Raw genomic sequence first — 55,607 nt, 5'->3', positions numbered from 1 at the left:
TGCGCGACAGGCAAGCCTATCCTGCGACGATCACTTCGTCAGGCACCGGCATGGCCGTGCGCGAGAAGACGCGGCGAATACTGAAGCTGGAGACCAGACGGGTCACACCGGGCAAACCTGACAGGACTTCGCGGTGCACGCGCTCATAATCATTGGCATCGCGCACCAGGACGCGAACCAGATAATCGGCATCGCCGCTCATCAGATAGCATTCCATGACTTCGGGGACGTGTTCGACCGCCTTTTCAAACCCGACCAGCGTATCGCGCTTTTGATTGTCCAGCGTGACCTGGACATAAACGGTGATGCCCCGCCCCAGCGCCTGCTCGGAGAGGATGGCCACATAGCGGTCGATAATCCCGGCCCCCTCCAGCGCCTTAACGCGGCGATGGCAAGCTGAAGCCGACAGGCCGACGCGCTCGGCGAGCTCGGCATTGGTCAGGCGACCATGTTCCTGAAGCTCATTGAGGATGGAGATATCAACACTATCAAGGCGCAAGACACACTCTCCCGGACATCATGGATAAAATCGCAGATCATTCTGGATTATCGCGAAGGCTTGGTATATACGTCGCCCCCAACGTCGATTGCTGCACAATAATTCACATCAATCGCTCCGCGTTGTCAAATTTAATCACGCAGACGGCTTCCGACGCAAAAAGCATCGAAGAAGCACCGCGCTGCCCAAGCTGTGAGGGAAGATCATGCGTATCGGGGTTCCCAAGGAAATCAAAGTTCGCGAATACCGGGTTGGCCTGACGCCGAACAGCGTCGCCGAATTCGTGCGCCATGGCCACGAGGTTTTCGTCGAAACCGCCGCCGGTGAAGGCATCGATTTCACCAATGAGGACTATGTAGCCGCCGGCGCGACCATTCTGCCGGACGCGGCCGCAGTGTTCGAAGCCGCGGAAATGATCGTCAAGGTGAAAGAGCCCCAGCCGTCGGAAACGGCGATGCTGAAGCCGCACCACACGCTCTATACCTATCTCCACCTCGCCGCCGACCCGGTCCAGGCCGAGGGCCTGCGCAAGGCCGGTTGCGTATCGATCGCCTATGAAACCGTCACCGATCGCGATGGACGCCTGCCCCTCCTGACTCCGATGAGCCAGGTTGCCGGCCGGATGTCGGTCTCGGTCGCAGCGCATTGCCTTATGAAATCCCAGGGCGGTCGCGGCACCATGCTGGGCGGCGTGCCCGGCGTGCTGCCGGCCAAGGTCGTGATTATCGGTGGCGGCGTGGCCGGCACGCATGCGGCCGAGATGGCAATCGGCGCACGCGCCGACGTCACGGTCTTTGATCGCTCGAATCGCCGCCTCGCCGAACTCGACGAGCAATTCTCCGGCGCGGTGAAGACGGCCTATTCGACCCAGGCCGCCCTCGAGCAGGCCGTGCGCGAAGCCGATGTTGTCATTGGCGCTGTGCTGATCCCGGGCGCTGCGGCCCCGAAACTGGTGACGCGCGAGATGCTCAAGGAGATGAAGGATGGCGCCGTGCTTGTCGACATCGCCATCGACCAGGGCGGCTGTTTCGAAACCTCCAAGGCCACCACGCATGACGACCCGACCTACATCATTGATGGTGTGGTCCATTATTGTGTCGCCAACATGCCGGGCGCCTATGCCCGCACATCAACCTTCGCCCTGAACAATGCGACCCTGCCGCTCGGCCTCGAGATCGCGAACAAGGGTACAAAGAAGGCGATCAATGAAAACCCGCATCTTCGCGAAGGCCTGACCACGGCGGGTGGCGAAGTCTGCCACCAGCTGGTCGCCGACGATCTCGGCCTGCCCTGCGTCAAGCCGGACTGGCTGAACGCCTGATCGCGCGCACTCTCGAAGCTTCCATCGGGGCGGGCACCACAAGGTGTCCGCCCCTTTGCTTTTGGGCCGTCCGCCGGTACAGCGTGCAAGTGTCACAAGAATCACCGAGCCTGTGGCGATCACCGCGGTTGGGGAGACCGCCGGACGAGGGGATGGATAAGTGACCCAGCGCTATGACCTGGTCATCTTTGATTTCGACGGAACACTGGCCGACAGCCTGACCTGGTTCCGTGGTGCGCTCGGCGAAGTGGTCGACAAGCACGGCCTCGCCCCTATTTGCCCGCAGAAGGCGGAAGCCTTGCGCGGGCTGACCCCCAAGGCGATCATGGATGAGCTTGCCATCCCCGCCTGGAAAATCCCCTTCATCGCCGCCGATGTTCGCGCCCGGGCCGCCGAAAATGTGGATCAGATCCACTTGTTTGACGGGATACGCGACATGATCGAGGCGCTGGCCGATCATGGTGTGTCCCTGGCGGTTGTATCCTCGAATGGAGAAACCGCAGTGAAGGCCGTGCTGGGCGAGCGCCTGGCGGATCAATTCGACCAGTTTGCCTGCGGTGCCGCCCTCTTCGGCAAGGCGTCGATTTTCCGCAAGGTTATCAAACGCGCCGGAACAATGCCCGAGCGGACATTGTGTGTCGGTGATGAAGTTCGTGACATCGATGCTGCGCGCGAGGCGGGCTGCGCCGCCGGCGCCGTCGAATGGGGGTTTGCGACCGCGGACATCCTGCGCGCCCAGTCACCCGAGCACAGCTACCGCAAGCCCGCGGACATACTGGCCAGCCTGTCCGCGTCGTCCCGAAGCTCCCAAACGGCCTGATTGGTCGACCCCGTCCTTCGGGGCCGGGGCCGACCGGACTGGGTCAGGCGCAGACGCGCGCTTTCGCCGCGTCATACTCCGCCTTGAGCTGGTCGATATACTCGGCAGCCGGACGGACCTGCTTCACCGAACCGATGCCCTGACCAGAACCCCAGATATCCTTCCAGGCCTTGGCCTTGGAGCCACCGCCGGAGCCGAAATTCATCGCCGAGGGATCGCTTTCCGGCAGCGCATCCGGGTCGAGGCCGGCATCGATGATCGACTTCTTGAGATAATTGCCGTGCACGCCGGTAAAGAGGTTCGTGTAGACAATGTCCTCGGCTGAGCCTTCAACAATGCCCTGCTTGTACGCCTCTTCCGCGCGCGCTTCGGCGGTCGCGATGAAGGCGGAGCCGATATAGGCATAATCTGCGCCCATGGCCTGGGCTGCGAGGACGCCGCCCCCGGTCGAGATCGCGCCTGAGCACAGGATCGGGCCGTCGAACCAGGACCGTGTCTCGGAAATGAAGCCGAAGGGCGACAGCGCGCCGGCATGGCCGCCGGCGCCGGAGGAGACGCAGATCAGACCGGTCGCCCCCTTCTCGATCGCCTTGTGGGCAAAGCGCTGATTGATGACGTCATGCAGTGTGATGCCGCCCCAACCCTGAACGGCCTGGTTCACTTCCGCCTGGGCGCCAAGCGAGGTGATCACCACCGGCACCTTGTACTTTTCGCACAGTTCGAGGTCTTCCTGCAGGCGGTTATTGGAGCGGTGGACGATCTGGTTGACCGCAAAGGGGGCCGCCGGATTGTCCGGGTTGGCGCGGTTATAGCTCTCCAGCTCCGACGTGATCTGGTCCAGCCACTCATCGAGCTGGCTGACCGGACGCGCATTCAGCGACGGAAAGGAGCCGACAATGCCGGCCTTGCACTGGGCCAGGACGAGGTCCGGATTGGAGATAATGAAAAGTGGCGCGCCAATGACAGGCAGGCGCAACTTCCCCTTGAGAATGTCGGGTTCGGCCATGGGAATCCCCTCTAATATATCGACCAGGCTCGCGATCGCTTCTGGTGGCGATCCGCGATTGAACAGGGTTCACGTCAAACGTTAGAGAGAGCGGTATGGGATGTCGAGCGCGCGGTGAAGCGCGCTACTCATCGTGACTGGCGGCCGCCTGAACCCCCTCGCCCGCGCCCGAGAGGATCAGCGCGAAGAGCAATCCGATCAGGATATTGCTGGTCAGCATCCAGCCCAGAGACCAGCCGCCGACAAAAAGGGCGGCGTCGATGAGAATTCGTCGTGTCATGACGACCAAGGAGCCTGACGATCCGGGCCAAGATAAGGCCGTTTGGTGGCAGTCTCAGCGGGATGATGCGACGTTGCGTCCCACCCACTCCCGGTCAGGTCGGCGTGCCATCCGGCGGTGCATCGACATGGGCCCACATATAATAGGCCAGCCAGGAGCGATAGGGTTTGAACAGGGCGGCGGTGCGCACCGTCTTGCGCCGTTTCGAGGTCAGGCGTTCCAGAGTTTTGCGGGCGGCGACATCACCATCCGGCCAGACATCATCCTCACCGAAATAGAAGATGTTCATCATGTCGGCCGTCCATTGCCCAACGCCCCAGATCTCGGTCAACCGGTCGGTTCGCTGGTCGATCGGCAAGGCGCGCAATGCGTCAGTGTCGAGACCGACTGTGCGATGGGTCTCGGCAATGGTGATGATGGTGCGTGTCTTGGCGCCGGACAGGCCGCAGCCTCTCAGCGTGTCGGCATTGTCAGGGCAGAAATGGTCGAGCAAGTCGGCACCTTCCGCACTGGCTTCAACCCGGGCCCAGATACTCTGCGCCGCCTTGACCGATATCTGCTGGCCAGCGATGGCGCGGCAGAGATAGGCCGGAAAGGGTAGATCATCGCGCCGCGGCAGATCGAGCGGACCGAGCTTGCCGAGCGCGGCGTGCAGAGCCGGAAAGAGCGGTTCAGCCGCTGACAGGAGACGATCATGGACGGCGCGATGCGGCATGATCACAGGCTAGCCCCCTGTTGCACGGTGGTCGACGGAAATTTGATCGACCGAGAGGACGCGAAGGCTTGATCACGCCCCGGAATGGCTGAATGTTCCCGGGTTGGGGCGAGGGGGCGTATCGCGACATGAAGCTTTTCCGACTAATGGGCCAGATTCACCTCTGGTTGGGCATAGCCTTCGGCGTGCAGGTCATGCTGTGGCTGATCTCAGGCCTCATCATGGTGATTATCCCGATCGAAGAGATCCGCGGTGAGCATTTGCGGCATGACCCGGCCGAGTTGGTACTCGACTGGGCCGACGAGGCCCTGCCGCTGGCGACCATCATCGCCGCGCAGGACAGCGAGGTGACGTCGGCCCGGACCGGTTGGCTGGCCGGTGCCCCGGTCTGGCGCCTCGAAACAACGGACGGCCCCCTCATGGTCGACGCAGTCAGCGGCGAGACACTCTCCCCGATCAGCGAAGCCGTGGCGCTCGACATCGCGCAGACGCGCCAGCGCGGCCTGGGCGAGCTTGCCTCGATCGATTGGCTGACGGACCCGCCACGGGAAGCCGGCCTCGCCATCCCAGCCTGGCGGGTCGAATTCGCCGCTGGCGAGACCACCCCGCCGACCACTTTCTACATCAACAGCCAGACCGGCGAGTTGCGGGCGGTCCGCACCACGGCCTGGCGCGTCTATGACTTCTTCTGGGGCGTGCACATCATGGACTGGTCGAGCCGGGAGAATTTCAATTCCTGGTGGATCAAGGTGACCTCCATCATCGCCCTCCTCTTCGGCCTGGCCGGCGTCTATCTGACCGTCTATCGGCTCTGGATGATGGGGAGACGCCGTCGGGCTTAGCCGACGCGGTTCTGCTGCGGCCCGCTCCTTTTCGCCCAGATTCCGATTGACACGCTTCTCCCCGCGTGGGCGGTGAGAATGGCTTGCCACCCGAAGCTCAAGGGGCAAAGGGTGGTGCGGGCGGCCGGACTTGAACCGGCACGGCCTTGCGGCCGGCAGATTTTAAGTCTGCTGCGTCTACCGATTCCGCCACGCCCGCGGGAGGGACACAAGCGCGATCCTACACAGCTTCAGCGGACTGGCCAGTAGGCGCGTCAGACCTCGCGCAGCCAGTTGCCGTCACCATCAACGACACCCCCCGCTTCCAGGATGGCGCGCATCGGACCGAGCGCCTTGGCATGGCGCTTCCAGCGTCCGATCGAGCTGGAATAAAGCGGCTGTCGGACCTGGACGGAACTGGCGGTCGCGACGCTGCCCGCCTGGGTGTGGAAGTCGAGGCAGGCCGGGTCCCAATCGAGGTCGCAATGCGCGACCAGACGCCTCGCCTCAGCTTCCAGATCGGCGACCACATCCTCATAGGCGATCTCGGTATAGCGATCCGCCGGCAGGGTCGCCGCCCAATGGGAACGCAGTCGGTCGAAGCCGAGATAATAACGGGCGCAGTCCTCCAAGTCGTAGGCGTAGTTGTAATAGGAGAAGCTGGTGGCGAAGAGCTGACGGTAATTGCTCAAACAGGCATCGATCGGATGACGTCTCAGGCAGATGATGCGGGCGTTGGGAAGCGCACGCTGGATCTGACCGGCCCAGACGATATTGAGCGGCATCTTGTCGACAAAGCGGGCCGCATCGCCCGCCAGGTCGGCGACACTGTCGAGATAGGCCTGTCCCCATTGCTTAGCGTCGACGGTGCTGGCTGCGCGCAAGGTGGCGGCATCCATGACATAGGGACCCGGTGTGGCGGCAAGCCGCTTGCCGATCAGCGCGAAGCTGGACAATTCTCCGACCGATCGGACGTGCGGATGAGCGCCGAGAATACGGTCGACCAGCGTCGTTCCGGTGCGCGGCAGGCCGACGATGAAGACCGGGCGCTCACTGTCCGCGCCACCACGTGTGGGGGACCGGGTTGTCGCGGCATTGGCAGCGGCGTCGAAAAGCGCGTCATCCGCTTCAGGGTCATAGCGCCGCGATTCGCGGATACCGGCCTTGGCCCGGCCGAGCCAGTCCAGCGCCTCGCTATCGCGACCGAGATCCTCCAGTGTCTTGGCAATTGCATGACCGAGATGAAGTTGGCCCTCCTCGTCGTCCGCCCGGCGCCCGTTAAAAGCCGCTATCAAGCCATTCAGCCGATTATCGGCCTCGCTCTGCCGACGCAGGCCGACAATGGCCGACCGCGCCTTCACATGATCCGGCGCCAGGTCGAGTGTCCGGGCATAGGCGGCTTCGGCGCCTTCGAAATCACCGGCGAACTGGCGGGAAGCGGCAAGATTATAATGGTAATCTGCCCGGTCCGGGTCCTGGGCGGTGGCCGCTTCGAACAAGCCGATCGCAGCCTCGTGGTCGCCCAATCGCGTGAACACGACACCGATCGTGTCGAAGGTCAGCGCGTCGCGTGGCCCCAGCGTCCCCGCCTGCCGGGCCGCCGTGGCCGCAGCATCGCGCTGGTTGAGCGCAAGGAGCGACTTGGCCTTGTGTGCATGCAGGCGAGGGTCTCGCGGTGCGAGCACCAGGCCCCGGTCGAAAATCTCCACCGCCTTGGCATGATTGGCGTGGTCGGCGGTCAACAGGCCGAGCAGGAAGAAAGCTTCGGGATGCGGACCCGCCTTTTGCAGCACGTCGAGACACAGGGCGTGTGCCTCCCGGTACTGCCGAGCCTCCAGCGCTGCAGCGGCGGCATTGAGGTGCGATTCGACGCTCACCCTGTCACAGCGCCTGTGGGGGCCAGATCCTGAACGCCGACGGGCTTTTTGTGCTGCGCATGCGAAGCTCCTTCGCACCTGCAGCGTGTCGCCTGCGCAACAGGTACCAGAATAAAACGAAATTGTGACATGAATTTAACTCACCGCAATTGCTTTCACTACCAGCAAGAGACCATGATTAACGCACAATTTCATTCGGAGAATCCAGTCATGGCCGCAATACCCAAAGCATCGCTTCGCGCACGCCTCGCCTGTTCGATCAGTGTGCTTGCCCTGCCACTCGCCGGTCTTGCCGGTCCCGGCGCCGCTCTTGCCCAAGACAATGGCTCGTCTTCCCAGGACGTGATCGTCGTCACCGCAACGCGCCGCTCCGAGACTGTTCAAGACGTGCCGCTCAATATCGCCGCCATCGGTGGTGCCCAGATTGAAGAGCAGGGCTTCGAGGACCTCGCAGACGCCCTCGCCTATGTTCCGGGCATCAATATCGTCGATCGCGGTGGACGCCAGGGCAATCCGATCATCGTGCGCGGCCTCAATGCCGACCCGATCAATTCCGGCGACGGCAACAATGATGGCGGCGGCACGGTGGCCACCTATCTCGGCGAGATACCGCTTTTCATTGATCTCAAGCTCAATGACCTGGAACGAGTCGAGGTCCTGCTTGGGCCGCAAGGCACGCTTTACGGTGCCGGTACGCTGGGCGGTGCCATTCGCTATCTGCCGAACCGTCCGGAGTTTGACAGCAATATGCTGAGGATCCGTTCGTCCTTCTATCAATACTCCGAGGCGAACTCGCCGTCGGCGGACATCGGCTTCACCTTCAACCACTCGATGTCCGAAACCTTCGCCATTCGCGGTTCGCTCGACGTACTGCAGGATTCGGGCTTTACCGATTACACATTCCGCGTGCGCGAACCGGGTGTCTCCAACCCGGTACCGGACTTCAACGACCCCGCCGATGTCGCTGCCAATCTCGCGCCTGTCAGCGACGCTGATGGCGAAGAAGCCGTTTCCGGGCGCATCGCGGCCCGCTGGGCTCCGACCGATTGGTTCGACGCCACCGCGACCTACTACTTCCAGAACCAGGACATTGAAGGCCGCCAGATTTCCTCGCGCCGCGCGCCCATTCCCGCCGGTGATTACGAGTCCGGCTTGCGTGTGCTGGAGCCCATCGAGCGCAATAACGAGCTCTTCGCCCTGGAAGTCACCGCTGATCTCGGCTTCGCGGAGCTGACCTCGGCCACCGGATTCGGTCGCTATGACGCGGAAGGCCAGCGCGATCAGACCGACCTGCTCATCTCGCTGGAATACTCCTATGAGAGCTTTCCCAACTTTACAGCCTTCACCCACGAGTTGACCGAAGACGAGTTCTTCAACCAGGAAGTCCGCTTGGTCTCGACCTATGAGAGCCAGTTCAACTGGATTGTGGGATTCTATTACAACAAGGCCGAGTTCGTTGGGTCCTCCGAGGAGTACACGCCGAACTATGCCGAGTATGTGAATGACAATTTTGGCTTCGGCCTGACCGAGAATCCGACCGATCTGGAGTATTTCTCAACCAGCAATACCGAGCTGACGGAAAGTGCCTTCTTCGGCGAGCTTGGCTGGGACGTCACGGATCGACTTTCGGTCACGGTTGGCGGTCGCTACTACGAGTATGAGCTGGAATCGGTGTCGACCGTGGATTTCCCGCTCTTCGAAGCGCCGACCTACACGCCGCTGACGATTGACGAAATCCGCAACCTCGCCTTCGATCCGGCGCTGGCCCAGTCGGATGACGGCTTCCTCTACAAGTTCAACATCGCCTATGATCTGAGCGATGAGGTGCTGGCCTATTTCACGGTCTCAGAGGGCTACCGCATCGGGGCATCCAATGGCCTTGGACCATGTCCCGCCTTCGACCCGAATGCCACACAGGGTGCCTGCGCCCTCGCACCGGGCCAGCAATACGGTCCCAACCCGGGAGATATCGCCCAGTTCGACGAACGCCAGTTCGGTCCGGACCAGACGACCAATTACGAGCTCGGTGCCAAGACGACATGGGCCGGCGGCGCGGTGACGCTGAATGGTGCCATCTTCCTGGTCGAGTGGACCGACCCGCAAGTATCCTCCGCCACGGTCAACGCCAATATCCCGATCACGGTGAATGCCGCCGGTGCGGAGTCGAAGGGTTTCGAGCTTCAGGGCAGCTGGCAGGTGGCCCATAATTTCGAACTGCGTGGGACCTATTCCTTCACGCAATCGGAACTGACGGCCGATGTGCCCTTCCTGGTCCGGACCATCACACCGCCGGGCTTCGGTTCGGCCTTTGAAGATGGCCAGGCCGGCGATCGCCTTCCGGGCTCGCCCGAAACCCAGGCCTCGGTCTTCGGTCGTTACACGACGGACCTCGCGAGCGGTGCCCAGCTGAACTACAATCTCGGCATTTCCTACACGGGCGATATCCTCACCCGTACGGGTGGCCGGGGCAGCAGTGCCACGCTGGACAGCTATTTCGTTGCCAATGGCTCGATCAATTATGACGCTGGCGACTGGGGCGCGACGCTTTTCATCAACAATATCGCTGATGAATATATCGAGACCGGTATCCGAGGAACGGCGTTGTCGAACCAGGTGATCAATGGCCAGCCGGTGCGCAGCCACTACGCCAATGTCGCCCCGCCGCGGACGATCGGTGTGCGCTTCTACTACCAGTTCGGCGATTGATCCCGGACAGGTATCAAATCTGAAACAAGAAGAGCCGCACCTTTCCGGGTGCGGCTCCTTTCGTTGGACGACACAAGCTGGAGGGTCAGGGCTTCTCGCCACCCTCCGCATCGATCCCGGCAGCCCGGTTCACCAGGTCGAGAAATTCAGCGCGATAGCCGAATTCATCCTCACCGAGCGCATGACGGGCGGTCTCGGCAATTTCGGCCCAACCATAATCATCACCCAGATAGGCATCGCCGCGCAGACGCTGGGCAAAGCCGGCAACCGCGATGGAGAAACGCGCCTCCTGTGGGGCGTCGTCAAAGGCGCTGACCGCATCGGCATCGGTCACCGGCCGCTCGATCAGGCGGCTGTCATCCTCGCCCGGACGCTTGTAGCGCAGGCGCAGATGCCCGAACTCGCCACTCAGATCGGGTTCGGCCGACGTCGCGCCGCCATAGCGCAACGGCTCCATCAAGACGCCTTCAGAGCCCGGCGCAGCGATCTCGTAGATCGCCGTCACAGCGTGGCCGGACCCGACCTCGCCGGCATCGACCTCGTCATTATTGAAATCGGCCCGGTCGAGCAGGCGCGTTTCATAGCCGATCAGGCGATACTCGGCGACGCGCGCCGGGTTGAACTCGATCTGGATCTTGACGTCTTCGGCGATCGTGAAGAGCGAGGAGAAGCTTTCCTCGACCAGCATGCGCCGGGCTTCCTGGCGGCTGTCGATATAGGCCGCCGTGCCATTCCCGGCTTGGGCAATCGTCTGCATCATCTGATCGTTGTAATTGCCGCGACCAAATCCCATCACCGACAGATAAATGCCGGTGTCACGCTTGCGAGCGACAAAGTCTTCCAGGGTCTCGTCACGGGTAACGCCGACATTGAAATCGCCATCGGTGAGCAACATGACCCGGTTGACGGCCTCGGCGTCGAAATTGCGCTCGGCGAGGTCATAGGCCAGTGCCAGACCCGCTCCGCCGGCGGTTGATCCGCCAGCGCTCAGGCGATCCAGCGCCCGATGGATCTCGCTGGCATCGCGCGCCTCGGTCGGCTCCAGCACGGCACCGGCAGCCCCGGCATAAACGACCAGCGCAACGGTATCATCGGGATGGAGCTCATCGACCAGCATGTGCATGGCCTGAACGGCCAGGGGCAGCTTGTCGGGATCATTCATCGAACCGGAAACATCGATCAGAAAGACCAGATTGGCCCGCGGGCGCTCTTCCGGGATGATCTCATAGCCCTGAATTCCGATATGCAGGAGCTGGGTGCCGGCATTCCACGGTGTCGGGGTGACCGTCACATGGGTCGCGAACGGCTCTTCCGGTCCGGGCGGTAGGGCGTAGTCATAGTCGAAATAATTGACCATCTCCTCGATCCGCACGGCATCGCTTGGCGGCATGCGGCCATATTCCAGCGAATTGCGGACCAGCGAATAGCTCGCCGTGTCGACATCGATGGAGAAGGTGGAGACGGGCTCTTCGGCGGTAGAGATCACCGGATTGGGGTCCACATCCTCATAGCGTTCGCGGTCTTCGGGTTGTTGGTTCGGCACAAGCATCGGGCTGGGTGCTGCAAAGCTGCGGGAATCCATCCGCGCCCCGGTGACCGTCACCATCTCGGCCATCGCTGGCGGTGGGGGCGGCGGCGGCGCTGGAGGCGGCGGCGGTGCGGTTGGTGGCGCAACGGTCGCTGTGCAGGCCGCAAGCATGGCCAGCCCGGCCGCGCTGATCAAAAGAACGCGTTTCATGGAATCCCCTTCCGGTCCCAAAATCCCTCACTCAACAGCGTGAGGGCACTCCGCGACCCCGACAAGTCGAAAACGGGGCGATCTTGGGGCAGGCGAGTACGGCCAGTGCATATTGGGGACAGGTAGAATTAACACGTCTTGCGGGCGCCGCTCGGCGACGCCTGAGCCGCGCGTTAATTCTACCTGTCCCCCATTCAGCGCCCTCAATCCTCCGGATCAATCCGCGGGGGGATCCCCACCGCTTCCACCATCTCCGCAATCCGCGCGATTACCTGATCCAGCTGGTCCTCATCCGTCGCACGGGCAACGAGATGGGTACCTCGCTTGATTTCGCCGGCTTTCACCTCAAGGAAATAGGGATAGGAGCCGATCGAGACGTCCGGGAATTCGGTCGCCAGCGTGCCGAGGGCTTCGGCGACATCGCCTTCACGCAGATTATCGCCTTTCACCGAGCGGGATTTAGTCACCGCCCCGCCCTCAAGCCGGTGATCGATATCATTGAGCATGCCAGCCACGATCGAGGGCACGCCGGCCAGGGTGAAGACATTGCCGGTCTGGAAGCCCGGCGCGCCGGTGACCGGATTGGCAATCAGGCTGGCGCCGTCGGGAATGCGCGCCATGCGTTTGCGGCTTTCGGTGACCGGGGTCTCGGTCTTGGCATACCAGTCCTCGATGATCGCCAGCGCATCGTCGCGGACATCGATGCCAACACCAAAGGCCGCGGCAACGGCGTCGGCCGTAATGTCGTCATGGGTCGGGCCGATGCCGCCCGTGGTGAAGACATAATCGCAAGCGCCGCGCAGCGCGTTGAGGGCGTCGACGATGGTATCTGTCTCGTCCGGCACCACACGGCATTCAATGACATTGATCCCCAGCGGCGCGAGAAAGCGGGCAATCTGGTTGAGATTCTTGTCCTGGGTCCGGCCGGACAGGACTTCATCGCCAATCAGGAGTACTGCCGCCGTCACCCGCTTGTTTGCCGTCATGAGAATCATCCTTAAGTCGTGCGTGCCAACGGGTATATGTGGCGCCAGAAGGGAAGTCCAAACCATGCAGTTTCCAAGCGAACTTATCCCCGGCCGGCTGGTGAAACGCTACAAGCGCTTTTTCGCCGATGTCGAGCTGGACACGGGCGAGGTCGTGACCGCGCATTGCGCCAATACCGGGGCGATGACCGGTATCAAGGAACCGGGCCTGCCGGTCTGGCTGTCGCGCTCTGACAATCCCAAGCGCAAGCTGAAATACACTTGGGAACTGGTCGAGGCCGAAGGCACGCTGATCGGCGCCCTGCCCAATCTTGCCAATGCGCTCGCCGAAGAAGCCGTCAATGCCGGGCTGATCACGGAATTGACCGGCTATGACAGCCTGCGCCGCGAAGTGAAGTATGGCGAAAACTCCCGCATCGACCTCCTGCTGGAAAGCGATGGCCGCCCGCCCTGCTGGGTCGAGGTCAAGAATGTGCACTGGCAGCGCGGCCCCGGCATTGCCGAATTCCCCGACGGGGTGACCTTGCGCGGTGCCAAGCATCTGGTCGAGCTGGCCAATCAGGTCGCGGCCGGCGAGCGCGCGGTCCAGCTCTTCATCGTCCAGCGCAGTGATTGCGACGTGTTGCGCCCGGCCGAAGATATTGACCCGGTCTATGCCCGCACCCTGCGTGAGAGCGCGGCCGCTGGCGTTGAAGTCCTCGCCTATGCCTGCGACGTATCCCCGAAATCGGTGACCATTACCCGACCCATGCGCGTGGAGCTGTGAGCATGAGCAATGACTGGAATGGCTGGGACCTGCCGGACGCCTATATCCATCGCATTACGGTGAGCGAGCGCGATATCGACAGTTTCGGGCACGCCAATAATGCCCGCTATCTGGAATGGGCCGATGACGCGGCGTGGACGCACTGGTTCTCCAAGGGCGATGAGTATTCGATGGAGGCTTGCGCGGCAGAGGACCGCGGCATCGCGATTATCCGCACGGAAGCAGACTATCTCGGCCATGTCCGTTCCGGCGATGAGATCGACTGTGCTGTCTGGATCACGCAATCGGATCAGCGCCTGCGCGCCGAGCGCCGCTATCAATTCCGCCGGGTCAGCGATGGGGCCACTGTCTTTCGTGCCCTCACCAAGGTCGTTTGCTTCCAGCTCTCAACCGGCCGCCCGGCTCGGATGACACCAATCTTTTCAAATCACTACTCCGTCCTCCCCTCTGTAGCGGCAGCACTTGTGACTGAAAATTAACAAAGCCGCGCCGTTGTGCGTCACTCCTCCCCCCCTATAGTCCGGCCCAACACCAACACCTCTTTGGGGGAGGCTTATACATGAAGTATCTTATTCCGGCGCTGGCCGGTCTGGCGCTCGTCGCCTGTACGGCGGCCAATGACACGGACACGGTCGCTGTTGAAACCGCCGAAGCCGGCTTCATGCCGGATGTCAGCGCGGTCAATATCGAAGCCCATATTCGCTTCCTCGCCTCGGATTACCTGAACGGCCGCGACCCGGGAACCCCGGGTTACGAGATCGCCGCCAACTACGTGGCCTCGCAGATGCGCCTGCTCGGCCTCGAGCCGGCCGGCGATGACGACGGCTATTTCGCCCAGGTCCCGCTGCACGAAGTGCGCCCCGACGCAGACTACAACCAGCTGACGCTGGATGGTGAAGTCTTCGAGCACGGCACCGGCGCCTATCTCTTCTCCAATCCCAGCGTGCTGGAGGCGGAGGTGACCGGCGAGCTGGTCTTTGTCGGCCATGGCGTCTCTGCCGCCAATCGCGGCCATGACGACTATGCCGACCTTGATGTCGACGGGAAGATCGTCGTTGTCATGGGCGGGGTCCCCGAAGGTGTTTTCGAAGGCCTTTCCGAAGAACGCGCTCACCACAATTCCGGCACCACCAAGCGCAATGTCGCCGCCGCGCACGGCGCGATCGGCATGATCTCGCTGACCAGCTGGACGCCGGAACAACTGACCGGCTTCACGGAAGGGTTCGGATCCCGCCCCGCGGTCCGGCTCACCAGTGCGACCGGCCCGTCCGGCTATGACCGTGTTGCCGCCTCGGCCAATGTCACGGCCGAGCTGGGTGCCCGTCTGTTCGAAGGATCCGAGATGAGCCTGGAAGACGTCCAGGCCGCCATGAGCGCAGAAGAGCCAAGCTATCCGCGCTTCGCGCTGCCGCACACGGTCACGCTACGCCAGCGCACCCTGTCCGAGCCCTTCGACTCGCCGAATGTGGTCGGCATGATCCGCGGCTCCGATCCGGAACTGGCTGACGAAATCCTGGTACTTACGGCTCACCTCGACCATATCGGCGCGGTCACCGAGGAGATGCGTGCCGGCGGGTCCTGCCGGACATCGGACGACAGCGACACGATCTGCAATGGCGCTGTCGACAACGCCTCGGGCATCTCGATCATGCTGGAAACGGCGCGCACCTTCCTGGCCCAGGGCGCCCCGCGTCGTACGGTGCTTTTCGTCGCCCTGACAGCGGAAGAAAAGGGCCTGCTGGGTTCCGAGCATTTTGCCCGCAATCCAACCGTGCCGGCCGAGCAGATCGTGGCCAATGTCAATCTCGACATGCCGGTCATCGTCTACGACTTCGCCGATGTGATCGCCTTTGGCTCCAACCACTCCAATCTGGGCCCGATCGCTACGCGCGCGGCGGCCCGGATGGACATCGCCGTGTCCGAAGACCCGCTGCCGGAGCAATCGCTCTTCGTGCGCTCGGACCATTACAACTTCGTGCGGGAAGGCGTGCCGTCCCTCTTCCTGATGACCGGCTTCTCCTCGCCGGATCCGCGCTGGGATGAGGGCGAAGGCTTCATGGGCTTCCTCACCACGCATTATCACCGCCAGACCGATCAGCTTGATGGCGAGCTGGAAGTTCTGTTCGAACAAGGCGCCAAATTTGCCAACATCAACTATCTGATCGCCCGCGAGATCGCTGACAGCGATGAGCGGCCGGCCTGGAATGATGACAGTTTCTTCGGCAATCTCTTTGGTGACGATACCGAATAGATCCCGCCGGACGGGCTTTTTGCCCGGCTGAGAAATGCAGGCGCGCGCCGTTCCAAACGGCGCGCGCTCTGTTTATAAGCAGGGGGCAAAGGGAGCGAAAACTTGACCACTGCCTACGAGACCGTGACCGAAGACGACGCGTCCAGCCCGCGCGATGGCCGCATCAAGCTGCATGGGCCGGAAGCCTTTGCCGGCATGCGCAAGGCTGGCCGCCTGGCCGCGGAGATTCTCGACATGCTGGTCGAGCATGCCCGCCCGGGCAATACGACCGCCTATCTGGACAAGCTGGCGCGTGAATACGCTTTCGATCACGGCTCGGTGCCCGCGACGCTTTTCTATCGCGGTTATCGCCACTCGCTCTGCACCTCGATCAATCACGTGGTCTGCCACGGCATTCCCGGTCCCAAGCCGCTGAAGAGTGGCGATATCGTCAATATTGACGTGACCGTCGTCGTCGATGGCTGGCATGGCGATACCAGCCGCATGTACACGATCGGCGAGCCACGCCGGAAGGCCGAGCTTCTGGTCGACACGACCTATGAAGCCATGATGGCCGGCATCAATGCCATCAAGCCGGGCGTCACCCTGGGCACAATCGGCGCCATCATCCAGGATTATGCCGAGGAACGCCGCTGCTCCATCGTTCGCGATTTCTGTGGCCATGGTCTCGGCCAGAACTTTCATGACAGCCCGAATGTCCTGCATTTCGGCGAGCATGGCGAAGGTCCCGAACTGAAAGAGGGCATGTTCTTCACAGTGGAGCCCATGCTCAATCTCGGGCGACCGGACGTGAAAGTCCTGTCCGATGGCTGGACCGCCGTCACCCGCGACAAGTCGCTCTCGGCCCAGTTCGAGCACTCCTGTGGCGTCACCGCCGACGGCGTCGAGATCTTCACGACCTCGCCCAAAGGCCTGCACAAACCGCCCTATTCCCGCGCCTAGCTCATGACCGAGCTGGCCCCGCATACAGGTCATCGAGACCGGCTGCGCGAGAAACTAACCTCAGCGGGCGGTATGGCACTTCACGATTATGAATTGCTGGAACTCTACCTCTTTCGCTCCATCCCGCGCCGCGACACCAAACCCATCGCCAAGGCGCTGATTGCCCGCTTCGGCGATCTGGGCGGCGTCGCCGGGGCCGAGGTTCGCGAGCTGACCACCATCAAGGGCGTGTCCGAGCGCGTCGCCGCCGATCTCAAACTCATCCAGCCGCTGGCCGAGCGTCTCGCCCGTGAACAGGCGATCGGCCGACCGGTCATCACGTCCTGGTCAGCCCTGGTCGCCTATTGCCGCACCGCCATGCAGCACGCCACGACGGAACAATTCCGCGTGCTGTTCCTCGACCGCAAGAACAAGCTGATCGCCGACCAGGTGCTAGGCGAAGGCACGATCGACCATGCCCCGGTCTATCCGCGCGAAGTGGTCAAGGCCGCCCTCGCCCACGAGGCCTCGGCCATCATCCTGGTGCACAACCACCCGTCAGGAGACGCCACACCCAGCCAGGCCGATATCGAGATGACCCGCACGCTGATGGAGATCTGCAAACCGTTCGAGATCGCGGTCCATGATCATCTGGTGATCGGCCGCGAGAATACGGCGAGTTTCAAGACGTTGGGGTTGATGTAGACTAACGGCGACGGGAAGGGGCGCCCGCGAAAAAGACACCCGACACGAATACCAGGCCCCCGATGAACATCATCAAGGCGATGATCACCCACCACTCAACATCAGCGTCCTTCTGGAGCCTGTTGAAATAGCTCGCGCCGCCGAGCAGGAGACTAAACAACACGGCCCGGAGCAGTGACGCAGGCACTGCCGCCTTCATCCGCCGAACCGACGCTTCCAATTCTTCAGGCGTCGGCTTGGAACCTTTCATGCGCTCACCCCTTCACATTCAATCGGGTCGCGCGAGACCAGCACATCGAACCATAAATCACTTGTCAGCCAGCAGGCCGTATCCGTTTCTTCCGGTCAAGGGCCCGAAGGGCCGCAAAGCGGGCATGCCCCTTGACCGGAAGAAACGGATACGGCGACATCCCGGCAAGCGGTTTAAGACGCGGTGCGCGCGGTGCGCTTCAATACCACTCCCACAATTTGTCATCCCGGCCGGATAGCCTGCGCAGGCAGGCTGGAGAGCCGGGACCCATTCGCGCGGATGCCTGCCTGATCAAGCATATGGGTCCCGGATATGCGCCCCGCTGTCGCGGGGCATTCTTCCGGGATGACAACAGCGTGTAATAGCTGAGGGGCCCTACTCTTCCGGCTCAATCGGCTGCCAGAGCTCGATCTTGGTCCCGTCCGGATCCATCACCCAGGCAAAACGGCCATAGCTGAAATCCTGCGGCTCCCCCTCCAGGGCGACGTCTTTTTCTTTGAGACGCGCCAGCATCGAGTCCATGTCGTCGATGATCAGATTGATCATGAAGGGCTTGTCCGACGGTTTGAAATAATCGGTGCCGTCCTTGAAGCCGGAGAAGATGGTCCGCGCGCCTTGCGGGAAGGCCTTGCCGCTGTCGGCGTGCAGGAAATCGGCCCCGCCATAATCATTGAGCTTGAGGCCTAGCTTGTCCTGATACCAGGCCATCAAGGCTGCCGGGTCCGGACTGTGAAAGAAGATACCGCCCACACCGATCACATTTGCCATGCTTGTCTCCCCTGATCCGGTCGCCAGCCTAGCGTGCAAGTCCGGCCCGGCCCAGCCCTGCGCCATGATATCGGGCATCGGGCGCGGGCGGATCGGCCTTGCCATCGCCGCCGCCCGGGGCCAAGTCTTCGGGCGAGTCCCTTTCCCGTCAGCCACAAACGAGCCGCACCATGATGCAAGCCCCCGCCCATTACTTCACTCATCTGGAGTGTTCGGAAACCGGCGAGCGCTATGAGGCCGACCAGCCACACAACCTCTCCAAGGCCGGCAAGCCGCTGCTGGCGCGTTATGACCTGGAGAAGATGAAGGCGGAGAATGATCGAGGGGCGATCTGGGCGCGCGGCGGGGGTTTCTGGAAATGGCGCGAGCTGCTGCCGGTCGCCGACGAGGCGCATGTCTGCGCCCTCGGCGAGATCGATACGCCGCTGATTGATGTCCCGGCCACCGGCAAGGCCTCCGGCGCGACGGGCAAGGTCTGGGTCAAGGATGAGGGCCGCCTGCCGACCGGCTCATTCAAGGCGCGCGGTCTCGCCCTCGCCGTGGCTATGGCCCACCAATTCGGCCTCAATCGCCTCGCCATGCCGACCAATGGCAATGCCGGCGCGGCGCTGTCGGCCTATGCCAGCCGCATGGGCATGGAAAGCTGGTGTTTTGCGCCGGAGGACACGCCGGAAGCAAATCTGCGCGAAATGGCTCTGCAAGGGGCCAAGGTCTTCAAGGTCAATGGCTATATCCATCATTGCGGCGCCCTCGTCGGGGCCGGCAAGGACGAGATGGGCTGGTTCGACGTCTCAACCCTGAAGGAGCCCTACCGGATCGAGGGCAAGAAGACGATGGGCCTGGAACTCGCCGCCCAGCTCGGCTGGAAACTGCCCGATGCGATCTTCTACCCCACCGGCGGCGGCACCGGCCTCATCGGCATGTGGAAGGCCTTCGACGAGATGGAGCAACTCGGTTGGATCGGCCCGGAACGCCCGAAAATGTTCGCCGTCCAGGCCGAAGGCTGCGCCCCCATCGTCAAGGCGTTTGATGACGGCGCGAGGCATGCCGAGGAATGGCTCGACGCCCAGACCGCCGCCATGGGCATCCGGGTGCCCAAGGCGATCGGCGATTTCCTGATCCTGGATGCCGTGCGGGAAAGCGGCGGGGCTGCGCTCGCTGTTTCCGAGGACGCGATCGAAACCGCCCGGACGCGGTGCGCGCGGGAGGACGGGCTGTTGCTCTGCCCAGAAGGCGCGGCGACGCTGGCCGCCATGGAAAAGGCGATGGGGGACGTGCTGCTGGAGCGCGACGCGGAATGCGTGCTGTTCAATTGCGGGTCCGGATTGAAGTACGCGATGCCCGATGGCGCGGTGGCGCTGGACCGGCATGAGGATGTGGATTGGGGGAGTCTTTAGTGGCGCAGCTTGCGCTGCGCGCCCCTCACCTTTGATTCCTCTCCCCGGTCGGGGAGAGGCGGTGCAGCTTTCTTCTTCTCCCCGACCGGGGAGAAGGTGGCCCGGAGGGGCGGATGAGGGGCCCACACTTGACCTCTCCGCCATTCCGTCGCATCCCCCGCGCTTCTATCACACATCGCGCGGAGCCCGCTCATGATCCCCCGCTATACCCGTCCGGAAATGGCCGCCATCTGGTCGGACCAGAACAAGTACAAGATCTGGTATTTGATCGAGGCGCACGCGACGGAGAAGCTGGCCGAGCTGGGTGTGGTGCCGCAATCCGCCGTCGACGCGGTCTGGAAGGCCAAGGACGTCGAGTTCGATGTCGACCGGATCAATGAGATCGAGGCCGAGGTGAAGCATGATGTCATAGCCTTCCTCACCCATCTGGCCGAGCATGTCGGCGAGGAGAGCCGTTTCGTCCATCAGGGCCTGACCTCGTCGGACGTGCTGGACACTTGCCTGGCCGTGCAGATGAAACAGTCCGCCGATCTCCTGCTCGAGGGCATGGACCGGGTGTTGGCCGCGCTGAAGACGCGCGCCATGGAAAACAAATTCACCGCCTGTATCGGTCGCTCGCACGGCATCCATGCCGAGCCGACCACGATGGGTCTGAAGTTTGCGCGCTTCTATGCCGAGTTCGACCGCAATCGCGCCCGCCTGGTCGCCGCCCGCGATGAGATCGCCACCTGCGCCATTTCCGGTGCCATCGGCACCTTCGCCAATATCGACCCGGCGGTGGAAGAACATGTCGCCGAACAGATGGGCCTGACCGTCGAGCCGGTCTCGACCCAGGTCATCCCGCGCGACCGCCACGCCAATTATTTCGCCGTGCTGGGCCTGATTGCCTCGGCCATCGAGAATATCGCCATCGAGGTGCGCCACCTGCAGCGCTCGGAAGTGCGCGAGGCCCAGGAATATTTCTCGCCGGGCCAGAAGGGCTCGTCGGCCATGCCGCACAAGCGCAATCCCATCCTCACCGAGAACCTCACCGGCCAGGCCCGCCTCGTGCGCTCCGCGGTTGTGCCGGCGATGGAGAATATTGCCCTCTGGCACGAGCGCGACATCTCGCACTCCTCGGTCGAGCGCGGCATCGGTCCGGACGCCAATGTCCATCTCGACTTCGCCCTGCACCGCACGGCCGGCATGATCGAAAAGCTGATCGTGCATGAGGACCGCTGCCTGGAGAATTTGCAGGCCTATGGCGGCATCCACAATTCCCAGCGTGTGCTGCTCGCCCTGACCCAGGCCGGCGCCTCCCGCGAGGACAGCTACCGCCTGGTCCAGCGCAATGGCATGAAGACCTGGGATGAAGGCGGCATGCTGGTCGACCACCTCAAGGCCGATGAAGGCGTCACCGCCCTGATGACCGACGCCCAGATCGAGGCCTGTTTCGACGAGGCCTATCACATGAAGCATGTCGACACGATTTTTGCGCGAGTGTTCGGCTAGTCACCTTTTCTTCCCCCGCGAGCGGGGGAGGTGCCGGGCGCATGCCCGGCGGTGGGGGCGCCGCGCAAGGCGCGGCGTTGTCGATGCTTGGCACTGCCCCGCCCGCCGATGGCGGGCGCCCCCTTCGACCCGAGGCTTTGCCTCGGGCCACTTCCCCCGCTCGCGGGGGCAGAAAACCGGCCTTGCCTATGGCGGTCCCCAGCGGCACCGCCTACATTCCCCCCATGGCCAAGACACACCCCCATATCGACGATCGCATCCGCGCCTTCATCGAGGCCCAGAAGATGTTCTTCGTCGCCACGGCCCCGTCCGGAGACGGCGGGCATGTGAACCTGTCGCCCAAGGGCTATGACAGTTTCCGCATCCTGGGGCCCAATGAGGTCGCCTATCTGGATCTTGGGGGTTCGGGCATCGAGACACTGGCGCATGTACGCCAGAATGGCCGCATCACCTTCATGTTCTGCGCCTTTGAAGGGGCGGCGAACATCTTGCGCCTCTATGGTCAGGCCGAGGCCGTTTCCTTCGAGGAAAACGGGTTCGCCGAGAAGGCTGCCCTCTTCCCGGATTCCCCCAAGGTGCGCACCATCTTCACCGCGAAGATCGACCGCATCCAGGACAGCTGTGGCTGGGGTGTGCCATTTTACGACTTCAAGGGTGAGCGCGACCAGCTGGTGCGCGTCAACGCCCACCGCTCCGACGAGGAGTGGGCGGAGCGTCGCTATATTGCCAATGCCGCCTCGATCGACGGCTTGCCCGGACTGGTCAAGCCGGATGCGGCGGAATGAATGACGCTGCCACCCTCGCCGACCCGCGTGCCGACAAGGTCGAGATCGAGAACCTGATCAAAGTCTGCTACGAGATGGTATCAGGCCCGGCCGGGCCTCGCGACTGGTCGCGCCAGGACGAGATTTTCCATCCCGATTGCCGCCAGATTCGCACCGGCGTGGATGAAAGCGGTCAGCCCTGGATGCGGACCTTCTCGCTGGATGAGTACCGGGCGGATGCCGACGCCAAGCTGGCAACCATGGACTTCTACGAGATCGCCTTGGTCAACCGGATCGAGGTCTTCGGCAATATCGCGCAGGCCTGGTCAAGCTATGAGGCCAAGACCCGGCCCGGCGATGCGCCGTCCGAACGGCGCGGGATCAATGCCTTTCACTTCTATAAGGGGCCGAACGGCCGCTGGCAGATCATCGCCATGATCTGGGATAATGAACGCGACGGGCTGCGCCTGCCCGCCGACATGACAGGATTTTGAGTCCATGCGTATCAGCCTGATCCTCATCGCCACCCTCGCCGTCTTCATGGCACCGAACTTCTTTCGCGCCAGCTGGGAGGGCACCGCCGAAGCCGAAATCGCGGAAGCCGAGAGCGAGCCGCGCCTGGTGGCGGCGATGTTCCGCTCTTCCTGGTGTTCGGCCTGCCGCGTGATCGAACCGCGCATCGAGGATGTCCGCGCCGAATACGAAGACGCCGCCATCGACTGGGTGAAGTTCGACTTCACCCTGGGCCGCCGCGACCATCTGGCCGAGCTGGCCGAGGCCGAGGGCCTGTCAACGATCTACAGCGACGCCGCCGGCTCGACCGGCTTCATGCTGCTGATCGACCGCGACACCAATCAGGTCTTCGAGATGATCACCATGGATTATGGCCGCGACCAGATCCGCGACGCGCTGGACCGCTGGCTGGTCGTCGTGGAAAGGCTCGAAGCGGAAGGCGTTTAGGCACAAAAAAGCCCCGGCCAGACCGGGGCTTTTCTCTATCGCATGTGTCGCGGCAATCAGCCTTCAGACCGGATCTGCTCGCGGGCCGTGATCAGCAGGTCATCCATTTCCTTGCGCAGGAGGTGGTCGGAGAGTTCGACACCCTTGGCATCGAAATCGCCGCGCACCTTGCGGAAGACGTCATCATCACCGGCTTCCTCGAAATCCGCGATGACAACCGATTTGGCATAGGCCTCGGCCTCGGGACCGCTCAGGCCCATCTTGTCGGCCGCCCACAGGCCCAAGAGCTTGTTGCGGCGGGCGGTCGCCTTGAACTCGATCTCCTGATCGTGGGCGTACTTGTTCTCGAAGCCTTTTTCGCGATCGTCGATGCCCGACATGGGTCTCTCCTTGAGGACGGTCCTGATGGACGGTTGTGTTGCCTTGTTGAGTAGCTTGGCCGCCCCGCCAAATCAATATTCCCACTGAGGCCGAGGACAGCCTCATGCCGCACCGCGACAAGAGATTGCGCTGGCGGTCCGCGAGGGATATTTTCGGCCTTCGATACGCGGTCCGGTCTTCGATTCGGACCGCGTCGTGCTTTTTCATGGCCGGGTGCCCGCTGGGGGCGTGCCGGGCCTGCCGCTGGAGCGTCGCTCATGTCCCGCCGCAAGATGATTTACGAAGGCAAGGCCAAAATCCTGTACGAAGGTCCCGAGCCGGGCACCATCGTCCAGTATTTCAAGGACGACGCGACGGCCTTCAACAATCAGAAACACGCTACGCTGGAAGGCAAGGGCGTGCTCAATAACCGGATTTCCGAGCACGTCATGCTCGGTCTCGGCCGGATCGGCATTCCCACCCATTTCCTCAAGCGCCTGAACATGCGCGAACAGCTCGTGCGCCAGGTCGAGATCATTCCGCTGGAAGTGGTCTGCCGCAATGTCGCCGCCGGTTCGATCAGCACGCGCCTCGGTGTGCCGGAAGGCGAACAGCTGCCGCGCTCCATCGTCGAATTCTACTACAAGAAGGACGAGCTCGGCGATCCGATGATCTCCGAGGAGCATATCACCGCCTTCAACTGGGCGACCCATCAGGAGATCGACGACATGATGGCGATGACCCTTAGGGTCAACGACTTCCTGAGCGGTCTCTTCACCGGTGCCGGCATCCGCCTGGTCGATTTCAAGCTGGAATTCGGTCGCCATTATGAGGGCGACATGGTGCGAACCGTGCTGGCCGACGAGATCAGCCCGGACAGCTGCCGCCTGTGGGATCTCGAGACCAACGAGAAAATGGACAAGGACCGCTTCCGCCGCGACATGGGCAATGTCACCGAAGCCTATGCCGAAGTGGCCCGCCGTCTCGGCATCATGAAGGAAAGCGGCCAGAGCGCCGCCAATGGAGATGTCGGCAAGGGCGACGCGACGAAGTAAGCTCGCACCAGGTCCTCGCCCTTGATGGGGAAGGACCTGTGCAGTAACTGGGTTCGGAAAACGGGCTTTGCCCCAATCATCAATTGATGTCTTGCCGGGACTAAGCCTCAGCCGGTTTTCGAGCTCAAGGGTGAAACCGCGGAGCGGCGCCTCCAGCGCCCTTGACCTCGAAAACCGGCTGAGACCCGCTGGCTGACAAGACAACAATGCCGTGTTCCGAGCGTGCTCGAATTCCTGACGGATGAGGGCAGGACGAAGTCCGAAATCACATCATGCCTCCCTGCCCTGCTGAATCCGCGCGCCCGATGAATTGCGCCTGCGGCGATGTCGCTTTATGCAGGGGCGAAATGTCGTGACCAGCACAAGCGAGTCGAGCCCGTGAAAGCGAAAATCCACGTCTATCTGAAACCCGGCGTCCTGGATCCCCAGGGAGCCGCCGTCGCCGGCGCCCTGCACAATATGGGTTATGACGAAGTCACCGCCGCCCGTCAGGGCAAGCTGATCGAGCTCGATCTGACCGGCGATGATGTCGAGGCCGCCCGCAAGCGCGTCGACGAGATGTGCGCCAAACTCCTCTCCAACCCGGTGATCGAGAGCTACTCGATCGAGCTGGCGTAGGGAGAGGCCGCACTCATGAAATCCGCCGTCATCGTCTTCCCGGGCTCGAATTGTGATCGTGATGCCCACGACGCGATCGAGAAAGTCACGGGCCACAAGCCGGCCATGGTCTGGCACCAGGACAGCGACCTGCCCGAAGGCACCGAATTTGTCATGGTGCCCGGCGGGTTTTCCTATGGCGATTATCTGCGCTGTGGCTCGATGGCCTCGCGCTCGGCGATCATGCCGGCGATCGTCGCCCATGCCGCGACCGGTGCGCCGGTCCTGGGCGTGTGCAACGGCTTCCAGATCCTCACCGAGAGCGGCCTTCTGCCGGGCGCGCTGATGCGCAATGCCGGGCTGAAATTCGTCTGCGAGAAAGCCCCGCTCACCGTCGAGAACGCCAATACGCAATTCACCTCGCGCTATGAGGCCGGGGCCCAGCTTCTGGTGCCGATTGCCCATCATGACGGCAATTATTTCGCCGACCCCGACACGCTCGACCGTATCGAGGGCGAAGGCCAGGTCGTCTTCCGCTATGGCAGGAACCCCAACGGGTCGGCCCGCGACATCGCCGGCATCACCAATGAACAGGGCAATGTGATGGGCATGATGCCCCACCCGGAACGCGCCGTGGACATGGGCCATGGCGGTACGGATGGCCTGGCCCTGTTTGAGAGCCTGCTGGGGAGCGCTTGATCTGATGGCAGCGGCTTTGGCTCAGCTTTTGGAGCGTTCTAGCGCTGCCATAGGCCGCCCATTGTCCGAGATTGGCGAGCTGCCTCAGTCGTATGAGTCCCTGAAACCCTTGCTTAGTCTTCGTAACGGCTTCTACGCCGACTACTCAGCACTCTACGTCTTGCCGTTCGACCCAAATATGGCGCCAAGTTTGAACTCATCCAAGAAGATAGCGACTTCGCTAAGCAAATTTGAGGAAGCCCAAAGCGCAACAGTTTTTGCATTCGACGCCTTTGGCATGCCCTTCATCATCCGCCAGGGATGTTTTGGTCACCTCGACTACAGCACCGGAGCGGTCGAGTGGATGGGCAACTCTGCGGAAGAATGGTCTGATGCTGTCTTGGGTGACTTCCGCCGTTACTCTGGCTGGCCGTCGGTGGAAATGTGGCAAGCTGAACACGGCAAGCTGCCTGTTGGAACACGTCTATTTCCGGTTCGCCCATTCATTCTCGGCGGGCAGTTCGAAACGTCTAATCTAAAGGCTGTGCCCATTGCCGATGGTTTCGGCGCGGCGGCGCAGATCTACGAACAAACCAAGGACCTCTCCGAAGGGGCGCAGGTCCGAATTGTGGTGGCTGACTAATCATGACCCAATACGCCGAAGGCATCACCGCCGAGATCGTCAAGGAACACGGTATCAATGACGCCGAATACGCAGTCATTCTCGACCGTCTGGGCCGGGCGCCGAACCTGGTTGAGCTGGGTATTTTCTCGGTCATGTGGTCGGAGCACTGTTCCTACAAGTCATCGCGCGCGCATCTGGGCAAGCTGCCGACCTCGGGCGCCAAGGTGATCCAGGGGCCGGGCGAGAATGCCGGTGTAATCGATATCGGTGACGGCCAGGCCTGTATCTTCAAGATGGAGAGCCACAACCACCCCTCCTTTATCGAGCCCTATCAGGGCGCGGCGACCGGCGTCGGCGGCATCCTGCGCGATGTCTTCACCATGGGCGCGCGTCCGGTGGCGCTGATGAATGCGCTGCGCTTCGGTGCGCCGGACCACAAGAAGACCCGTCAACTGGTCTCCGGCGTCGTTGCCGGCATTGGCGGCTATGGCAATTGCGTCGGCGTACCGACCGTGGGCGGCGAGACCAATTTCCACGCCGGCTATAACGGCAATATCCTCGTCAATGCGATGGCGGTGGGTCTGGCCGAGGCGGACAATATTTTCTACGCCCGCGGCGCCGAGCCGGGCCAGCCGATCGTCTATGTCGGCTCCAAGACCGGCCGCGACGGCATTCATGGCGCGACCATGGCTTCGGCGGAATTTGATGACCAGTCCGAAGAGAAGCGTCCCACCGTCCAGGTCGGCGATCCCTTCGTGGAGAAAAAGCTGATCGAGGCTTGCCTCGAGCTGATGGCCACCGACGCCATCGCCGCCATCCAGGACATGGGCGCAGCCGGCCTCACCTCTTCCTCGGTCGAAATGGCCGACAAGGGCGGGATCGGCATCGCGCTCGACATGGACAAGGTACCCCAGCGCGAAGCCAACATGACGACCTATGAGATGATGCTCTCGGAAAGCCAGGAGCGCATGCTGGTCATCATGAAGCCGGGCCGCGAAGACGTCGCCTACGAGATTTTCCGCAAATGGGAACTCGATGTCGCGGTGATCGGTGAGACCACGGATACCGGCCGCATGGTCCTCACCCACAAGGGCGAGACCGTTTGCGACATCCCGGTCGCGCCGCTGGCCGATGACGCGCCGAAATATGAGCGCCCCTATTTCGCGCCGGAAGTGCGCGCCCAGCTGAATGCCAAGGACGTCGCCCAGCCCGACCATATGGGCGAGGTCTTGCTGAGGATCATGTCGAGCTCTGATATGGCGTCAAAGGCCTGGATCTGGAAACAGTATGACCGCCACGTCATGGCTGACACGACGGCGTCCTCGGAAGACCCGTCGGACGCTGCCATCGTGCGCGTGCACGGTACGAAGAAGGCGCTGGCCATCACCACCGATTGCACGCCGCGCTATTGTTTCGCCAACCCGTTCGAGGGCGGCAAGCAGGCCGTGGCCGAAGCCTGGCGCAATCTGACCGCCACCGGTGCCGATCCGATCGCCATCACCGATTGCCTGAATTTCGGCAATCCCGAGCGTGAAGAGATCATGGGCCAGTTTGTCGGCTGTATCGAAGGCATGGCCCAGGCCTGTGCCACACTCGACTTCCCGGTCGTGTCCGGCAATGTCAGCCTTTACAATGAGACCAATGGCGTCGCCATTCCGCCGACCCCGGCTATCGGTGGCGTCGGCCTGATCCCGGACATGGCGAAGCGTGCTCATTTCGGCGGCATGCGCGAGGGCGACATCCTGCTGGTCGTCGGCGAGACCGAAGGCGCACTGGGCGCTTCGGTCTATCTCAAGGTGATTGAAGGCCGTGAAGATGGCGGCGCGCCGCTGGTCGATCTCGATGTCGAGAAAGCCAATGGCGATTTCGTGCGTGGCCAGATCCGCGCCGGACGCCTGTCGGCCTGTCACGACCTGTCCGATGGCGGCCTTGCCTGTGCGGCGGCCGACATGGCGCTGGCCTCGGACATGGGCATCAAGCTCGCCCATGAAGGCAATGTCCCCATGCATGGCTATCTCTTCGGTGAGGACCAGGGGCGGTATCTCCTGGCGGCCGCCAAGGAAGACGCCATCGCCATCCTGCAGGATGCCAAGGCCGATGATATCCCGGTCCATGTGGTTGGCCTCGCCGGCGGCAAGGCGGTCACCGTCAATGGCGCCCACCCGCTGGAGCTCGACCGCCTGCGCGCGGCCTGGGAAGGCTGGATGCCGGGTCTGATGGAGCAGCTGGTCGAAGCCGCCGAATAGCGCAAGCAGCGCCCGGTCCAAACATCAAAGCCGCCGCGAGATCGCGGCGGCTTTTTTGTGTCCCGTATTGCCGATCAATCCTCGGCCAGCGCGAACACGCGCTCGACGGGAACATCAAAATGCCGCGCCAGGCGAAGGGCGATGACTGTGGAGGGCACGAAACGCCCGACTTCGATCGTGCTGATCGTCTTGCGTGAGACTTTGATCGCCTCGGCCAGATCGGACTGGCTCATCCCGGTCTCGGCTCTCAGGACGCGCAGGCGATTGGTGAGAGGCGCGCTCACACCGCCTCTCCTGCGTCACTGTCACGGCTGAAAATGAAGAAGGAGAAGGCGAAACTCGCCAGCGCGATCGTGATCACAAGATCGAGCAGGACTTCCGCAGCCATCCGGCTGAGCACCAATCGATCCAGGGTCGTCAACACGGTCAACACGATGAAGGTCGTCGCAAAACCGGTCAGTCCGGCGCGCTGGATGGCGAGGCTCATGAAACCGTCCTCCTTCCAGGGATTGATGGGCGGACCGCCAAAGCGCCGCTTGATGATGAAGAAGGCGGGCAGGAAGACCACCAGGATCATCAATCCACCCACCAATTGCGCTCTGTCGAGATAGCCGGCCAAAGTCTCGCCGGCATAGGCTTCCATCACCTTGAGCGCATAGATCGAGGCGGCCAGTGCCGCCGCCCAGCCTGTCATGCCGGCAAGACGATCACTCGCCTCGGCGCGATTGCGGGGGGAAAGGAATGACATGAAGATCTCCGGAAGAGTTACGATACCCTTGATATACACATTGATACCCTAAGGTGTCAATGTGGGGCGTTTAAGTACCAGGCCGACGTGCACAGCAAAAAGGCCCGACGCGAGCGCCAGGCCTTCTGACATCGTCAATTCATGAGCGAAATCAGCGCCCGGACGCCTCGCCAATCAGATCGAGATTTTCATCCGAGACCCGCGCGAAATCGGCGACCGCTTCGCTGGCATCCTGAAAGAAGTCCAGCGTCATGTTTTCATAGGTGTCGGTCGGCTGGTGATAATGCGGATGGAAGTCGACACCCAGATAGATGAAGGGAATGCCGGCGGCGTGGAAGGCGCCACTATCGGTGAGATTGGTCCAGTCCCCGCCCGGCACCTCGGTCGGCTCGTCATAGCCCATCGGCATGGCAACGCTGGCCCGCTCCGCCACCTCCTCGACGATCGGCGTGAGGTAGGGATAGTGATAGGTCCCGACCGCCCAGAGGATGCGGTCCGTCGACATGGCAACCATGTCCATATTCAGATTGAAGGTAATGTTCTCGGCCGGGATGGGCGGATTCTCGACGAAGGCCCGCGCCCCCTGAAGACCGTTCTCCTCGGCATCGACCAGGGCGATGATCACATCGTGCTCGGGCGGTTCGGCAAGGAACATTTCAGTGACCGCAAGCACCGAGGCCACACCGGACGCATTGTCGTCGGCGCCATTCCAGATCTGCCCGTCGCGCATCCCGACATGGTCATAATGAGCCGTGACCACCATGGTGCGGTCGCTATCGCTGCTGCCGTCGATCCGGGCGAGGATATTGATCCCGTCCACCTTTTCGCCGGTCCGGCGCGATGTGAAGCTGAACGCGTGCTCATAATCGCCATCGACCGGCTCTGCGCCCATCGCCTCGAGACGCCCGATGATATAGTCGCGGGCGCGTGCATTGCCGTCAGTTGCGACCGCCCGCCCCTCCATGTCGTCAGCGGCAAGGACTTGCAGATCGGTGAGCAACTGGCTGCGATCCAGCGCCCAGACTGCCTGTTCGGCAACGTCCGACGCCATCGAGTCGGGCTGGATTGCGACGCACCCCGTCGTCAGAACAGCCAGTGAAATTGCGGTTGAAGCCAGAATGGCGCGCATGGAAGCCCCCTCGAATGTATCATCCGCAGGAAGTTTGACATGCGGGGCGGGCCGGCCCCACCAAATTTTCCGTAACAATCAGAACCAGCGGCTGGGACGTGCAGCAGGCTCGTCCTCATGGTCCGGCCAATTGGCCTCGGATTGTTCCAGATAGCCGGGTATATCGCGCTCCCAGCGTTCCTGGATGGAGGGCGAGAAATTCATGTAGAGGACACCATCGACGATCCGGTAGGCGAGCGGATCGGAACGCACCTTGCGGTCATCGGCCAGCGCATAGGCGCAATGTCCGTCATAGGCGGGCGCATAGCGCTCCGGGTCCGCCAGAAAGAGATCGCGATTGGCCTCGGTGGCGAAATACCAGGTGGCATCATTATAAGTCGCGGTGATCGTTTCGAGCCCCTCGAGGGGCCTGTCATTGATGTGATAGCTCACCACGTCATAGCCACCGACCGGTCGCCCGTCCCGGTCGAGATATGGCTCGCCGGCAAGAGCGGTGCCCGCCGTCCCCAGCAGAGCCAAGACCAGCCCGACAAGGCCGACCCGCGATCGAAAGCGTGTTTTGGCAGTCCTCGAGGCGATCATGGTCTTTTCCCTTGCAGCGGTCACGACTAGCTTGGCGCTGATATGGGCTGTCCGAAGCCATCAGGATAGTGCACAGCCCGACACATCAGGTCACGCTCGCGTGTGGCGACCGGACTCGGTCTCTTCGCGGCGTTGCGCCAGAAATGCGACCCAGGAATGCGACGAGGAATTACCATGCCCATGCCCGCTGACGACATTATCGCTCTGATCAAGGCCGGTATCCCGGACGCCAACGTCGAGATGACCGATCTGGCCGGTGACAATGATCACTGGAAGGCCGTCGTCACAGCGGAGAGCTTCCGCGGGAAATTGCGGGTGGCCCAGCATCAGATGGTTTATGCCGCTCTGGGCGAGAAAATGGGCGGGGAGCTGCACGCCCTCGCACTCGAAACGCGAACGCCCGGCTGATGATCGAGACCGACACCTTCTCGCGACTGGGCTTCGGAGTAAGCGGTCCGCACGCAGGACTGGGCGCGGGGCGCGGGGCAACCACGCGCCTGATCCACCAGGCGGTGGATCACGGCGTTACCTTCTTTGATACCGGACCGGCCTATGGCAAGGGCGAGGCCGAACGCCGACTGGGGACCGCGCTCAAGCGTCTGCCGCGCCGATCAGCATTCGTGGCGACCAAGGCGGGAATCCATCCCGGCGGCTATCGGGACTTCTCCGCCGGCGCGGTAGAAATGTCCCTGCGTGACTCCCTGAAACGCCTGCAGCGCGATCATGTCGATTTGCTCCTTCTGCACGGCCCCTCTGCAGAAGAGATGACGGACAAGCTGCTGCGGCGGCTGGATGCGTTCCGCGAGCGCGGCATGATCCGGCATCTGGGTGTGTGTGGTCGCGGGGCCGAACTCGACCGAGCGATCGCGCTCGGGGTGTTCGATGCCTTGATGGCCCCGGTCAACCAGCACCTTGAGCCGCAAGAGATTGAGCGCCTTGAGAATGCCCGTCGCGCGGGCCTGTCCGTGATCGGAATCGAGACCATGGCCGGCGCGGCACGCAACGCCGGACCGCCCGTCTCGCGGGGCGATTTATGGTATCTGGCGCGCCAGATCGAGCGCCGCTTCAATCAGGACCCGCCCGCCCGGGCCGGACCGCCGGCTAGCGAGGCACTGCGCTGGGCGCTGTCGAGACCCTACTGCGACAGCGCGGTCTGCCTGACCACGCGTCCTGCTCATCTCGCCGCCAATGCGGCACTGGTCGCCACTCTTGAAGCAGACGAGCCGACACCTTAGCTATCGGCGAGGATCAATCCGAGGAGTTCCACCATGTCCATGACCGCCCAGGACAGCATCAAGTCGACCATCGACACCAATGACGTCGTGCTTTTCATGAAGGGCACACCGGTCTTCCCGCAATGTGGCTTCTCCTCGGTTGTCGCGCGCGTGCTCGATCATCTCCAGGTCGAGTTCGAAAGCGTCAACGTGCTCGAGGATGACGGTATCCGTCAGGGCATCAAGGATTTCTCGAACTGGCCGACCATTCCCCAGCTTTATGTGAAGGGCGAATTCGTCGGCGGTTGCGACATCATCAAGGAAATGTTCGAGAGCGGCGAGCTGCAGGCCTATTTCAAGGAAAAGGGCGTCGGCGGCACCGCCTCAGCGTAAACATGCCGGGCGCCTGATTGACCGATTTGAGGCAATCCGGCTCGCCAAACTGGCAATTTCAGTCTGCCCCGCCCTGATGCGGGTCCTCGCCTTGCCCCGTCCTCGAGCGCCATGGAACCCTGTTCCCGGCGCAAGGAGTGATGATGGGCCGACTGATCGCGATCTCGAACCGCACAGCCGCCGACCCCAAAGCCCGCGCCGGCGGGCTGGCGGTTGCCGTCTGGGAATCCCTCAAAGCCACTGGCGGTAGCTGGTTCGGCTGGAGCGGAGAGCTGGTCGATGAGCTGCCACGCGGCACCAACGTCTTCCGCGATGAGGGCGTGGAATTTGTCCTCACCGACCTCACCCACGACGAGCATCAGGCCTATTATCTCAACTATGCCAATCGCGTGATCTGGCCGGTCTTCCACTATCGGCTCGACCTGGCCAGTTTCGACAGCGAGGCCTTCACCGTCTACTCCGCCGTCAATCAACGCATCGCCAATCTCGTCGCGGACAGGCTGACCCCGACCGATACGGTCTGGGTGCATGACTATCATTTCCTGCTGATGGGTGATGCCCTGCGTCATGCCGGGTGGGAGGGCCCGACCGGTTTCTTTCTGCACATACCCTTCCCGCCGCCGGAAATGTTCCGCGCCATTCCCGAGCATCACTGGATCGCCCGGGCCCTGTGCGCCTATAGCGTGATCGGCTTCCAGTCGGAGCGCGACCGGGCCAATTTCGAGCGCTATCTGGTCGATGATTGCGGCGGCAAGGCACTGGAGGATGGGCGCATTTCGGTCTTCGAAACCACGACCCGCATCGCCGCCTATCCGATCGGGATCGATCCGGAGGGGTTCGTCAACGCCGCCCATTCCCCTGAAGCAGACCGGGCCGCCGAACGTATCAGCCGCTTTCTGGGCGGTCGCGAATTCGTCATCGGTGTCGACCGGATGGATTACTCCAAAGGCCTGCCACAACGCTTCGAGGCAGTCGGCCAGCTCTTCGACGATCATCCCGAACTGCACGGCAAGGTCTCGGTCACCCAGATCGCACCGCCCTCACGCTCCAAGGTCGAGGAATATCAGGAATTGCGACTGGAGCTTGATCAGCTTGCCGGACGCATCAATGGCGATCATGGCGATCTCGACTGGATCCCGCTGCGCTATCTGGCCCGATCCTACACGCGCGAGGAATTGGCCGGCCTGTTCCGCATCGCCCGTGTCGGACTGGTCACGCCGTTGCGAGATGGCATGAATCTGGTCGCCAAGGAATTCATCATGGCCCAGGACGAGGAGGACCCGGGCGTATTGGTCCTGTCGCAATTTGCCGGCGCTGCCGAGCAGATGAAAGACGCGCTCATCGTCAACCCGCACGACCGCAACAAGGTCGCCGACGCCATCCACCAGGCGCTGACCATGTCCTTGGAGGAACGCCAGGAACGCTGGCGCAAGCTGCGCAACATTGTCTGTGAGCAGGATATCAGCTGGTGGCGCAACCGCTTCCTCAAGGACCTTCAGCCCGCTATCCCCGCATGACCGAGACGCCCAGCTCCGCCTTCGCCGCCATGGCGGCGAACGATGCCGCACCCCCGCCGCTCGACCGGGCGCGGGATGCGCTGTTTCTCGACTTCGATGGAACACTCGCGCCGCTTCAGGATGACCCGGACACGGTCTGGCTTCCGACCGGCGGCGATTATACGCTGCAAGCGCTCTCACAGGCGCTGGACGGCGCGCTCGCTGTAGTCAGCGGTCGCGACATCCGTGACCTTGACCGCCGCATTCCGGGCGCCCTGTGGCGCGCTGGCGGGCATGGCTGCGATATCTGTGCACCCGGGCGCCATCCCTCTGCCTGGCAGCCACCGGCTCCGGATCCGCTCTATCAAGCCGTCTACGCCCTCGCTGCCGAAACCCAAGGCGCCCGGCTGGAAAGCAAAGGGCCGATCCTCGCTATCCATTACCGGGCCAACCGCACGGCGGGCCCGGCCCTGGGCGCAGCACTCGCCGCGATGGTCGCCGACCACCCTTCCTATGCCTTGCAGGCCGGCAAATGCGTCTATGAGCTCAAGCCCGCCGGGGCCAGCAAGGCGCGCGCCGTGGAACGGCTGATGGCCATGCCCGCCTTTGCCGGACGACGCCCGGTGATGATTGGCGATGACGTCACAGACGAGGATGGCATGCGGGCGGCCATTGGACTGGCCGGCCGCGCCATCAAGGTCGGACCCGGTGACAGCCTCGCCACAGCGCGCCTCGAAAACCCCGCCCACGTCTGGACATGGCTGGAGGCCCAACTCCCATGACATCACTGGAACTCGGAATCATCGGCAATGGCACGGTTGCCGGACTGGTGGACGCCGAAGGCGCGCTGACCTGGCTTTGCTTGCCGCGCCTGGATGGCGAGCCAGTCTTCAACAGCCTGGTCGGCGGCGATGGTGCCTTTGCCGTCTCCCTGGCCGGCCAGACCTCTGCGCGCCAACGTTATGTCCGCAATACGGCCGTGATCGAGACCGAGCTGGAGGCCGAGGACGGCTCGGCCATCCTGATCACCGATTTCGCGCCGCGCTTCATGGACAAGGGGCGCATGTTCCGTCCGGCCTCGACGGTGCGCCGGATCAAGCCGCTGCGCGGCATGCCGCATATCGCCATCACGCTGAGTGCCGCCTACCAGCAGGGAGCGGGCGCCATGACAACCAAGCGCGGGGTCAGCCATGTCAGCTTTCTCGATGAACGCGCCGGCTTCCGCATCACAACCGACGCCCCCCTCTCCTACATCATGGATCAACGCGACTTCGTCCTCGACCACGAAATCGCGTTTGTGCTTGGACCGGACGAAAGCCTGTCCGATGCCGTCGGCGCCATGGCCAAGGACTGGTTCGAACGGACCTGCAATCACTGGCAGGACTGGTCACGCCGCCTCGCCACTCCGCCGGAATGGCAGGAGGCGGTGATCCGCGCCGCGATCACGTTGAAGCTCTGCGTCTATGAGGAAACGGGCGGCATTGTTGCAGCCCTGACAACCTCCATCCCGGAACATGCCGATAGCGAGCGCAATTGGGATTATCGCTATTGCTGGCTGCGCGACGCCTATTTCACGGTCACGGCGCTCAACCGGCTTTCGGCCGTCGGCACGCTGGAAGGCTATATGGCCTATCTGCGCAATACGGTGGCGCTGACCAAGGGCGGCCATATCCAGCCCGTCTTCGGGATCGCGCTGGAAACCGATCTGACCGAGATGATCGCCATCGACCTGCCGGGCTATCGCGGCATGGGCCCTGTGCGCTTTGGCAACCAGGCCGCCGAACACATCCAGCATGATGTCTACGGCCATGTCATTCTGGGCGCTTCACAGGCCTTCTTCGATGATCGCCTTCAAGCCAAGGCCGGCCAGCTGGAATTCGAACATTTCGAAGTCGTCGGCGAGCGTGCCTATGCCGTCTACAATACGCCCGATGCCGGAATCTGGGAGTATCGCGGCCGCGCCGATGTGCACACCTCCTCGGCCATCATGTGCTGGGCCGCCTGTGACCGCCTCGCACGGATCGCCAATGAACTCGGCCTTGCCGCCCGCCAGGACTATTGGGCCGTGCGAGCCGACGAAATCCGCGAGACCGTCCTGCGCGAGGCCTGGAGCGAGAGCCGGCAAGCCTTTACCGGCGCCTTTGGCGGCGAAGCCCTGGACGCCTCGGTGCTCCTCATGGCCGAGATCGGCTTCATAGCGCCGGAGGATCCCCGCTTCATCGCCACGGTCGAGCGGGTCGATGAGGAATTGCGCGACGGCTATCACGTCTATCGCTACCGGGTGGCCGATGATTTCGGCAAGCCGAAGACCGCCTTCACCGCCTGCACCTTCTGGCATATCGATGCACTGGCACGGATCGGCCGGCTGGATGATGCGCGGGCCATGTTCGAAGACGTCCTCGCCCACCGCACACAGCTGGGCATCCTGTCGGAAGACATCGACACGGCGAGCGGGGAGTTATGGGGCAATTTCCCGCAGACCTATTCCATGGTCGGCATCATCAATGCTGCCTCACGCCTGTCGCGCAGCTGGGATGCCGTGGTCTGATCGGGCAGTAAATTCGCAACCTAGCGGCGGCTGGCCACAAAGGTGCGGTTCTCGTTCCAGTCCCAAGGGCGTTCGGTGTCGACCGGATTGAGCACAATCACCTGCCCTCCGATCGGCACGCCCAATTCCTCGAACCCGAAACCAAGCTGAATGCCCCAGGGCGCCTCGGTTTGACACCGGTCCGCGGCTCGCCGCGTCAGGCGCACCGTGTAGATGTCATCGAGGTATTGTTGGACATCAACCCGGAAATCGGCGCGCGACGTGCAGCCATTTGTGTCGGCGTGAACAATCAGGATGTCATCCTCGATCACGCGCCAATAGATGATGCTTTCAAGCGACGGGTCCGGCGCGGGAGCCTGACGAACGGTGCCCGGAATGCGCATGTCAGATATTTTGATCGTTGGCAGGGCGGGCATCGCCGGCATGGGTGGAAGGCTCGGCAGAAAGCGGTTTCGCGCCTCGACTCGCGGATCCACGCTTGTCGCACATGCCGTGAGCAAAAGAGCCAGCCCCAAACTGGCCACCAGACCTCGCCAACGCCCTGCCATGCTTGCCCCCCAAAACCCAGATCATGGCCCGAAGCCTGCCCATTTGCCCCGGCAGACTTTGAGACACAGCCATCCAATCAGGGATTAGGATCTGATCAACCACGGACTCGTCAGACGCGAATCTCCGAAACATTCTGCTCTGCGGCGAGGCAGGTCTGCCAGGCACTGCAGCAGATACCCGATCGAGACACGAAAAAGGCCGCCCCGACAGTCCGGAGCGGCCTCTTTGCAGGATCGATTTTCGTCCTCTTACGAGGAGTAGAATTCGATGACCAGGTTCGGTTCCATCTGCACAGCGTACGGCACTTCAGAGAAGTCCGGCATGCGCACGAAGGTGGCCTTCATCGCCTTGGGGTCAAGATCGACATAGTCCGGAACGTCACGCTCCGGGCTTTCCAGGGCTTCCAGGACCAGGGCCATCGAACGCGAACGCTCGCGGACTTCGATCACGTCACCCGGCTTGCAGCGGTAGGACGGGATGTTGACCTTGATGCCGTTGACCTTGACGTGGCCGTGATTGACGAACTGGCGCGAAGCGAAGACCGTCGGCACGAATTTGCAGCGGTAAACGATGGCGTCCAGGCGGCTTTCCAGCAGACCGATCAGCAGCTCGGCGGTGTTACCCTTACGGCGGGAAGCTTCGTCATAGGTACGACGGAACTGCTTCTCGGTGATGTTACCGTAATAGCCCTTCAGCTTCTGCTTCGCCATGAGCTGGAGACCGAAATCGGACATCTTGCTCTTGCGGCGCTGACCGTGCTGACCCGGACCATAGGAACGCGAGTTGACCGGAGACTTCGGACGGCCCCACAGGTTTTCACCCATGCGGCGGTCAATTTTGTATTTCTGCGAATGACGCTTCGACATGTTCTCTCTATTCGATGCGGCCCGGCGCGCCTTCCCTCAAAGGCGTGCGATCTAAACGGCGGTTCTCGCATCGTCCCGTTGGTGTTGAACGATCCGGGGTCACGCCCCGGCGAGGGAAGCGCGGGTTTTACCTGTGTGGACAGGGAAGTCAATGGCGGGAGGCGGGCTGTAGCGGCGTGTGTGCAGCGGCTGGACTGCCCGCCGCGTCACGGGGCTCAAGGGAGACGCTGAAAATCTGATACCACACGGGTGTGACCACACCTGCCAAACCATTGTTCTCTTGCCGAGATTCAGCCTTTTGGGATGTCTTCAGTCAAGGGTGGAACCGCGACGCGGCGGCTTTGCCGCCCTTGACTGAAGACATCCCGAAAGGCGCACTGGCTGACAAGAGATCAATGTCTCTTCCCGCGCAACGCGCCGCAATGAACGGCAGAGCCCCTGCTCGGCCCTACCCCCGCGCGAGCACGCTGCCCAGACGGTCGCGGAAACCGCGATTGCCCCATTCCGAGGTGTAGGCGGTTGCCTTCATCTTGGCTTCGCCGACCGGGACGCCCCAGAAGTCGGCGAGGGTCAGGGCATCATCAAAGTCCAGCTCTGTATCAACCCAGCTGCACTGGACGGACGTCGCTGTTGAGGCGATGTCCGCATCGACGAGATCGGTGATCCCGCCGGCAATCTTTTGGCCGATCACTGTCTTGGCAGAGCCGACATCCGTGCCCCAGACATGGGCGACCTTGAGCGCGTCGCAATAGCCGTAATCGCTGTTGAAAAACATCTGCTGGTAGGCCGCGTCGTTACCGGACGGATTTTGCGGGTGGGACGGCTCGAGCACATGCGCCATCGTGCGCATGAAACCCTTATGGCCGAGATCGCTGGCGATATCACCGGCTTTTGCCTTGGCCTCACCGGGGCTCCGCCCCCAGTAGTCGGCCAGCGCCACAGCCTGGTCCCAGGTCAGGCCCAGCTCGCCCCACTCACAGGAAACCCGGCCCGCGGTCGAGGCTATATCGGCATCGACCAGATTGGTCAGGCCATTGGCGATCTTGCCGCCGATGATCGCTTTGGCGCTGAACGGATCGGTATTCCAGACATGGGCGACCTTACGCGCATCGCAATAGCCGTACTCGCTGGAAAAGAAGAGGTCGAGCTGGGCGCCGGTGTCCTGGCCAAAGGCGAGGCCGGTCGAGGAGGCGGCGAGGATGGCGGACATATCCGTTTCGGGCAGGACAATCTCCGCGCCCGACATCTCGGCCCGGGCCGATGCTCCGACAAGTGAGACCAGAGCCAGCGCACTCATGACCGACGTATTCGACATTTCATTCCCCCCGCATTTCAATCCTTTCCAGCCTTAACCGCGTTGGGCTGGCCCGGCAATCGGAATGAGCCCGGCCCTGCCATGCGGACTCCCGTCAGCGCCCGATCGCTGCCAGATTAAACCGTGAAACGTCGTTGCGGCCGAGCGGAGACAGACATGGCAGCCTCGAGACATCGCCGCCCCTGGAAAAAGGGGTTCGAGATCGAGCTGATGGCCCCGCGCGGACGTAGCCGACGCGATCTGGCGATGCGGGTCGCGGACCGGGTCGGCGGGCAGGTCCGGACGGTCCTCTACCCCCAGTCCGAACCGAGCCTCGTGCCCGGCCTGCCGGTGTTCGAAAATCTAGTTCTGGGCTTCGACGTGCGCGACGCCAAGGGCGAGCGCGTTGCACTCCTGGTCGATGACCTGACCCTGCGCGACGGCTTGAATCCGCAGGCAGCGTCGCTGCCCGGCTGGATGCGGATCCTCAGCGATGACGCCCGCCTCCTGGCGCTGGTAACCGAGCATTGCGACCCAAAGGCCGGTCTCGCCGACATCCTCACCCCCATCGCCGCCCTGTTCGGGACCAAAGCTGAACACACAGAGGGCGGCATCACCAAAGTGGTGGACCGCGCGGGTCGATCCGTCGCCATGGTCGCCCCCCTGCCCGGCGAGCGGGAGCGCCCCTGCGAGATCATCACGCCGCCCTGTGTGAATGACTCTGAGGCCGATTTGAGCGCGCTTCTCGCGGACGCAAACGCCCTTGGCTTCAGCGTCCCGCGCGAAGCGGCCGTCCATATCCATTTTGACGCGGCCCCGCTCTGCGATCCGGCCGCGCTCTCGAGACTGGTCGATACACTGCACCGCCACGGGGCCTTCCTGCGCGAATTGGTCGGCACGAATCCAGCCTGCGTCCGCCTGGGCCCGATCGCGGATGAGATCGCCGAGCTGGTGCGCTCGGAGGCCTTCCTGAAGGCCAAATGGGATCAGGCCCGCACAATGCTGGTCGAGACAAAACCAACCAAATATGCCGACTTCAACCTGCTCAACATCGCCCACGCCCTGCCCGACAAGCACACCTTCGAAGCCCGCATCTTCCCCGGTTCGATGAATGCGGCCGACATCTTGCGCCAGGCCCGTCTGATGGAAGCGATTCTCATGTGGGCTATTGAGGATGCAGAAGGGGCAAAGCGCGACGATTGGAATCTTGACGCGGCACTGGACCTTTCCCCCGCCGACCGGACCTTTTGGGCAGATCGTATGGCCAAAGCCTGAAAGCGCAGAAGCGAGGCCGCACCATGGCCGGCGCGCCGCCCCGCGCGCACCGGCCGGCCGCGAGCGATCCAGCCTCAGCCTTCTGCTTGCTTCGCCTCACCAGCCATCCTAACTGACCCCCATGCGACATATTCTTTCCGGTCTCCTGGCCGTACTCTTTTCCGCGACAGCCATCGCACAATCGAATACCGCAACGATCATGCGCTCGACGATCGACACTGCTGTAGCCGACGGGCTCGCCCCCGGCCTGTCCGCCAGCCTTCTGCTTCCCGACGGGACCCACATCGATCACCAGGCCGGATCGGTGGATCGCCACGGAACTGCCCCGATCGAGCCGGAAACCCGCTTTCTTTCCGGAAGTGTCGGCAAGACGATCACAGCCCTGGTCGCCGTCCAGCTCGCGCAAGACGGTGTGCTCGACCTCGACGCCCCTGTGGAAGCATGGCTGTCCGAACACGATTGGTGGCCCCGCCTGGCCAATCATGAGGGGATGACGCTGCGCCATCTGCTCAATCACTCGGCGGGCGTACCCGACTATCTGGAAGATATCGACTTCTTCCTCGCCGGCCTGACACGCGGTGACCGCAGCTTCACACCGGACGACACGATCGGTTTCGTCGCGGGTGACAACGCCGAGGGTCAGCTCGGCCGCCATTTTTCCTATTCCGACACCGACTACATCCTGGTCGGCCTGGTCATCGAGGCGGCGACGGGCGAGGCCTTCTACGAGCTCGCTCAACGCCGCGTTATTGCGCCGCTCGGCCTGGCTCAAACCGAGCCGCTTCGCGGTCGCGACTTCGCACGCCTTGCCGACGGACATCGACGCGGCTGGTTCGGCCGCTCGCCGACCGCCCGCGATGGGCGCCTGCGCCGCAATCTGGACCATGAATGGACAGCCGGCGGTTGGGTCACCGCACCGCAGGACCTTGCCACGCTCTACCGCGCACTCGGCGCTGGCGGGATGTTCGAGGCCGAGGGCCAAACCATGCGCGCGGACTATAACCCCTTCGAACCCGGCGGCTCCGCCGGCTACGGGCTTGGCATCTATGTCCGTGTCACCGGCGAAGGGAGCTACCGGATCTCGCATGGTGGTGATTTCGGCGGCTACCGCTCAGCCGTTCTCCATGACAGCGCCACGGGACTCACCCTCGCAACCCAGGCGAACTCCAAGGATTTCGAAGCGCCCGACTTCAATTTCGAGCTCTGGAGGGCCGTTTCGCAATAGCGGCAGCCGGAGGTCCGGCGCTGCTGATCCCTAGTCCTCCCGCACCACCCGCGCCTTGCCGCGTCCCAGAGCCAGCGCCTTCACGGCACCGCGGAAAGTACGCACTTCCTGCTCGGTCCAGCGGCCGCGGATGAAGGCATTGCGGAGATTTTGGACCATCAGCGGGGTTTTTGACGGCGGGTGGAAGAAGCCGGCGCGGTCGAGCTCATATTCGAAATGCTCGAACATGCGTTCCAGGTCCTCGCGCGCGGCCACGTCCGAGACCGGTTCAAACTCGGCCGGGGCGCCCTCGCCGGCCGTCCATTCATAGGCGATCACGGCGACCGCCTGGGCCAGATTAAGCGAGGAAAAGGAGCGGTCAACCGGCAGGGTGATTATGGCATCGGCCATATTGACCGCCTCATTGGGCAGGCCGGACTTCTCGCCACCGAACATCACGGCGACCTTTTCGCCGGCCTCGATCGCCGCTTTTATGTCGCTGACGGCTTCGCGGGCGGTCATGACCGGCTTTTCCATCCCGCGCGGGCGCGCCGTGGTGGCATAGAGCCGGGTCCGGTCATGAATCGCGTCGCCGAGACGGTACTCCACACGGGCATTGTCCAGGACGGGAGAGCCGGCCGACATGGTCACTGCCTTGTCATTGGGCCAGCCATCACGCGGGTCGAGAATGATCAGCTCGGGCAGTCCGAAATTCCCCATCACACGCGCCGCCGCGCCGATATTCTCGCCGAGTTGCGGCGTGTGGAGTATGAATGCGGGGGTCGCAGGGATTTGCGGCATGGAACCGGGCCTTCACCTTGGCGCGCCCGGGTGCTAGAGAGCGCGCAAATTCATCTATCCGCGCTGTCCTAGCGCGACTTCAGTCCGTCCGAAAAGAAATGAGAGCACCCATGGCGAAGATCAAAGTCGATACCCCGGTCGTCGAACTCGACGGCGATGAGATGACCCGCATCATCTGGCAGCTGATCAAGGACAAGCTGATCCTGCCCTATCTCGACATTGATCTGAAGTATTACGACCTCTCGGTCACCAAGCGTGACGAGACGGACGACCAGATCACCGTCGACGCGGCCGAAGCCATCAAGCATTACGGCGTCGGCGTGAAATGCGCCACCATCACGCCGGACGAAGCCCGCGTCGAAGAGTTCAAGCTGAAGAAGATGTGGCGCTCGCCGAACGGCACCATCCGCAACATCCTCGGCGGCGTGGTCTTCCGCGAGCCGATCGTCATCTCCAACGTGCCGCGCCTGGTGCCGGGCTGGCAGCAGCCGATGGTTATCGGCCGTCACGCTTTTGGTGACCAGTATCGCGCCACCGATTTCCTGGTCGACCGTCCGGGCAAGCTGACCATGACCTTCGAGCCCTCCGACGGGTCTGATCCGGTCACCCGCGAAGTCTTCGACTTCCCGTCCCCCGGCGTCGCCATGGGCATGTATAATCTCGACGACTCGATCCGCGACTTCGCCCGCGCCTCGCTGAATTACGGCCTGCAGCGCGGCTGGCCGGTCTATCTCTCGACCAAGAACACGATCCTGAAAGCCTATGACGGCCGCTTCAAGGACCTGTTCGAAGAGATCTACCAGGCCGAGTTCAAGGACGCTTTCGCCGAGAAGGGCATCTCCTACGAACACCGCCTGATCGACGACATGGTCGCCGCCGCGATGAAATGGTCCGGTGGTTTCGTCTGGGCCTGTAAGAACTATGACGGTGACGTCCAGTCCGACACCGTGGCCCAGGGCTTCGGTTCGCTCGGCCTGATGACCTCGGTCCTGATGAGCCCGGATGGCAAGACAGTGGAAGCCGAAGCCGCCCACGGTACGGTCACCCGTCACTATCGCCAGCATCAGCGCGGCGAGCAAACGTCGACCAATTCGATCGCCTCCATCTTCGCCTGGACGCAGGGCCTCTCTCATCGTGGCCGCATGGACGGCAATCAGGACGTGATGGACTTCGCCGCCCTGCTGGAAGACACGATCATCAAGACGGTGGAAGCCGGCTTCATGACCAAGGACCTCGCCCTCCTCGTTGGCGAGAGCCAGGGCTGGCTGTCGACGGAAGGCTTCCTCGACAAGGTCGATGAGCGCTTCAAGGCGGCCATGGCCGCTCGCGCCTGATCACGAGCAATCCAGTCAGAACAATGAGGGGCGGCTCCGACGGGGCCGCCCTTTTTCTTGGGTGTGGGGGTCGAAATGACCCCCGGCAGATTTTGCGCTTGGGGTTTGCGTCCGGCGCACACCTGCCCATACATCCCTTGCTGGGAGAAAGCCGTATCCGGTTCTTGAGCTCAAGGGGCATGCCCGCAAAGCGGCGCCTGCGGCGCCCTTGACCTCAAGAACCGGATACGGCCCGCTGGCTGACATGGGAATTATGGATGTTTCTGCGCAAGCGCTGAAAAATTCAATCGCCCCGATCCCGTCCAATTCGTGCCTTGCTGCCGCCGCGAGACGTCCCCAACCTCTCCGTATCGGGGGGGACACACCATGAAAAAACGCTATTTCGCACTCAGCATTCTCGGCATCGCAGGGGCGGCGCTTTATCTCAACAACGCGTCCTGGCTGGCGACGCCGCAGCGAGAGGCGCCGTATTTCATCGCCCATCGCGGCGTGCACCAGACCTTCGATCCGGTCGGTGTCGGGCCCGATGACTGCACCGCAGTGCTGATTGATCCACCGCGCCACACCTTCATCGAGAACACTTTGCCATCGATCGAGGCCGCCTTTGCCGCCGGTGCCTCGCGCGTCGAGATCGACATTCATCCCACGACCGATGGCGAATTCGCCGTCTTTCACGACTGGACACTCGATTGCCGCACCGATGGCAGCGGCCCGGTCCGGGCGCACAGCATGGACGCGCTGCGGACGCTGGATGCCGGTTATGGCTACACCGCCGATGATGGCGACAGCTTTCCCCTGCGCGGTCTGGGGGTCGGTGCCATTCCGACCCTTGCCGAGGTGTTCGAAGCCTTCCCGACGCGCGATTTCCTGATCAATATCAAGAGCAATGATCCGCATGAGGCCGAAGCGCTGGTGGCCTATATCGAGGCGCGCTCACTGCCGGTGGAACACATGATTGTCTTGTCAGCGCCGCGACCGGATGCCCGGCTCGCCGCCCTGCGTCCCGATATCCGACGCATGAGCCGGGCCACCGTACGCCGCTGCGCCAAGGACTATCTGGCGTGGGGCTGGTCGGGCCATGTCCCGCAATCCTGTGAGGCGACCATCCTGGTCCTGCCGGCCAATTATGCCGCCTTTGCCTGGGGCTGGCCGGCCCGTCTGGAAGCCCGCATGGCGGCGGTCGGCACGGAGGTCTGGGTGATGGGCGATCTGGACCGTGTGAGCATGAACTCCACCGGAATCGATACTATTGCGGCGCGCGACGCGCTTGATGACCGCTTCCGTGGCGGCATCTCCACCAATCGCATCGAGCGAGTCGGACCGAAGGCCTGGCCAACGGTGAACTAACCGCGCCGCTTCATCAAGACACGGGTTCGAAAAGATGCATTTTAAAACCACTTGAATCCAAGCCGGTTCGAGCGATATTGAGTCGGCAAGCAAACGTCACGCTGCGTTCTGCCCCTGGCCACTTTCGGGAAAATGGTTGTGGAATTCGAGTTTGAACCGGAAAACAAGCTGTGCGTGTATCGGATATCCGGAAAGGTCACGATCGAAGCGCTGATGAAGACCTTCACCCGCGCGCGGGCTCATGAGGGCTGGTCCGACCGCTATAATTTCCTGACGCTTTTGACCCAGGCTTCGCTGTCCGAAATGTCGGCGTCCGCCATGGCCGACCTGCAAACCCGCATGTCCAAGGCGGACCCGGTGCAGGCCGGCCCCCGCCGCCGCGCAGCCATTGTCTGCAATGATGAGTTATCGCGGGCCGTACTTGTCTTCTGGGAGAGGACGTCCGGGGAAACACTGACCACTGAGGAACGCATCTTCTCCTCTGAAAGGGAGGCGCGCGCCTGGCTCGCCGAAGCACCTTAGCTCGCGCCGCCACTCCGTTTCATGGTGACGAAGGTCTCGGCCTCGATCTGCCAGACGCCATCTACGCAGCGCCATTTTGCGAAATAGCGTCCCATATAGCGGATGGCGAAACCCTCGTTTGACCAGCCCCCCTTCCAGCGACCGGTCTCGGCGGCGAGATGGCTATCCTCGCAGACCTCGATCCGGCCCGGGGTACGGACATAGCTGACATCCGGCATCTGACTGAAGATTGACGACCAGGCCTCGAGCTGGGCCTCGCGACCGGTGATCAACTGGGCCTCATCACCCGGCACCAGAACAACATCTTCTGCCAGATGTGTCGCAATAGCCTTCAAGGCGCGGCTTTCCAGAGCCGCATTGAAATCTGCCCGCGCGGCTGCAATGGCACGCGCGGCGGACTTGTTGCCGACCAGCTGGACATCTGACTTGGCCGGTCTGGGCATCAGCCGGCCAGCACGTCGCGAATGGCCTGGATCCCGGCCTCGGCCTTGGCGCCATCCGGCCCCCCGGCCTGGGCAAAGTCGGGACGGCCACCGCCGCCCTTGCCACCAACAGCACCCGCACCGGCCTTGACCAGGTCGACGGCCCCGAAACGGTCCTTGAGGTCATCGGTGACGCCGACAGCCAGTGCCGCCTTGCCGTCATTGACCCCGATGAAGGCCGCGACGCCAGAGCCCATCCGGGCCTTGGCCTCGTCGATCAGGCCGCGCAAATCCTTGCCGCCCACACCTTCGACCACGCGGCCGATGAAATTGACGCCGTTGATCGCTTCCGGTCCGGCCGGTTCACCGGCCGCACCGCCGCCCATGGCGATCTGTTTCTTGGCTTCGGCGAGCTGACGCTCGAGCTTCTTTCGCTCATCCATCAGTGCGGAGACCCGGGTGGCGAGGTCGGCCGGCGGAACTTTCAGCGCATCGGCCGCCGCCCGGCCATAACCCATCTGTTCTTCCATATGGAGGCGTGCACCCTCACCCGTCATCGCCTCGATCCGGCGAATGCCGGACGACACGGCGGTCTCGCCGACAATCTTGAACAGGGCGATATCGCCCGTGCGCGCGACATGCGTACCGCCGCACAGCTCGACCGAATAGGGCGTGTCGTGATCGGCCAGCCCCTGCCCCATGGTGAGCACGCGGACCTTGTCGCCATATTTCTCGCCAAACAGCGCCAGCGCACCGGCCTCAATGGCGGCGTCCGGCGTCATCTCGCGAGTCGAGACGGCGTCATTCTGGCGGATCACCGCATTGACCTGGGCCTCGATCATCGCCAGTTCGGCCGCGCTGACGGCCTTGTTATGCGAGAAGTCGAAGCGCAAACGGTCCGGGCCCACATGCGAGCCCTTCTGGGTCACATGATCGCCCAGCACATCGCGCAGGGCGGCATGAACGAGGTGGGTTGCCGAGTGGTTGGACTTGATGGCGGCCCGGCGCGGCGCGTCTGCGTCCAGAGTAGCCGTGTCGCCAAGCGTGATCTCACCCTTGGTCAGCACACCGATATGGGCGTGCATGTCACCGCCGCGCTTTTGCGTATCCTCGACGGTGAAGACCGCGCCGTCGGCAAAACGGATTTCGCCGCTATCGCCGCACTGGCCACCGCTCTCGCCATAGAAGGGGGTGGCGTCGAAGACCAGCTCTGCGCGCTGACCGGCGCCCAGCGCCTTGGCGTCCTGCCCGCCCGAGACGATGGCCAAAAGGCGGCCCTCGCCGCCTGTTCCGGCATAGCCTGTGAAGGCCGTCGGGCCCGCCTTGTCGCGAACAGCGAACCAGACCGCATCCGGCGCGGCATCGCCGGAGGAGAATTTGCTGGCGCGCGCATCGGCGCGCTGTTTGGCCATGGCCGTGTCGAAGCCGGCTTCGTCAACCGTCATCCCCTTGGCGCGCAGGGCGTCCTGGGTGAGATCAAGCGGGAAGCCAAACGTGTCGTAGAGCTTGAAGGCGGTGGCCCCGGCCAGGGCATCACCCTCCGCCATGTCGGCAGTCGCTTCTTCCAGCAGGGAGAGGCCGCGACCGAGCGTGCGCTGGAAGCGCTCTTCCTCGACTTTCAACGTGTCTTCAAGCAGGGCCTGGGCGCGGCCCAGCTCGGGATAGGCATCGCCCATTTCGGCCTTGAGCGCTTCGACAAGGCGCCACATGACCGGCTCGCTGGCCCCCAGAATATGGGCGTGTCGCATGGCACGGCGCATGATCCGGCGCAGGACATAGCCGCGGCCCTCATTGGAGGGGCTGACCCCGTCGGCCATCAGGAAACTGGTCGAGCGCAAATGATCGGCGATGACGCGATGACTGGCGAGGGCATCACCCTCCGCCTTGACGCCGAGCACGTCCTCGCCGGCCGCGATCAGATTACGGAAAAGATCGGTCTCGTAATTATTGTGCTTGCCCTGGAGGATGGCGGAGATCCGCTCCAGCCCCATACCGGTATCGATCGAGGGCTTGGGCAGGTTGATGCGCTGATCCGGTCCGAGCTGTTCGAACTGCATGAAGACCAGATTCCAGATTTCGATGAAACGGTCGCCATCCTCGTCCGGGGAGCCCGGCGGGCCACCGGCAATCGACGGACCATGGTCGAAGAAGATCTCCGAACACGGACCACACGGGCCGGTATCGCCCATCGACCAGAAATTATCCGAGGTGGAAATGCCGATAATGCGGTCATCCGAGAGGCCGGCGATTTTGCGCCAGAGGGCACGCGCCTCGTCATCTTCCGAATAGACCGTGACCAGCAGCTTGTCCGCGGGCAGGTCAAACTCTTTCGTCACCAGCTGCCAGGCGTGGCTGATCGCCTCTTCCTTGAAATAATCGCCGAAGGAGAAATTCCCCAGCATTTCAAAGAAAGTGTGGTGGCGGGCCGTATAGCCGACATTGTCGAGATCATTATGCTTGCCACCGGCCCGCACGCATTTCTGGGACGAGGTCGCGCGCGGCTTGGACCGCTTTTCCTGCCCGGTGAAGGCATTCTTGAAGGGCACCATGCCGGCATTCACGAACAGCAGGGTGGGATCATCCTGCGGGACCAGCGGTGCGGATTGCACCACTTCATGGTCATGCTGGGCAAAATAGTCGAGGAAAGTCGCACGGATGTCGCGCAGGCTGGCCATGATGTCCGATCCCGTCGGCTGGAGTGTCGCGCGCCAGCCCGTCGGGCCGTCGCAAACCGGTTTCTGTTGACTGACATATAGAAACGGGTGCCCGGCCTAGCCAAGCACCCGTTCATAATCAAGCTGCGATTGCCTCGCCGGCGTGATGTGAAGGACGCGCTCGTGCGCGCCGTGTCAGCCGCCCTGCCCGGAAGCACCGCGCCCCATCAACCGGTCAGCCCGCCACAGCATCTTCTTCCGGCAGATCCGGGCCGGTGAGCATCTCATCAGCGATCAGACCGGCATTGGAGCGCACTTTCGCTTCGATCTCGGCGGCAATATCCGGATTATCGAGCATGAATTGGCGCGCATTCTCGCGACCCTGGCCGATCCGTTCGGAATTGTAGGAATACCAGGAACCGGACTTCTCGATCACTTCGCCCTTGACGCCGAGATCGATGAGCTCGCCCATCTTGGAAATGCCCTCGCCATAGAGAATGTCGAACTCGACCTCGCGGAAGGGCGGGGCAACCTTGTTCTTGACCACTTTCACGCGCGTCTGATTGCCGATCACCTCGTCGCGATTCTTGATCGCGCCAATGCGGCGGATATCGAGACGGACCGAGGAATAGAATTTCAGCGCATTGCCGCCGGTTGTGGTTTCCGGCGAGCCAAACATCACGCCGATCTTCATGCGAATCTGGTTGATGAAGATGACCAGGCATTTGGACTTGGAAATCGAGCCGGTCAGCTTGCGCAGGGCCTGGCTCATCAGGCGGGCCTGGAGGCCTGGCAGACTGTCGCCCATCTCACCTTCCAGCTCGGCCCGTGGTGTCAGCGCCGCCACGGAGTCGATGACCAGCACGTCGACCGCGCCGGAGCGGACCAGCGTGTCGGCGATCTCGAGCGCCTGTTCACCGGCATCCGGCTGCGACACAAGCAATTCCCCGACATCGACACCCAGCTTGCCGGCATAGACCGGATCCAACGCGTGCTCGGCATCGACAAAGGCGGCAACCCCGCCCGCCTTCTGGGCCTCGGCGACCGTGTGCAGGGCGAGCGTCGTCTTGCCAGAGCTTTCCGGGCCGTAGATTTCGATGATCCGGCCTTTTGGCAGGCCACCAATACCCAGTGCGATATCCAGGCCCAGCGAACCCGTGGAGATGGCTTCAATCTCCATGGCCGGCTTCTGGCCGAGCTTCATGACCGAACCCTTGCCGAAGGCCTTGTCGATCTGGCTCAGCGCCGCTTCGATCGCCTTTTCCTTGTCCATGTTCTTTTCGTTTTTCACGAGTCGAATCGCGCCCTTGCTCATAGCCTTCATCCCTTATTTCACGCCCCTCAGGTCCGGGCAACCAAGTCACGGCGTACCAGTTTTGTTCCGGGAACACAAGTGGAACATTTATGGTTAACAGAACGGAACAAAAATCGTCCATGCAAGGAAAGTGCGGATTTGAAAACCTGTGCTATCGGCCCTAGTTTAGCCAGATGACAGATTTCATTCTGACAATTCGACCGCGGCTCAGCCCGTGCCTGGCGACCCTCGCCAGCGTCCTCGCCCTCGCGGCCTGCAGCGGCTCCAATACGAGCGTTTCACCTTCAGAAGCTGACACGCTCGCCCTGATTCGCGAACGCGGTGAACTGGTCGTCCTCACCCTCGCCGGACCGACGAGCTATATGGATGATGCCGGTGGGATCAGCGGCTATGAAGTTGATCTGGCCACCGCCTTTGCCGACGAGCTCGGCGTGTCCGCCCGGTTCCAGGTTGAAGGATCGATTCCGGACCTGCTCGAAGCACTCGAGGCTGGCGAGGGACACATCGCCGCCGCCGGATTGACCCGGACCGAGGGCCGTGCGGCGCGGCTGAGCTTTGCGCCGGTCTACAAGGCGGTAACCGAACAGCTCGTGTGTCGCCGCGGCGGCCCCACGCCGACCCGGCGCAGCGGACTTGCAGGCACCGATATCCGGGTCCTGGAGGGCTCAAGTTATGAAGAAACACTGATGGCCCTCCAGGCCGCCAACCCGGACATCCGTTTTGACACTGAGACCGGCGGGTCGGCCATGCCCCTGCTCGAGGCCGTGGATGACGGGGATATCGCCTGCACGGTCGCCGATAGTCATCTGGTCGACTTCGCGCGTCGTCGCCATCCGGAACTGGTCGTGGCCCAGAACCTGACCGGCGAACAATCCCTCGCCTGGGCGTATGATGCCCGTGTCGAAGGCCTGAATAGCGCCCTCTCCAGCTGGTTCGCGCAAGCGCACTCCAGCGGCCTGCTCGAAACCCTCGATGAGACCTGGTTCGGACAGTTCGGCGACTATGACTATGTGGATGTCGCTCGCTTCGTGCGCCGGGTGGACGATCGCTTGCCCCGCTTCCGACACTGGTTTGAAGACGCTGCCGAAGACATTCCTTTCGAGTGGGAATTGCTGGCAGCCCAGGCCTACCAGGAATCTCACTGGGACCCTGATGCCGTCAGCGCCACCGGCGTGCGCGGCCTCATGATGCTGACCCTGACGACCGCGGAGCGGGTGGGAATTGAGGACCGGACCGATCCACGCCAGAGCATTCGGGGCGGCGCCGCCTATCTGGATGATCTCTATTCACGCGTGCCCGAGAGCGTGACCGGCGAGGACCGACTCTGGTTCGCTTTGGCAGCCTATAATGTCGGCATGGGTCACATGTATGATGCACGGCGGCTCGCAGAACGGCTCGGTCGCAACAAGGACAGCTGGGACGATCTGGCCGCGACCCTGCCACTCCTCTCCGATCCGGAGCATTACGCCACCCTGCGTTACGGTTATGCGCGGGGTCATGAACCGGTCCGCTATGTCGAGAAGATCCGCGAATACCGTGCCATGCTCTCGGCTCAGGATATCTGACGCACCTCTGACATCCGCTCAAGAAGAAGGCGCGCCCGCCGGACGCGCCTTCTGTAACTTCAAACCCGTCGCGCAAGCCTAGTGGCGGCGGCGGGCGACCCGGTCAATCTCGGCCTGGACCTTTTCATCGACGATCGACGGCAGGTTGGCATCAAGCCAATCCTTCAGCATTGGACGCAGGAGCGCGCGAACCACGCCTTCCAGCGTGCGGCCTTCCTCGTCGGAAATTCGGATATTCTCGGCCAGCGTATGGAAAGACCCCATGGCCGCGGCGGCAGCCGGTTCGCTCATAATCCCGTCCGCCGTCTCGTCGGCGAGGGCATCGAAATCAATCTCCGGCTCCGGTTCGGCGACGGGCTCGGGCTCGGGCTCGACCTCCTCCTCGCGATCAACGATCATCAGATCATCATCCATGGCGAGCGGTTCGGTGCCTTCATCGACATCATCAACCGTTTCGGTCAGTTCCAGGACGTCATCGCCGCCGCTATCGCCGGCAGGTTCGTCGAACAGGGCGTCGACATCATCCTGACTTTGCGGCTCGTCCGCGGCTGGTTCCGGAGCCGCTTCGGCCTCGGCTTCAGCCGGAGCTTCCTCATCGTCTTCGTTGATGATTCGGCGGATAGAGGAGAGGATTTCCTCCATCGACGGTTCATTTTCAGCGGCATCGGCCATGAGCGCCCAAGTCCCTTGTCTGCGGTCTGCGTCTGCAGTCGGCGTGGCGGGTCACCGCGAGTGCGACTTCCCGTATCACGCGAATAAACCGGGCCGGAACTCGCCTGTCCAGCCCGTGACTCTTCGAAAACCCTAGTCCCAGGGCGTTAAGTCAAGGTTAGGGAAACGCGATTCGCGGGAATCGCCTGCAGCCGGATCATAGATTTCCACATTCAGGCCGAGGCGTTCCGCTGACGCCAGACCCATCGCCTGCAACAGACGATACCCGGCAACAAAGCTGTCGCGCTCGGCCGTGACGAAGGTCAGGCGGGCTTCCAGCAACTCCTGCTCGGCATTCAGCACGTCCAGCGTGGTCCGGATGCCGACAAAGGCCTCCTGCTGAACGCCATCCAGCGCGATCTCATTGGCGACAACCGCCTGGCGACTGGATTCGATCACCGCCAGTGAGGCGATGTAGGAATACCAGGCATTGGTCACCGCCTCGGTGACCTGACGGCGGGCCTCGCGCACCTGGAAGCGCGCCTGTTCCTCCTGGGCCACCGCGGCGCGAACGCGCGAACGATTGAGACCGCCGGTAAAGATCGGCATCGATACCTGCCCCATGATCGACGTGCTGTCACGCACATCCCCGGAGAAGCTCGAATCGCGCGCGGAGGACGCCGAGGCGGTCAAAGACACTTCCGGGCGCAGCGCTCCTCGGGCAATCCTGATGGCATGCTGGGCCGCTTCCTCGCCATAGCGCGCGGCCAGCAATTGCGGACTGTTGTCGAAGGCGAACTCGGCCGCATCGCCGAGATTGTCCGGCAAGGGCGGCAGGGCTGGCGGCTCGCTGAGCGAGGCTGCCGGCTGGCCGGTCACCCGCTCATAGGCGGCGCGGCTGGCTGCAAGCTGAGCCTGTGCCGCCGACAGCTGGGTCTGGGCTGCCGACAGGCGCGCCTCGGCCTGGGACACGTCAGTGCGGGTAATCTCACCCACTTCAAACCGATCCCGCGCGGCTCGCAATTGCTGCGCGAGGACCTCGACATTGTTTTGGCGAATCTCGACGACATTATTGTCGCGACGCACGTCCATGAAGGCGGTGACGGCATCAACCAGCACCGCCTGCTCGGTCGCCCGGAGCGTCTCGCGCCCCGCCATCACGACCGCGGTCGCCTGGTCGATGGCGCCGTCAATCCGGCCTCCGCGATAGATTGGCTGGCTCGCCGACACGCCGTAATTCTTCGGCGTCGCATCGGACTCGAAACTGTTGGTCGCGTTGTTGATCTGGGAGAAGCTTTCGCCTTCCGTGTGCGAGCGCGAAATCGAGGCCGAGGCCGATACCGACGGCAGACGGGCCGCCCGGGCCTGGACGCGCCCCTCATCGGTCGCGCGCAAGCGGGCCCGCTCGGCCTGCAGGGTCGGGTTGGAATTATAGGCGAGCGCCAGGGTCTCTTCGAGCGTCTGGGCCTGGACGGTGGCTGCACCGATTCCGGCAAGTGCCAGCGCCGATGCGCCCGCTGCCAGCACGAGCGCAAAATTCTTCAATCGCGACATTACGAACCCCTCTTGCAGCGCCGAGAACTTGCCCGCCACTTTCGATACATACTAGCGCTTCACGCGACCTGATCCAGCCCGGCCGCGTCATGGCATTCCAATTCCTGCCTCCGCGCATATCATGGACGCATATAGGCACGCCATGATTAAAAGTGAACACTGTTTACCCTGATATTTTGGTAACCTCGCGCAGATGTGTCCGGGCCAGGCACACAGCCTCGCACTTCCTGAAACGTCTGAAAGGGGCAATTTCCGTTCCGGGAAACGAAAAAAATCAGAGCACAAAACCGGCTTCGGCCTGGAAACCTGGCAGCGGCGCGACATTGGCATCGAACACCTGACGCTCGCCAACTCCGGCTGCGGACCGTGTGAAGACCGTCGCCTTGCCGATCGGCCCCTTGCGTATCACCGCGACAAGACGGCCACCCTCGGCCAGCTGGTCAAGCCAGGCCTGCGGTACGGCATCGATCGCCCCATTGACGAATATCACGTCGAAAGGTCCTTGCTTGGCCACGCCGGCAGCCAGATCACCCTCGATGACCACCGCGTTGTCGGCACCGATATCGGCCAGCAGGCCACTGGCCCGGCTGAGACTGTCTTCATCCGACTCCAGTCCGACCACCGTGCCAGCCATACGGGCCAGGATGGCGGTCGAGTAACCTCGCGCGCAGGCGATATCGAGCACCAGTTCGTCGGGCTGGATGTCGGCCGCATGGACCAGTTTGGCAATGTCGCGCGGGCGCATCAGAGTCCGCGCATCACCGACCTGAACCTGAGTATCCGCATAGGCCGAGGCGCGGCGCGCCCGCGGTACGAAGACGTGGCGAGGAATGTCGAGGAAGGCCGCGATCAGGCGACGGTCGGTCACATCGGACGGCCGGATCTGGCTGTCCACCATCTGCTTGCGCGCTGTTTCGAATTCGCTCACGAGGCTCTCCTTCGGCCAGGCCCTGTCCGGATGCGTTCGGCCCGATATATCCCGCCATGCCGCAACCCGGCAAGCATGCCACTGCGCGCGCGTCGAATTGCCTCGCAGGCAGCAGAATGGAATGCCTCAAAACTGCGAGGCTGAGCGCGGGTCAGTCCACGCCTTGCCTGGCAAAGCTGGGGCGGCGATGCCAAGGCGTGGATCGAGCGCTTATCCCCCGCCCTACGCCACAATCACCGCCATCCTGACGCAAGTCAGGACCCAGCCTCGCAGGCTCGATTTCGCCAATCCCGGCAACAGCTTGCGTCGCAGACTGGGTCCCGGCCTGCGCCGGATGACGGTGTGTGGTGCGGGAAGTTTCACAAAACTTATCCGCACCCCCTCCTCCATGACAGATAATGCCTGTGGTTTTCGGGACGGGAGGCGCGAGCTCAGTCACTTGTGCCCGGAAGCGAGCGGAGCCTGTCCGCGCCTCGGAGGTGACACTCCGAAGCTCCGGCAGGGCGTGCGATCAGGTCGCGGGGCACTAAACGACCGACCCCATCTACCTGGCGTGTTGGAATCGGGGTGGAGACAGCCCGGGAAAACTCCGCGGACGGGATGTCGGCGATGT

55 protein-coding genes and 1 tRNA gene are annotated in these 55,607 nt (G+C 62.8%); 31 read left to right on the top strand and 25 right to left on the bottom strand.

What is annotated here, in order from left to right; translation table 11 throughout:
* Positions 1-16: 16 nt before the first annotated feature.
* A complete protein-coding gene (locus Q0X62_RS14230) occupies positions 17-499 on the bottom strand; it encodes an Lrp/AsnC family transcriptional regulator (RefSeq protein WP_297737229.1) in 483 nt (160 codons plus the stop codon).
* Between the two features lie 205 nt (positions 500-704).
* Here Q0X62_RS14230 and ald point away from each other — a divergent pair, with 205 nt between their 5' ends.
* Together ald and Q0X62_RS14220 are read left to right on the top strand one after the other, a co-directional pair.
* The gene (ald, locus tag Q0X62_RS14225) at positions 705-1,820 is read left to right on the top strand and encodes an alanine dehydrogenase (protein ID WP_297737226.1); all 1,116 of its coding nucleotides are present in this window, start codon (positions 705-707) and stop codon (positions 1,818-1,820) included.
* A 160-nt stretch (positions 1,821-1,980) separates the two neighbouring features.
* Positions 1,981-2,640, top strand: a complete 660-nt coding sequence (locus tag Q0X62_RS14220) for an HAD-IA family hydrolase (RefSeq protein ID WP_297737223.1) — start codon at positions 1,981-1,983, stop codon at positions 2,638-2,640.
* A 43-nt stretch (positions 2,641-2,683) separates the two neighbouring features.
* Here Q0X62_RS14220 and Q0X62_RS14215 read toward each other — a convergent pair whose 3' ends face one another.
* The 3 genes from Q0X62_RS14215 to Q0X62_RS14205 all read right to left on the bottom strand — a co-directional run bounded on the left by Q0X62_RS14215 (position 2,684) and on the right by Q0X62_RS14205 (position 4,641).
* Positions 2,684-3,646 carry a nitronate monooxygenase family protein gene (locus Q0X62_RS14215; RefSeq protein WP_297737220.1) on the bottom strand — a complete coding sequence of 321 codons (963 nt, stop codon included), beginning with the start codon at positions 3,644-3,646 and terminating at the stop codon, positions 2,684-2,686.
* A 124-nt stretch (positions 3,647-3,770) separates the two neighbouring features.
* Complete coding sequence (locus tag Q0X62_RS14210) at positions 3,771-3,926, bottom strand: hypothetical protein (protein ID WP_297737217.1); 156 nt, start codon at positions 3,924-3,926, stop codon at positions 3,771-3,773.
* A gap of 94 nt (positions 3,927-4,020) precedes the next feature.
* Positions 4,021-4,641 carry a DNA-3-methyladenine glycosylase 2 family protein gene (locus Q0X62_RS14205; protein WP_297737214.1) on the bottom strand — a complete coding sequence of 207 codons (621 nt, stop codon included), beginning with the start codon at positions 4,639-4,641 and terminating at the stop codon, positions 4,021-4,023.
* A 128-nt stretch (positions 4,642-4,769) separates the two neighbouring features.
* On the opposite strand from Q0X62_RS14205, the gene Q0X62_RS14200 reads away from it, so the two are divergent.
* On the top strand, positions 4,770-5,483 hold the full coding sequence (locus Q0X62_RS14200; protein WP_297737210.1) for a hypothetical protein: 714 nt from the start codon (positions 4,770-4,772) through the stop codon (positions 5,481-5,483).
* Between the two features lie 112 nt (positions 5,484-5,595).
* Here the strand turns inward: Q0X62_RS14200 and Q0X62_RS14195 are convergent.
* Together Q0X62_RS14195 and Q0X62_RS14190 are read right to left on the bottom strand one after the other, a co-directional pair.
* Positions 5,596-5,682: transfer RNA gene (locus Q0X62_RS14195), tRNA-Leu, on the bottom strand.
* 55 nt (positions 5,683-5,737) lie between these two features.
* On the bottom strand, positions 5,738-7,339 hold the full coding sequence (locus Q0X62_RS14190) for a tetratricopeptide repeat-containing sulfotransferase family protein (protein WP_297737207.1): 1,602 nt from the start codon (positions 7,337-7,339) through the stop codon (positions 5,738-5,740).
* A gap of 210 nt (positions 7,340-7,549) precedes the next feature.
* On the opposite strand from Q0X62_RS14190, the gene Q0X62_RS14185 reads away from it, so the two are divergent.
* Positions 7,550-10,045 carry a TonB-dependent receptor gene (locus Q0X62_RS14185; protein WP_297737204.1) on the top strand — a complete coding sequence of 832 codons (2,496 nt, stop codon included), beginning with the start codon at positions 7,550-7,552 and terminating at the stop codon, positions 10,043-10,045.
* A gap of 85 nt (positions 10,046-10,130) precedes the next feature.
* On the opposite strand, the gene Q0X62_RS14180 is transcribed toward Q0X62_RS14185, so the two are convergent.
* Positions 10,131-11,783 carry a VWA domain-containing protein gene (locus Q0X62_RS14180; protein WP_297737201.1) on the bottom strand — a complete coding sequence of 551 codons (1,653 nt, stop codon included), beginning with the start codon at positions 11,781-11,783 and terminating at the stop codon, positions 10,131-10,133.
* 203 nt (positions 11,784-11,986) lie between these two features.
* Positions 11,987-12,769, bottom strand: coding sequence for a molybdopterin-binding protein (locus Q0X62_RS14175; RefSeq protein WP_297737198.1), 783 nt, complete (start codon positions 12,767-12,769; stop codon positions 11,987-11,989).
* Positions 12,770-12,833: 64 nt separating this feature from the next.
* Between Q0X62_RS14175 and sfsA the strand changes: the two genes are divergently transcribed.
* The 5 genes from sfsA to radC all read left to right on the top strand — a co-directional run bounded on the left by sfsA (position 12,834) and on the right by radC (position 17,412).
* Entirely contained in the window at positions 12,834-13,535 is a 702-nt protein-coding gene (gene sfsA / locus Q0X62_RS14170; protein ID WP_297737195.1) for a DNA/RNA nuclease SfsA, read from the top strand.
* Between the two features lie 2 nt (positions 13,536-13,537).
* A complete protein-coding gene (locus Q0X62_RS14165) occupies positions 13,538-14,014 on the top strand; it encodes a thioesterase family protein (RefSeq protein ID WP_297737192.1) in 477 nt (158 codons plus the stop codon).
* An 80-nt stretch (positions 14,015-14,094) separates the two neighbouring features.
* Positions 14,095-15,786: a M28 family metallopeptidase gene (locus tag Q0X62_RS14160; RefSeq protein WP_297737189.1), complete on the top strand. Its 1,692-nt coding sequence runs from the start codon at positions 14,095-14,097 to the stop codon at positions 15,784-15,786.
* Positions 15,787-15,888: 102 nt separating this feature from the next.
* Positions 15,889-16,728, top strand: a complete 840-nt coding sequence (map, locus tag Q0X62_RS14155) for a type I methionyl aminopeptidase (protein ID WP_297737186.1) — start codon at positions 15,889-15,891, stop codon at positions 16,726-16,728.
* Between the two features lie 3 nt (positions 16,729-16,731).
* A complete protein-coding gene (radC, locus tag Q0X62_RS14150; protein WP_297737184.1) occupies positions 16,732-17,412 on the top strand; it encodes a DNA repair protein RadC in 681 nt (226 codons plus the stop codon).
* A gap of 1 nt (position 17,413) precedes the next feature.
* Here radC and Q0X62_RS14145 read toward each other — a convergent pair whose 3' ends face one another.
* A complete protein-coding gene (locus Q0X62_RS14145; RefSeq protein WP_297737181.1) occupies positions 17,414-17,662 on the bottom strand; it encodes a hypothetical protein in 249 nt (82 codons plus the stop codon).
* Positions 17,663-18,037: 375 nt separating this feature from the next.
* Entirely contained in the window at positions 18,038-18,430 is a 393-nt protein-coding gene (locus Q0X62_RS14140) for a VOC family protein (RefSeq protein WP_297737178.1), read from the bottom strand.
* A 170-nt stretch (positions 18,431-18,600) separates the two neighbouring features.
* Here Q0X62_RS14140 and Q0X62_RS14135 point away from each other — a divergent pair, with 170 nt between their 5' ends.
* From Q0X62_RS14135 to Q0X62_RS14115, 5 genes are all read left to right on the top strand, one after another.
* On the top strand, positions 18,601-19,827 hold the full coding sequence (locus Q0X62_RS14135) for a threonine synthase (protein WP_297737174.1): 1,227 nt from the start codon (positions 18,601-18,603) through the stop codon (positions 19,825-19,827).
* Positions 19,828-20,019: 192 nt separating this feature from the next.
* Positions 20,020-21,318: an adenylosuccinate lyase gene (purB, locus tag Q0X62_RS14130; RefSeq protein WP_297737171.1), complete on the top strand. Its 1,299-nt coding sequence runs from the start codon at positions 20,020-20,022 to the stop codon at positions 21,316-21,318.
* A 224-nt stretch (positions 21,319-21,542) separates the two neighbouring features.
* Positions 21,543-22,103, top strand: a complete 561-nt coding sequence (locus tag Q0X62_RS14125) for a pyridoxamine 5'-phosphate oxidase family protein (protein WP_297737168.1) — start codon at positions 21,543-21,545, stop codon at positions 22,101-22,103.
* Positions 22,100-22,576, top strand: a complete 477-nt coding sequence (locus Q0X62_RS14120) for a hypothetical protein (protein ID WP_297737165.1) — start codon at positions 22,100-22,102, stop codon at positions 22,574-22,576. The genes Q0X62_RS14125 and Q0X62_RS14120 overlap by 4 nt, the downstream gene beginning before the upstream one ends.
* A 4-nt stretch (positions 22,577-22,580) precedes the next feature.
* Positions 22,581-23,042 carry a thioredoxin family protein gene (locus tag Q0X62_RS14115; protein ID WP_297737162.1) on the top strand — a complete coding sequence of 154 codons (462 nt, stop codon included), beginning with the start codon at positions 22,581-22,583 and terminating at the stop codon, positions 23,040-23,042.
* Between the two features lie 56 nt (positions 23,043-23,098).
* Here the strand turns inward: Q0X62_RS14115 and Q0X62_RS14110 are convergent, their stop codons facing one another.
* The gene (locus Q0X62_RS14110) at positions 23,099-23,422 is read right to left on the bottom strand and encodes a DUF1476 domain-containing protein (RefSeq protein WP_297737159.1); all 324 of its coding nucleotides are present in this window, start codon (positions 23,420-23,422) and stop codon (positions 23,099-23,101) included.
* A gap of 258 nt (positions 23,423-23,680) precedes the next feature.
* Here Q0X62_RS14110 and purC point away from each other — a divergent pair, with 258 nt between their 5' ends.
* The 5 genes from purC (at position 23,681) to purL (ending at position 28,603) form a co-directional block, all read left to right on the top strand.
* On the top strand, positions 23,681-24,457 hold the full coding sequence (gene purC, locus Q0X62_RS14105) for a phosphoribosylaminoimidazolesuccinocarboxamide synthase (protein ID WP_297737156.1): 777 nt from the start codon (positions 23,681-23,683) through the stop codon (positions 24,455-24,457).
* Between the two features lie 378 nt (positions 24,458-24,835).
* On the top strand, positions 24,836-25,075 hold the full coding sequence (gene purS / locus Q0X62_RS14100; RefSeq protein WP_291842833.1) for a phosphoribosylformylglycinamidine synthase subunit PurS: 240 nt from the start codon (positions 24,836-24,838) through the stop codon (positions 25,073-25,075).
* A 15-nt stretch (positions 25,076-25,090) separates the two neighbouring features.
* Positions 25,091-25,753 carry a phosphoribosylformylglycinamidine synthase subunit PurQ gene (purQ, locus tag Q0X62_RS14095; RefSeq protein WP_297737152.1) on the top strand — a complete coding sequence of 221 codons (663 nt, stop codon included), beginning with the start codon at positions 25,091-25,093 and terminating at the stop codon, positions 25,751-25,753.
* Between the two features lie 4 nt (positions 25,754-25,757).
* Entirely contained in the window at positions 25,758-26,375 is a 618-nt protein-coding gene (locus tag Q0X62_RS14090; RefSeq protein ID WP_297737149.1) for a hypothetical protein, read from the top strand.
* Positions 26,376-26,377: 2 nt separating this feature from the next.
* A complete protein-coding gene (gene purL / locus Q0X62_RS14085; RefSeq protein ID WP_297737146.1) occupies positions 26,378-28,603 on the top strand; it encodes a phosphoribosylformylglycinamidine synthase subunit PurL in 2,226 nt (741 codons plus the stop codon).
* A 74-nt stretch (positions 28,604-28,677) separates the two neighbouring features.
* Here purL and Q0X62_RS14080 read toward each other — a convergent pair whose 3' ends face one another.
* From Q0X62_RS14080 to Q0X62_RS14065, 4 genes are all read right to left on the bottom strand, one after another.
* A complete protein-coding gene (locus Q0X62_RS14080; protein ID WP_297737144.1) occupies positions 28,678-28,887 on the bottom strand; it encodes a helix-turn-helix transcriptional regulator in 210 nt (69 codons plus the stop codon).
* Complete coding sequence (locus Q0X62_RS14075; RefSeq protein WP_297737142.1) at positions 28,884-29,351, bottom strand: hypothetical protein; 468 nt, start codon at positions 29,349-29,351, stop codon at positions 28,884-28,886. The genes Q0X62_RS14080 and Q0X62_RS14075 overlap by 4 nt, the downstream gene beginning before the upstream one ends.
* A 151-nt stretch (positions 29,352-29,502) precedes the next feature.
* Positions 29,503-30,480 carry a M20/M25/M40 family metallo-hydrolase gene (locus Q0X62_RS14070; protein WP_297737140.1) on the bottom strand — a complete coding sequence of 326 codons (978 nt, stop codon included), beginning with the start codon at positions 30,478-30,480 and terminating at the stop codon, positions 29,503-29,505.
* Positions 30,481-30,558: 78 nt separating this feature from the next.
* Positions 30,559-31,062, bottom strand: coding sequence for a YHS domain-containing (seleno)protein (locus tag Q0X62_RS14065; RefSeq protein ID WP_297737137.1), 504 nt, complete (start codon positions 31,060-31,062; stop codon positions 30,559-30,561).
* A 174-nt stretch (positions 31,063-31,236) separates the two neighbouring features.
* Between Q0X62_RS14065 and Q0X62_RS14060 the strand changes: the two genes are divergently transcribed.
* The 6 genes from Q0X62_RS14060 (at position 31,237) to Q0X62_RS14035 (ending at position 36,713) form a co-directional block, all read left to right on the top strand.
* Positions 31,237-31,470: a BolA family protein gene (locus Q0X62_RS14060; protein WP_297737134.1), complete on the top strand. Its 234-nt coding sequence runs from the start codon at positions 31,237-31,239 to the stop codon at positions 31,468-31,470.
* Positions 31,470-32,297 (top strand): aldo/keto reductase, encoded by an 828-nt coding sequence (locus Q0X62_RS14055; protein ID WP_297737131.1) that lies wholly within the window; start codon positions 31,470-31,472, stop codon positions 32,295-32,297. The genes Q0X62_RS14060 and Q0X62_RS14055 overlap by 1 nt, the downstream gene beginning before the upstream one ends.
* Positions 32,298-32,336: 39 nt before the next feature.
* Entirely contained in the window at positions 32,337-32,669 is a 333-nt protein-coding gene (grxD, locus tag Q0X62_RS14050) for a Grx4 family monothiol glutaredoxin (RefSeq protein ID WP_366946172.1), read from the top strand.
* 143 nt (positions 32,670-32,812) lie between these two features.
* Complete coding sequence (locus Q0X62_RS14045) at positions 32,813-34,186, top strand: trehalose-6-phosphate synthase (RefSeq protein WP_297737125.1); 1,374 nt, start codon at positions 32,813-32,815, stop codon at positions 34,184-34,186.
* A complete protein-coding gene (otsB, locus tag Q0X62_RS14040; protein WP_297737122.1) occupies positions 34,183-34,947 on the top strand; it encodes a trehalose-phosphatase in 765 nt (254 codons plus the stop codon). The genes Q0X62_RS14045 and otsB overlap by 4 nt, the downstream gene beginning before the upstream one ends.
* Positions 34,944-36,713, top strand: a complete 1,770-nt coding sequence (locus Q0X62_RS14035) for a glycoside hydrolase family 15 protein (RefSeq protein ID WP_297737119.1) — start codon at positions 34,944-34,946, stop codon at positions 36,711-36,713. Before otsB ends, Q0X62_RS14035 begins: the two co-directional genes overlap by 4 nt.
* A gap of 20 nt (positions 36,714-36,733) precedes the next feature.
* On the opposite strand, the gene Q0X62_RS14030 is transcribed toward Q0X62_RS14035, so the two are convergent.
* The 3 genes from Q0X62_RS14030 to Q0X62_RS14020 all read right to left on the bottom strand — a co-directional run bounded on the left by Q0X62_RS14030 (position 36,734) and on the right by Q0X62_RS14020 (position 39,443).
* Entirely contained in the window at positions 36,734-37,189 is a 456-nt protein-coding gene (locus Q0X62_RS14030; RefSeq protein ID WP_297737116.1) for a hypothetical protein, read from the bottom strand.
* A 321-nt stretch (positions 37,190-37,510) separates the two neighbouring features.
* The gene (gene rpsD, locus Q0X62_RS14025) at positions 37,511-38,128 is read right to left on the bottom strand and encodes a 30S ribosomal protein S4 (protein ID WP_295693165.1); all 618 of its coding nucleotides are present in this window, start codon (positions 38,126-38,128) and stop codon (positions 37,511-37,513) included.
* 448 nt (positions 38,129-38,576) lie between these two features.
* Positions 38,577-39,443 carry a hypothetical protein gene (locus Q0X62_RS14020; RefSeq protein ID WP_297737114.1) on the bottom strand — a complete coding sequence of 289 codons (867 nt, stop codon included), beginning with the start codon at positions 39,441-39,443 and terminating at the stop codon, positions 38,577-38,579.
* Between the two features lie 156 nt (positions 39,444-39,599).
* On the opposite strand from Q0X62_RS14020, the gene Q0X62_RS14015 reads away from it, so the two are divergent.
* A complete protein-coding gene (locus Q0X62_RS14015) occupies positions 39,600-40,697 on the top strand; it encodes an amidoligase family protein (RefSeq protein ID WP_297737111.1) in 1,098 nt (365 codons plus the stop codon).
* 121 nt (positions 40,698-40,818) lie between these two features.
* Positions 40,819-41,922 carry a serine hydrolase gene (locus tag Q0X62_RS14010; RefSeq protein WP_297737108.1) on the top strand — a complete coding sequence of 368 codons (1,104 nt, stop codon included), beginning with the start codon at positions 40,819-40,821 and terminating at the stop codon, positions 41,920-41,922.
* 30 nt (positions 41,923-41,952) lie between these two features.
* Here Q0X62_RS14010 and Q0X62_RS14005 read toward each other — a convergent pair whose 3' ends face one another.
* Positions 41,953-42,702 (bottom strand): RNA methyltransferase, encoded by a 750-nt coding sequence (locus Q0X62_RS14005; RefSeq protein ID WP_297737105.1) that lies wholly within the window; start codon positions 42,700-42,702, stop codon positions 41,953-41,955.
* A 110-nt stretch (positions 42,703-42,812) separates the two neighbouring features.
* Between Q0X62_RS14005 and Q0X62_RS14000 the strand changes: the two genes are divergently transcribed.
* The 3 genes from Q0X62_RS14000 to Q0X62_RS13990 all read left to right on the top strand — a co-directional run bounded on the left by Q0X62_RS14000 (position 42,813) and on the right by Q0X62_RS13990 (position 45,905).
* Positions 42,813-44,036 carry an NADP-dependent isocitrate dehydrogenase gene (locus Q0X62_RS14000; protein ID WP_297737102.1) on the top strand — a complete coding sequence of 408 codons (1,224 nt, stop codon included), beginning with the start codon at positions 42,813-42,815 and terminating at the stop codon, positions 44,034-44,036.
* Between the two features lie 366 nt (positions 44,037-44,402).
* Complete coding sequence (locus Q0X62_RS13995; protein WP_297737099.1) at positions 44,403-45,383, top strand: glycerophosphodiester phosphodiesterase family protein; 981 nt, start codon at positions 44,403-44,405, stop codon at positions 45,381-45,383.
* A gap of 138 nt (positions 45,384-45,521) precedes the next feature.
* Entirely contained in the window at positions 45,522-45,905 is a 384-nt protein-coding gene (locus Q0X62_RS13990) for an STAS/SEC14 domain-containing protein (RefSeq protein ID WP_297737094.1), read from the top strand.
* Here the strand turns inward: Q0X62_RS13990 and Q0X62_RS13985 are convergent.
* The 3 genes from Q0X62_RS13985 to recA form a co-directional block, all read right to left on the bottom strand.
* Positions 45,902-46,348: a nuclear transport factor 2 family protein gene (locus tag Q0X62_RS13985; RefSeq protein WP_297737091.1), complete on the bottom strand. Its 447-nt coding sequence runs from the start codon at positions 46,346-46,348 to the stop codon at positions 45,902-45,904. The genes Q0X62_RS13990 and Q0X62_RS13985 overlap by 4 nt on opposite strands.
* Positions 46,348-49,002, bottom strand: coding sequence for an alanine--tRNA ligase (gene alaS, locus Q0X62_RS13980; protein ID WP_297737088.1), 2,655 nt, complete (start codon positions 49,000-49,002; stop codon positions 46,348-46,350). The genes Q0X62_RS13985 and alaS overlap by 1 nt, the downstream gene beginning before the upstream one ends.
* 214 nt (positions 49,003-49,216) lie before the next feature.
* Positions 49,217-50,296: a recombinase RecA gene (gene recA / locus Q0X62_RS13975; RefSeq protein WP_366946169.1), complete on the bottom strand. Its 1,080-nt coding sequence runs from the start codon at positions 50,294-50,296 to the stop codon at positions 49,217-49,219.
* Between the two features lie 173 nt (positions 50,297-50,469).
* Here recA and mltF point away from each other — a divergent pair, with 173 nt between their 5' ends.
* The gene (gene mltF, locus Q0X62_RS13970) at positions 50,470-51,861 is read left to right on the top strand and encodes a membrane-bound lytic murein transglycosylase MltF (RefSeq protein ID WP_297737083.1); all 1,392 of its coding nucleotides are present in this window, start codon (positions 50,470-50,472) and stop codon (positions 51,859-51,861) included.
* 78 nt (positions 51,862-51,939) lie between these two features.
* Here mltF and Q0X62_RS13965 read toward each other — a convergent pair whose 3' ends face one another.
* The 3 genes from Q0X62_RS13965 to Q0X62_RS13955 form a co-directional block, all read right to left on the bottom strand.
* Complete coding sequence (locus Q0X62_RS13965) at positions 51,940-52,533, bottom strand: DUF2497 domain-containing protein (RefSeq protein WP_297737080.1); 594 nt, start codon at positions 52,531-52,533, stop codon at positions 51,940-51,942.
* A gap of 132 nt (positions 52,534-52,665) precedes the next feature.
* Positions 52,666-54,066: a TolC family outer membrane protein gene (locus Q0X62_RS13960; RefSeq protein ID WP_297737077.1), complete on the bottom strand. Its 1,401-nt coding sequence runs from the start codon at positions 54,064-54,066 to the stop codon at positions 52,666-52,668.
* A gap of 274 nt (positions 54,067-54,340) precedes the next feature.
* Positions 54,341-54,994: a protein-L-isoaspartate O-methyltransferase gene (locus Q0X62_RS13955; RefSeq protein WP_297737074.1), complete on the bottom strand. Its 654-nt coding sequence runs from the start codon at positions 54,992-54,994 to the stop codon at positions 54,341-54,343.
* Between the last annotated feature and the right edge of the window lie 613 nt (positions 54,995-55,607).

Source organism: uncultured Maricaulis sp. (genome assembly GCF_947259345.1).
Taxonomy (GTDB): domain Bacteria; phylum Pseudomonadota; class Alphaproteobacteria; order Caulobacterales; family Maricaulaceae; genus Maricaulis.
The sequence above is the reverse complement of the archived record's forward strand: the minus strand, read 5'-3'. Positions and strand labels throughout refer to the sequence as shown.

Bases quoted from the DNA above. Each gene is read 5' to 3' on its own strand.
- Q0X62_RS14005 (WP_297737105.1), bottom strand. From the start codon at position 42,702: ATGCCGCAAATCCCTGCGACCCCCGCATTCATACTCCACACGCCGCAA.
- Q0X62_RS14015 (WP_297737111.1), top strand. From the start codon at position 39,600: ATGGCAGCCTCGAGACATCGCCGCCCCTGGAAAAAGGGGTTCGAGATC.
- Q0X62_RS14215 (WP_297737220.1), bottom strand. From the start codon at position 3,646: ATGGCCGAACCCGACATTCTCAAGGGGAAGTTGCGCCTGCCTGTCATT.
- Q0X62_RS14165 (WP_297737192.1), top strand. From the start codon at position 13,538: ATGAGCAATGACTGGAATGGCTGGGACCTGCCGGACGCCTATATCCAT.
- Q0X62_RS14210 (WP_297737217.1), bottom strand. From the start codon at position 3,926: ATGACACGACGAATTCTCATCGACGCCGCCCTTTTTGTCGGCGGCTGG.
- Q0X62_RS14180 (WP_297737201.1), bottom strand. From the start codon at position 11,783: ATGAAACGCGTTCTTTTGATCAGCGCGGCCGGGCTGGCCATGCTTGCG.
- Q0X62_RS14010 (WP_297737108.1), top strand. From the start codon at position 40,819: ATGCGACATATTCTTTCCGGTCTCCTGGCCGTACTCTTTTCCGCGACA.
- otsB (WP_297737122.1), top strand. From the start codon at position 34,183: ATGACCGAGACGCCCAGCTCCGCCTTCGCCGCCATGGCGGCGAACGAT.
- Q0X62_RS14110 (WP_297737159.1), bottom strand. From the start codon at position 23,422: ATGTCGGGCATCGACGATCGCGAAAAAGGCTTCGAGAACAAGTACGCC.
- purC (WP_297737156.1), top strand. From the start codon at position 23,681: ATGTCCCGCCGCAAGATGATTTACGAAGGCAAGGCCAAAATCCTGTAC.
- Q0X62_RS13985 (WP_297737091.1), bottom strand. From the start codon at position 46,348: ATGCCCAGACCGGCCAAGTCAGATGTCCAGCTGGTCGGCAACAAGTCC.
- Q0X62_RS14160 (WP_297737189.1), top strand. From the start codon at position 14,095: ATGAAGTATCTTATTCCGGCGCTGGCCGGTCTGGCGCTCGTCGCCTGT.
- Q0X62_RS14115 (WP_297737162.1), top strand. From the start codon at position 22,581: ATGCGTATCAGCCTGATCCTCATCGCCACCCTCGCCGTCTTCATGGCA.
- alaS (WP_297737088.1), bottom strand. From the start codon at position 49,002: ATGGCCAGCCTGCGCGACATCCGTGCGACTTTCCTCGACTATTTTGCC.
- recA (WP_366946169.1), bottom strand. From the start codon at position 50,296: ATGAGCAAGGGCGCGATTCGACTCGTGAAAAACGAAAAGAACATGGAC.
- Q0X62_RS14135 (WP_297737174.1), top strand. From the start codon at position 18,601: ATGATGCAAGCCCCCGCCCATTACTTCACTCATCTGGAGTGTTCGGAA.
- Q0X62_RS14175 (WP_297737198.1), bottom strand. From the start codon at position 12,769: ATGACGGCAAACAAGCGGGTGACGGCGGCAGTACTCCTGATTGGCGAT.
- Q0X62_RS14045 (WP_297737125.1), top strand. From the start codon at position 32,813: ATGGGCCGACTGATCGCGATCTCGAACCGCACAGCCGCCGACCCCAAA.
- mltF (WP_297737083.1), top strand. From the start codon at position 50,470: ATGACAGATTTCATTCTGACAATTCGACCGCGGCTCAGCCCGTGCCTG.
- Q0X62_RS13995 (WP_297737099.1), top strand. From the start codon at position 44,403: ATGAAAAAACGCTATTTCGCACTCAGCATTCTCGGCATCGCAGGGGCG.
- Q0X62_RS14070 (WP_297737140.1), bottom strand. From the start codon at position 30,480: ATGCGCGCCATTCTGGCTTCAACCGCAATTTCACTGGCTGTTCTGACG.
- purQ (WP_297737152.1), top strand. From the start codon at position 25,091: ATGAAATCCGCCGTCATCGTCTTCCCGGGCTCGAATTGTGATCGTGAT.
- Q0X62_RS14020 (WP_297737114.1), bottom strand. From the start codon at position 39,443: ATGTCGAATACGTCGGTCATGAGTGCGCTGGCTCTGGTCTCACTTGTC.
- purL (WP_297737146.1), top strand. From the start codon at position 26,378: ATGACCCAATACGCCGAAGGCATCACCGCCGAGATCGTCAAGGAACAC.
- Q0X62_RS14125 (WP_297737168.1), top strand. From the start codon at position 21,543: ATGGCCAAGACACACCCCCATATCGACGATCGCATCCGCGCCTTCATC.
- sfsA (WP_297737195.1), top strand. From the start codon at position 12,834: ATGCAGTTTCCAAGCGAACTTATCCCCGGCCGGCTGGTGAAACGCTAC.
- Q0X62_RS14075 (WP_297737142.1), bottom strand. From the start codon at position 29,351: ATGTCATTCCTTTCCCCCCGCAATCGCGCCGAGGCGAGTGATCGTCTT.
- Q0X62_RS14055 (WP_297737131.1), top strand. From the start codon at position 31,470: ATGATCGAGACCGACACCTTCTCGCGACTGGGCTTCGGAGTAAGCGGT.
- Q0X62_RS14140 (WP_297737178.1), bottom strand. From the start codon at position 18,430: ATGGCAAATGTGATCGGTGTGGGCGGTATCTTCTTTCACAGTCCGGAC.
- Q0X62_RS14145 (WP_297737181.1), bottom strand. From the start codon at position 17,662: ATGAAAGGTTCCAAGCCGACGCCTGAAGAATTGGAAGCGTCGGTTCGG.
- Q0X62_RS14185 (WP_297737204.1), top strand. From the start codon at position 7,550: ATGGCCGCAATACCCAAAGCATCGCTTCGCGCACGCCTCGCCTGTTCG.
- Q0X62_RS14120 (WP_297737165.1), top strand. From the start codon at position 22,100: ATGAATGACGCTGCCACCCTCGCCGACCCGCGTGCCGACAAGGTCGAG.
- Q0X62_RS14065 (WP_297737137.1), bottom strand. From the start codon at position 31,062: ATGATCGCCTCGAGGACTGCCAAAACACGCTTTCGATCGCGGGTCGGC.
- Q0X62_RS14090 (WP_297737149.1), top strand. From the start codon at position 25,758: ATGGCAGCGGCTTTGGCTCAGCTTTTGGAGCGTTCTAGCGCTGCCATA.
- Q0X62_RS14205 (WP_297737214.1), bottom strand. From the start codon at position 4,641: ATGCCGCATCGCGCCGTCCATGATCGTCTCCTGTCAGCGGCTGAACCG.
- radC (WP_297737184.1), top strand. From the start codon at position 16,732: ATGACCGAGCTGGCCCCGCATACAGGTCATCGAGACCGGCTGCGCGAG.
- purB (WP_297737171.1), top strand. From the start codon at position 20,020: ATGATCCCCCGCTATACCCGTCCGGAAATGGCCGCCATCTGGTCGGAC.
- ald (WP_297737226.1), top strand. From the start codon at position 705: ATGCGTATCGGGGTTCCCAAGGAAATCAAAGTTCGCGAATACCGGGTT.
- Q0X62_RS14200 (WP_297737210.1), top strand. From the start codon at position 4,770: ATGAAGCTTTTCCGACTAATGGGCCAGATTCACCTCTGGTTGGGCATA.
- Q0X62_RS13965 (WP_297737080.1), bottom strand. From the start codon at position 52,533: ATGGCCGATGCCGCTGAAAATGAACCGTCGATGGAGGAAATCCTCTCC.
- Q0X62_RS14000 (WP_297737102.1), top strand. From the start codon at position 42,813: ATGGCGAAGATCAAAGTCGATACCCCGGTCGTCGAACTCGACGGCGAT.
- grxD (WP_366946172.1), top strand. From the start codon at position 32,337: ATGACCGCCCAGGACAGCATCAAGTCGACCATCGACACCAATGACGTC.
- Q0X62_RS14035 (WP_297737119.1), top strand. From the start codon at position 34,944: ATGACATCACTGGAACTCGGAATCATCGGCAATGGCACGGTTGCCGGA.
- Q0X62_RS13960 (WP_297737077.1), bottom strand. From the start codon at position 54,066: ATGTCGCGATTGAAGAATTTTGCGCTCGTGCTGGCAGCGGGCGCATCG.
- Q0X62_RS14060 (WP_297737134.1), top strand. From the start codon at position 31,237: ATGCCCATGCCCGCTGACGACATTATCGCTCTGATCAAGGCCGGTATC.
- rpsD (WP_295693165.1), bottom strand. From the start codon at position 38,128: ATGTCGAAGCGTCATTCGCAGAAATACAAAATTGACCGCCGCATGGGT.